Below are 57,671 nucleotides of genomic sequence, written 5' to 3'. Positions count from 1 at the left end.
GTCGCGGCCCCGCACCTGGCGGGCCTGTTGCGTTACCCCGGCATCCAGGAGGTGCGCAGCTATGTGCCGCGGGAGATACCGCTGCGGTTCGAGCCCGGGGCGATGCGCGACATCGACCGCTGGGTACGGTCCCGGGGCAGCGAAATACTCTTCGTCTACGGCGAGAACGACCCGGTCCGGGCCGAGCCGTTCCGGCTCGGTCCGGGCAGCCGCGACGCTCAGGTCCAGGTGGCGCCGGACGCGGGCCACGGCGCGAGAATAGCCGGCCTCGCCCCCGAGGACGCCGCCCGTGCGAGCGCGGCCCTGCACCGGTGGGCCAGGGCCTGAGCCGGAGACACCGGAGGCCGGGGCCGTTCGAGACGGCCGGCGGCGGACGGGGCGTGCCACGATCCCGTGGGCACGCCCCGCTCCGGCGCCGGGCCGCGCCGCCGCGTCAGGTCGCGTCGCGGAAGGGGCCTGTCACCTCGAAGGTCACTCCGGCCGTGGGGGAGTTGGAGGTGCCACGCTGGGAGGAGAAGTACAGGCGCCGCCCGTCGGGGGAGAAGGCCGGACCGGTGATCTCGGAGCCGTCGTGGCCGGTCACCTGGAGGAACGGCGCGACCGTGTCGTTCGGCGTGATCAGGCAGATCTGCATGTCGCCGCCGTCCTCGGCGACGAACAGGTCGCCGTTGGGGCGACCGGTGATGTTGTCCACGCCGGTCAGCGGTGCGGACCCGGCAGGCACGAGGTCGTCGTCGTACGCGATGTCCAGGGCACCCGCCGCCGCGTCGTACACCCACACGCGGTTGTCGCCCTTGGTGGTGAACCACACTCGCCCGTCCCGATAGTGCGCGCCCTCGCCACCCTTGAAGCGGCGCGCCTCCGCGACCTGGTTGCGCGTGCCGGTGAGCCAGTCACCGGGACGGGGCACCGTTCGCCAGGTCACCGGCCCGGTCACCGGCGCCGCCGGGGCGCACAGTACGTCGAGGCGTCCGCGCGAGAGGTCGCCCCACGTGTCGGGCGTGAATCGGTAGAAGCAGCCGTCGGATTCGTCCTCGGTCAGGTAGATCACCCGCCGGTCGGGGTCGGCCGCGGCGGCCTCGTGCTTGAACCGCCCCATGGCATCGCGCTTGACGGCGCCGGTGCGCCCGTACGGATCGGTCTCCCACACCCGCCCGAACGCAATCTCCTCGCACGAGAGCCACGTGCCCCACGGCGTGGCCCCACCCGCGCAGTTCAGGTTCGAGCCGCCGAGGATGGAATAGGCGCCGCCGATGCTCCCGTCCGCGGCGAAGCGCACTGCAGAGACCCCGCCCACCAGCGGGAGTTCGGAGTTGGAGACGTAGATCCACCCGTCTCCGTCGCGGAAGCAGGCGCCACCGTCCGGGGCCCCGTGCCACAGGTGTGTGGTCCCCGTGACGAAGTGTCCGCTTTTCGCCACCACGCGCGAGGTGAACCCGGCGGGCAACCGCACCCCGTTGACGTCCGGCGCCGACAACACGCCGTAGGGCCCTGTCCCCGGTTGCGCGGGCCCCGCCTGCGCAGCGGACGCCCACAGTGAGCCGCCGAGCACCAGTCCACCCGTGCCGACGGCGGTACCTCGCAGGAATGTACGCCGATCCATGTCGTACTCCCTTCTCGACGACGGCCGGAACCGCCGCACGCGACCCCCGTGTTACCAATCGGTACGTTAGGACCGAACCGCCGTCGGAGGAATGTCCGCACGAGTGAAATCCCGATGACGATCGGGCATGCAACCCGTTCGGGGCCGCGGAACGCATCCCGGGCAACCACGTCGGAGCCCGGTCGGGGCGGAATGGGGCCGCCCCGGCACGAGCGGACGATCGTGGTCGATCAGACCGGCTTGCGGCAGAGGATCTCGCCGTGCGGGACGGAGAACCACGCGTCCTCCTGCCGCCCCCACTCCCGCCATGCCTGCGACACCGCGCGCAGCTGCTCGATCGTCGCGTGGCCGCCCTCGGTGGCGCGTTCGGCGTACGACGAGGCGAGTGTGCGGTCCGCCCACAGGCCGCTCCACCAGGCGCGTTCCTCCGCATCGGCATAGCACCAGGCGCTCGACGAGCACGTGACGTCGGAGTAACCGGCGCGCAGGGCCCAGGACTTGAGCCGCCGCCCGGCGTCCGGCGCGCCGCCGTTGGCCCGGGCCACCCGCAGATACAGGTCCAGCCAGTCGTCCATGCCGGGCGTCGCCGGGAACCAGGCCATCGTCGGGTAGTCCGCATCGCGGGCGGCGATGATCCCGCCCGGCTTGGTGACCCGGTACATCTCACGCAGCGCCTGCACCGGGTCGCCCACGTGCTGGAGTACCTGGTGCGCGTGGACGACGCAGAAGGTGTCGTCCGGGTAGTCCAGCGCGTGCACGTCCGCGGTCGCGAAGTCGAGGTTTTCCAGGCCCCGTTCGGCGGCCGTCGCGCGCGCCTGCTCCAAGACGTCCGGTGCGTGGTCGACGCCGGTGACGTGGCCGTCGGGGACCAGCGCCGCCAGGTCGGCGGTGATGGTGCCCGGACCGCAGCCGATGTCCAGGATCTTCATGTGCGGCTTGAGCGAGTCGAGGAGATAGGCCGCCGAGTTGGCCGCGGTCCGCCAGGTGTGCGAACGCAGCACGGACTCGTGGTGCCCATGCGTATACACGGCGGTTTCCTTCGACATGACGTCCCCTTCGCGTCTTCCGGTAGGCCGGATCGGCGGCATCACACCGCGAACCGATACCGATACCGTACGCCCGCATGTCGAATGATGAGATATGCATCTCACAATATGAACACGATCGAGGCGAGATAGGGGCTCGCGGGGTTGCACCGCGACGACGGCGCGGCCCGCCGCATCCGTACGCCGACCAACGACGCCCCGATCCGCGCGCAACCAGCGCAGCCCGCGCGCCTTCCTCGCCTGATGTGTGAAACCGGACCGTCGACCCGTCGCGTCACATGGAATGACGGGGCGTGCGCCCCGGGTCCGGAGACTTCCTCATGACCATGAACTCCCTTGACTCGCAGGGCCGTCGCCCTGCCGCCGGCCACAGCACCCCGTCCTCACCGCGCACCGGTATGCGCATCCGCGCTCGTCTGCTGCTCGCCGTGACCGCCTCCGCGCTCGTGCTCGGCGCGGCGTTGCCCGTCTCCCCCGCCGCGGCGGCAGGCGCACCCGGCGATTGGACCGCCGCGCAACTCCCGGCAGACGGCGTCGGTGTGAGCCTGACCGGCATCACCAAGCCCGATGCGCACACCACGTGGGCCGCGGGCTTCCGCATCACGGACGGCGGCCCGTTCACCCCCGTGTTGTACGCACGCGACGACCGGCGCGGCGGCACCTGGGCCGAACTCCCCACCGCGCCCGAGGCCACCGGGCGCGTCAACGCCGTCGCCTCCACCTCGCCGCGCGACGCGTGGATGGTCGGCGACGCCTCCGAGAACACCGGAGACCCGATCACGACCCAGCACTGGAACGGGCGTTCGTGGACGGTCCGGTATGCGCCGATGCCGCCGAACTCGCAGGGCGGCGGGCTGCTGAGCGTCGCCGAGCGCACTCCGAACGACGTGTGGGCGGCCGGGTGGGTGCAGTTGATCGACAAGATCACGCCCGACCCGGACGGCGGCCCGCCGCAATACGAAACGCACGACGAAGGCATCGTGCAGCACTGGAACGGCCGCGCCTGGACCCGCGTCGCCCTTCCGCAGCCGACGGCCTCCTGGGCGCTCAACTCCATCTCCGTGAGCGGACCGAACGACATCTGGGCGGTCGGCAACGGCTTCGGCGACAACGACAAGCCGCTCGCGCTGCACTATGACGGACATGCGTGGCGCGTCGTTCCGGTGCCGGAATTCGGCGGGGTGTGGGGCGAGTTCAACGCGGTCGTGGCATACGGCCCGAGCGACGTGTGGGCGGTCGGACGCCGACTCCTGGACGACGAGGACTCCGGGCACGCGCTCGTGATGCACTGGAACGGCCGCTCCTGGACCCCGAGCACGCCGCCGCCGGACGCCGGTCCGATGTACGGCGCGACCCGCGCACCCGCCGGCATCGTGGCGGTGGGCGCGACCGTCGACCGCGAGAACGGGTACGGCCTGCGGATCACCGCCTCCCGGGCGGCTTCGCTCGACATCCCGGCGCCGTCCGCCGACGGCAGGTCGTACCTGCCCTGGTCGGTACACGTCGACCGGGGCACGGTAACGGCCGTCGGCATCTCCACCGGTCCCGCCCGACCCCTCGCGGGCCTGGTCCTGACCGGCCGCCCGTAGCCCCGACGAGCACCCACAGGCCGCGTCGGGAGCGCCCGCGTCACGCCCCCGGCGCGGCCTGCCCGCGCACAACGAACAGGGGCGACACCGTCGGCGGCAGCCACACGCCGGCACGGTCGCCCCGCACGGCGATCGCGCGGCGGGGGACGTCGCCGCTCGGGCGTCCTCCCCCGCCGCCCCTCCGGGCCGCGTCGCCTCGTGTACGCGCCGGCGCCGGGTCAGGTCTCCTCGCCGCGGGTGTCGGCGACGAACAGGGCCACCACCGCCGCGCCGGCGAGCAGGAACGCGCCGACCAGGAGCGCCTTTTGGAAGCCCTCGGTGTAGGCATGGGCCGCCGCGTGGCCGGCGCCCAGGCGATGGCTCGTCTCCGAGGTCGCGACGGCGGAGAGGACCGCGAGGCCGAACGCGCCGCCGAGTTGTTGCGCCGTGTTCATCAGGGCCGCCGCCAGGCCCGCCTGCTCGGCCGGCACGCCCGCGTTGGCGGCGGTGGCGACGCCGACGAAGACGAACCCGAGCCCGAACGACATCACGACCAGGCCGGGCAGCAGGTCGGTGAGATAGGAGCCGTCCACCGGAATGCGGGAGAGCATCCCGATCCCGGCGGACGCGATGAGCGCGCCGACCACGATCAGCGGCCGGGTACCGACCCGGCCGAGCAGTGGCTGGGCCAGTCCGGCGGCGATGCCCACGCCCACGGTGACCGGCAGGAACGCGGAACCGGCGCGGATCTCGGAATAGCCCAGGACGTCCTGCATGTACAGGGTGAGGAAGAAGAACATCGCGATGAAGCCGGACATCGCCACCAGTTGCGTCACGTTCGCCGCGGCGAGGCCCTTGACGCGGAAGATGCTCAACGGCATCAGCGGGTTGCGACCGACCGCCTCGTTGATCACGAAGGCGAGCAACAGGACCCCCGCGACCGCCAGTTCGACGACGGTGCGGGTGGATCCCCAGCCCTGGTCGGGTGCCTTCACCAGGGCGTAGACCAGCAGGACCAGTCCGCCGGTGGCCAGCACCGTGCCGAGGAAGTCGAAGCCGCGCGTCGAGGCCCGGTGCCGGTCGTCGGGGAGCAGTCGGGGGATGGCCGGGAGAACGAGTGCGCAGACCGGCAGGTTGACGAACATGACCCAGCGCCAGCCGGGACCTTCGGTGAGCACGCCGCCCAGGAACACGCCGACGGCGGAGGCCAGTGCCCCGGTGCCGGCCCAGGCGCCGAGTGCCTTGTTGCGGTCGTTGCCGGTGCCGAACGAGGTGGTCAGGATCGACAGGGCCGCGGGCAACATCATCGACGCGCCCACACCCTGGGCGAGCCGGGCGCCGATCAACACCACGGAGCTTTGGGCCAGTCCGCCGACCAGGGAGGCGGCGGCGAAGACGACGGTGCCGGCGAGCAGGACCCGACGACGCCCGATCAGGTCGGCGGCGCGCCCGCCGAGCAGCATCAGGCCGCCGTAGGTCAGCAGGTAGCCGGATGGCACCCATTGCAGGCCCTGGTTGGTGAGGCCGAGGTCGCGCTGGATGCTGGGCAGCGCGATGTTGACGATGGAGGCGTCGACGAAGTCGAGGAAGGCCACCGCGCACAGCAGGACGAGGGTGAGCTTGCCGCGCGTGGTGGTCAGGAACGAGGCCTCGGCGACGTCGGATCGCGTCGCCGCGGCGGAACTCGCCGGATCCGTCGAGTCGGTCGAGGGGAAGGTGCCGGTGGACATGGGTTGCTCCAAGAGGGATGCGATCGGCATCGGGGCGTGCGGGCATGGGGCGGCGCCGGGGGCGCGGCCCGAGGAAGTCGGGTGGTGTCGGGTGTGGTCGTCCGGCATGGGGGCCACTCGTGCCGTCTCGGCGACGGCCCCGGGGGCCGGGGTGGTGAAGCGTCCTCCGTTCATCGCGCCCGGGCCGGCACGTACGGCTCCCGCGCGGCGCCCGACGCATCGGCCTCCTCACCTCCGAGGCCGTCGCGCCGCGTGCCGGGGTTCGGCGGCTCAGCCGTCGGTGTGGTGCGGGCGTCTCCGGTCGTCGTCACCGGTCGGCGCCGCGTGCGGGATCCGGGTGAAGTCGGGATAGTCGATCGCATCGCCGTCGTCGACCACGTCGAGCGTGACGCCCTGGAGCTTCTCCGGGTTGGCGATCACGTCGATCCGCACGATCCGGCCGCCCGCCACGGTGAAGCCCGCGATGCCACTGGGGCGGTTGGGGTCGCCCACCAGGCGCCCCGGGCCGCCGTTGACCACGACCGGGCGGGAATAGGGCAGGAAGAACGGGGCCGACTCGAGCATGTGCCGCGCGACCTGCTCGGCGCCGGCCAGGGCGGACGAGGCGGCGTGCCGGTTCGCACCCAGGTCGATCCGGAAGGAGACGTCCGGATCGAGGGTGACCATGAGCGCGTCGAAGTCACCCTCCTGCGCCGCGGCCAGGAACGCGTCGACGACGCGGCGCTGCTGCCTGAGGTCGCCCTCCGGCTGCGGCGCGGACTGCACCCGCCGGCGCGCCCGGCTGGCCAACTGTCGGGCCGCCGCCGGGCTGCGGTCCACGATGGGGCCGACCTCGTCGAACGGCATGCCGAACACGTCGTGCAGTACGAAGGCGAGCCGCTCGGCCGGGTTGAGGGTCTCCAGCACGATCAGCAGCGCGAGGCCGATGGCCTCGGCCTCGATGCTCTTGTGTTCGGGGTCGTGCGCGTTCGCGTCGGCCGAACGCACGATCGGCTCCGGCAACCACGTGCCGGGATAGTCCTCGCGGCGCAGCCGTCGGGCGCGCAGCATGTCGAGGCAGATCCGCCCGACGATCGTGGTCAGCCAGGCCCGCAGGTCGCGGATGTCCTCGTACTCGTTGCGCGACACCCGCAGCCAGGTTTCCTGGACCGCGTCCTCGGCGTCGCTGCGCGAACCGAGGATGCCGTACGCGACGGACCGCAGGTGCGGGCGCAGCACCTCGAACTGATCGGCCGGCCACTTCGCCCGCCGCGTGGGCGCCGGCCCGGGTTCGTTGTTCATGCGATGTAGACGAACGTCGACCCGAAAGTGTGACGTGCAGGCGGGGACCGCGCCTCTTCCCCCGGTCTCCGTCGCATCCCCCGGCAGACGGCCGACGCCCCCTCCGAAGCCGGGTCGAACGGCTTCGGGAGGGGGCGTCGTCACGGGTGCGCGGCCGGGTTCACCCGCGCCCGGGTGGCCGATGGCGTCGGTCGCGCGTCACCTGTCGGTCACGCGCGGCGCCACTCGCAGCGCCACTCGCGGCATCGTGTGCGGCGTCACTTGCGGTTCAGCCGCAGGGACATCGGGTCGATGCCGATGCCGTCGATCGCGAACGTGGTGTCGTGCCTGGCGAAATGGGGCGACAGCATGTCCACGAACGTCACCACGTCGACTCGCTTGATCAACTCGGCTTCGGCGGCGGTCCATTCGTCACAACCGGCGAGGTCGGGCTTGGCCATGGCGAGACCCGTCAGACGCTTGTACTCGGGATTGTCGATGGAGCCGAAGTTGAGCCCGTCGGGTCCCGCGGGCCCGCTGAAGAACGGGATGAGCTGGTCGGGTTGAGTGAGCGTGAGCGGGGTCCACGAGATGTCCCACTGCCCGGAGGCCAGCACCTCGCCGGTCGTCCCGTTCGTGAGCGGCTTGCGGGTGACCTTCACGCCGAACGACTTCCACTGTTGAACCGCCAGTTCGACGGCCGACAGGAGTTGGGAACCTGCCGTGGTGGGGTGCGGCAGCACGATCGACAGTTGCCTGCCGTCCTTGGTCCAGTATCCGCCCGACTTCTTCCAGCCGGCGCCCCGCAGCGCCTCCGCGGCGCGAGCGGGGTCGTGCGGCGGGGTGTTCCCGCTGACGGCGTCGGCCTGACAGGGCGGCAGCATGGTGGTGGCGACCCTGGCCGGCGCCGCTCCCTTGCCCCCGCTGGCCACCGCTCCCAGCTGCTTGAGATCGAGCGCGGCGATCAGCGCCCAGCGCACCTGCGGATCGGCGGTGACGTGCTCGGGGCCCTCGTTGATCAGGAGCATGCCGAGCGGATCGCGCTGGATCTGGGCCTTCAGTCCGGCCGCCGACAACCGAATGCGGTCCGCGCCGGTCACGGAGGCGATGTCGAGCTGTTTGCCCAGGAGCAGGTTGGCCCTGGTGGACTCGTTGGAGACGACCTTGAAGACCACCCGCTCGGGCAGTTCGGCGGAGCCGGTGCCGTTCGGGCCCCAGAGGTAGTCGGGTCGTTTCGTGTAGGTGAAGTGGTCGCCCGTCGCCACCTCGGTGAGTCGGTAGGGCCCGGTTCCGTCGGTGGCGTGGGTGAGCGAATCGGGTGCCGCAAGCCCCGAAGGGCACACCAGCGGCAGTTGCGTGGTGCCTCGCAGCAGGAACGGCGTCGGCTCGGGGGTGCGCAGCGTCAGGGTGTTGGTGGCGTCGTCGGCGGTGGCGACGGTTCCGGGTGCCACGGCCAGGCCGTACAGCGGCGAGGTGTTCTTCGGATCGACGATGTAGTTGTACTGGGCCGCGATGGCGGACGCGGTGAGCGGTTTGCCGTCCGCGCACGTCACGTCGCGCCTGAGGGTGAAGGTCGCCGAGAGGGTGTCGGACGTCCATTTCTCGGCCACACTCGGCACGATCCGTCCGTCCGGCCCGACGCCCACCAGGGTGTCGTACGAGAACCGGGTCATCTCGGACGTGATCTTGGACAGCGAGGTGAGCGGGGACACGTTGCCGGGGTCATCGGTGATACCGATGGTCAACGTGTCGCTCCCGCCCGCGCCGGCGCCGTCGGTGGCACCGCATCCGGTGGCGAGCAGACCCAGGGCAACCGCCGTCGCGGCACCGCGCGCCACGCCTTTCATCGCACACCGCCGGCGGAAACGGCGGAGCGCATCGACCGCTCGCCCCTCGATGCGGCGACGAGCAGCCTACGGGCGGCCCGGCCCACGGTCCGGACAGCGGACCCGACCGCATCGGATCGTCCCATGCTGGATACCTCCTCGGAGAACGGCGCAGGTGCCGCAGAGGACGCTCACGGTAGGCAGCGCCCGGACACCTCGTATCGTCCACCCGAACGAAGAACGACCGTCGATTCCGTCCGTATCACCAACGGCAAGCCCGATCATGTCCGACACTCTGCTCGACATCCGCATCGCCGCACGTTCATATCGCCGACCAACCACTTGGTAGTCGGATGCGACGAGCCCGACCCCGACGGCAACCGATCGACGTGGCCCTCCTGCTGCATGCCGCCGAGCTCCCGCCCCGGTAATCCGCGGGTTCGATGCGACCTCCGCCGGAACCCGCCGGCATCGGCACAGGCCGCACCGACGCGAACCGGCGCCGCGCGCTCGATCCCGGTGGTGGGACGGCGCGCGTCGCCGACCGTGCCGGCCGGGGGTCAGGACATGTGGGCGAGGAGTCCGAGATCGGGAGCCAACGCTCCGGGCTGGGCCAGGGATCGGAAGTCGGCTTCGACGGCTCCCGGGTCGAGGGCACCGGCGCGGACCGCGTGGTACCTGACGAGGGACCACAGGAACACGTCGATGTTGTCGAATCGGGTTCCCGCTTCGATGACCTGCTCTTCGTGGAGCCACACCGCGACCCGACCGCTGGTGAGCACGACGTAGTAGTTGCCCCCACCGTCGGCGCCGACCGACCACACGTCGTCGCCGGCGAGCTCCGTCTCGTAGTCGGAGTCCAGGACCGCGCAGTCGTTGGCGTCGAAGTCGAATCCGTACGACCAGTCGTGGATGTCGAGGAACTGCGCCATGGTTCCCGAGCGCACCCTGCGGTCGAACCCGGCCAACGCCGTGGCGGCGTCCGCCGGAAGCTTGGCCAGGAACGGCTCGACCGGACGAACCGAAGCGGGTATCTCGACCCGCGGTCGACCCGGCAGCCAACGCGCCAGGTCGCCGTCCAGGTCACGCTCCACGTACCCGGCCAATTGATCGATGGTAAGCGACATGCGGGGAGCGTAATCGCCCCTACCACCGAACCGCCGGATGACCGCGCGGAATTGCCGATACCCGATGAGCGTCGAACGCGGCAGGCCGGGGGTGGCACTCGGGTGGCCGTGGGCCGTGTCGGGTTCAGGGCCCGTCGTCGGATCCGTGCGGCGGCCGGGGGTCGGGCTCCTCGGGCCGGTTCGCGTCCCCGGCGTCCGCGGCGCGACCCAGGAGCAGGTCGGTCACCAGCGCGAGCGGGGGCCAGTTCAGTCGGCCGGGGCGGGCCACCGCGTACGCGCGCAGATCGACGTGCGGAAGGGTGAGCGGGAGCAGCCGCACCCCGGGGGACGTCGCGATGCCCCGGGGCAGCAGGCCCACGCCGAGACCGGCGGTGATCATGCCCTGGACCAGGTCGAGGCTGTCGGCCTGGTGGGTGACGTGCGGGGTGAACCCGGCGAGCGAGGCGAGCGTACGGACCACGGTCTCGTCCGCGGTGTTCCGGGAGTTGACGATCCAGTCGTGGCCGGCGAACCGGGCGAAGACCTCCGCCGTCGTACCCCCGCCGTCGGCGGCGTCGGCCGCCTCGTCGGCGACGGCGTGCGCCGGCACGCCCAGGTCCCATCGCGCGGTCCACAGCGGTATGGCCCGCACGGTCGGGTCCTCGGCCGCCGGCGCCAGGTTGTAGTCGTAGGTCAGTGCCAGGTCCGTGCCGTCCTCGGCCAAGAGGGCCAAGGCCTCGGCGGGTTCGTGCTCGCGGATCAGCACCCGGATCCGCGGATGGGCGACGGCGAGGTCGGTGACCACGGGCAGCAGGTGGCCGCGGATGGCGGTGGCGAATCCGGCGACGCGCACGGTGCCGCTGGGCTCCGCGCCGGGAGCGAGGTCGTGTTGCGCCTGCTCGACGGCGGCGAGGATGGTCACGGCGTGTTCGGCCAGTCGGCGCCCGGCCGGGGTGAGCCGGACCCGCCGCCCGTGCGGCTCGATCAGGTCGGCTCCCATGTCGCGGGCCAGCGCCGCGATCTGCTGGGAGACCGTCGAGGTGCTGGTGCCCGACACGTCCGCGACCGCGTGCATGGAGCCCAGTCGGGCCAGTTCCACCAGCACCTGTAGCCGTCGGGTCTCCATTCCCCGATTGTCCACGATTCGCGAACGATGTGTTCCGAATCGGCACGTGGACACGAACAATGCGAAGCACCTCTACTTGGGGTCATGAACACGTCGCCCGATCACACCCGCCTCGCGGTCGCGCGCCCGCAGCCGCCGGACGCCGCGACGGGCGCCCTGATGGCCGTCGCCGCGATGTCCACCGTCCAGCTCGGGCTGGCGCTGTCGGTACCGCTGATCGACCGGCTCGGCGCGCTGGGCACGGCCGGGCTGCGACTCGCGTGGGCGGGCCTGGTCCTGCTGGTTCTCGTCCGACCGCGCCGCCGCGACTTCACCGGCCGGGACCTGTGGGCGTGCACGATGCTGGGCGCGGTGAGCGGGGGCCTGATGCTGTTCTTCATGCTCGCCGTGGCGCGCCTGCCGCTGGGCACCGCCAGTGCACTGGAATTCCTCGGCCCGCTGGCGGTGTCCCTGTACGGCGCCGGCCGTGGTCGCAGGCGCTGGACCGCCCTGGCCGGCATCGGCGTCGTGCTGCTGACCGAGCCGTGGCATGCCGGGATCGATCCCCTCGGTCTCGGCTTCGCACTGGCCGCCGCGGCCTGCTGGGCGGCGTACATCCTGCTGACCCAACACGTCGGCGACCGGGTCACCGGCCTGAACGGGCTGGCCGTGTCCATGCCGGTGGCGGGCCTGGTCGCGATGCTCGTCGCCGCCCCCGCCGGGCTGGGCGAGGTGACCTGGCCGCTGTTGCTCATCATGCTGGGGCTGGCCGTGCTGAGCGCCGTACTGCCGTTCAGCCTCGAATTCCTCGCGCTGCGCCGGCTGAGCACCTCCGCCTTCGGGACCCTGATGAGCCTGGAGCCGGCCATCGCACTGCTGATGGGCCTGGTGGTGCTCGACCAGATCCCCGGTCCGATGCCCGCGGCCGGTGTCGTCCTCGTCGTGCTCGCCGGCATCGCCGTCACCCGCGCCGACGCCCGCACGACCCCGGCCCGCGAGCACGGGAACCTCGCCCCCACCCCGCTTCCCGGACCCACCGTGCACGAGGTACGCGCGGAGGTCTCCGGACACACCACGCCCGACCACGGGAACGTCCCTGCCCCCCGCGTCGCCCGTAGCTCGGCGACGCCGGCGGGTCCGGGTCCGGGGGTCACCCACCCCGGAGAGCACTGCGCCGACAGCCTCGGCTGATCGACCGCCGCGGACGACCTCCCCGCTGCACCGGACGGCGACACGGCGGAGGGCGACGGGACGGACGGCGATACCGTCACGGGCCCGTCCCCGCAGCCTCGTCCGGTGCGCGGATCCGGGCGCGGTGGGGGTCGTCCGACATCGCCCGGCCCGGCTTCCGGGTGTTTCCCGAGGTGTTTCCCGGCTCCACCACAGCGGTCGACAGCCACACCCTCGACATCCCGAGCAGCTTCCCCCAGCTTCGCCGCCGGCGCCCGATCGGCACGCTCGCCGGGCACGACGGCTCGGTGTGGGCGGTCGCCTTCCCCCGCCGGACGCGGACCCTGGTCAGCGCGGGCAGCGACGGCACGATCAGAATCTGGGACACCGACGTCGACAACAGCGCCGGCCGTATCCGCCGGGCGCTCGGCACTCCCGCGGATCACACACCATGACGAACTGCCTTGCGTTCCTTGCCGATCGCGGGCGGGGCTCGTCCGGCGACCGCGATCAGGGGCGGTCGGCGCCGGCCGCCGCCCCGGCCGCGACCGCGCGCGATCCGAATCGCGGATCGGGAGCAACCACCCCTGCGCGCACCGATGTTCGCCGCACCATGCGCCCCGGGTGATGCGCCACACTTCGGCCCGGGCCCGCCCTCCGTAACCGAACGGCGGGGCCCACCCGCGCTTCGCCCACGCCACCGAATCGGGCGAACCCGCGTACTTCGCACGGCTGTTGGCTCCGGCGGCCGTGGACCCGTACCCGGGGTCGGCCCCGGTGTTGCCCGTTGCCTGCGGCCGATTCAGCGGCGCGGACGGCCGCGCGTCGCCTCGGCGTGTGCCCGTTCGAAGAAGCTTCGGCCGCCCGGGTAGGTCCAGGGCAGGTGAAAGCCCTGGTGGTCGGTCGCCTCGAACCGCAGCGCGAGTTCGGACCAGCGCTGGGACCTGGCCAACGCGTAGCCCAGCGCGCTGTGGTCGGACAGGGCGCTGGGGTGGCGCGGCGAGGCGACCACGGGGTAGCGGTCGAGGGCGGTGTCGAGGTCCGTCTGTCGGGCGGCGGCCCGCCAGAAGTCGGTGTCGTCCGCGTTCCCGTCCCGGTTCATCCGCTGCGCGTACTCGATGTGCGCCTCGACGAGCAGGATCACCAGGGGCGAGCCGTCCGGCGCGTCGGCCGCGGCCTTGCGCGCGAACTCGTACATGTCGGTGTGCGATCCGCGCCATTTCTCGCACAGGTACTGCAACGCCGCGTCGTGACCGGCGCGATGCCGCGGATCGCGCTCGCACAGCGCCTGCCACCGGGCGTCGAACACGGCGCGCGAGACGCCGAGTCCGCGACACACGCGCAACCACGAGACCCACGGGGTGGGATCGTCCGACGCGGCCTCGGTCGCGAGCAGGCACGCGCGGTCGGCCTCGACCAACAGCTCGTGGAAGTCGGCGAATCGGCGTCCGCTGGTGAGGCTCGCCGGTTTGGCGCCGCGCGCGTTCCAGGCCGCACGCACCGCCGCCGCGGCCGCCACCACCAGCGGATCCGGCGACTCGGGCCGCTCGGTGCGCCATGTCCACAACCACTCCGGGTGCAGCGCCGCGACCTCGCCCAGCGCGGTCACGGCGACCACCCGACGTGCCCAATCCCGTCCCACCCGATTCAACAGCGCAGCAGCCGGCGCGAAGTCGCCGTCGCGCGCGAGACCTTGCGCGACGGCGCGGATCTCGTCGTCGTCCAGCGCGGCGTCCCACACCAACACGGGTGCCGGCGTGGCCGAACGCACCGACGTGAATCGTCCCCAGAGTGACATGGGCATGGATCCTATGCGCCTGCCTGACCCACCGTCAGGGGGAAAAGCGGAAGCCCCGGAGCACACCCGCCGCCCGCCGCCAGAACAGCCGCGTGCCACCGGGACTCGGCCGTGGCGCCCTTCCCTGCCCCCCGCTCCCCGCTCCCCGCTCCACCGCTCCGCCCGATTCCACCGATGCGCCCGACTCCTGCGGTCGACGTTCACGGCCGAGCAGCCGGACGGGGTGCCACCGGCCGCGACCCGGTACGAGAGGCACGACCTGTCCTCCACCGACGGGCACTCGTCCGTACCCGAGGTCACGCCCGCGATCGATCCGCCGTGGCAGGTGCGTACCGACTTCGACCCTCCCCACGCGATCGCCGCACGCCTCGGCGAGCCGGCGCGCAAGCATCCGGCAGCCGGCGCGATCCGGTGACCACCGTGCTCGGGCACGACACTCGGGCGAGATCGACCAGCCGGGCGGGTTCGCCCTGGACCGGCGGGATCGCCCGGGGTCGGCGACCGGGCAGTGCCCACCGGCGCGGGGGCGGGCCATGCCGGAGCGACCATGCCGAATCCGACCGCGGTCGAAGGCGACCACCCGGCGGTGGCAGCCGGGACGGGCACGCCCGATGGCAGTCGGGATGGGCGCGCCCGGGCCCTCGCCGACATGCCGGGTCTGCCCGCCACGGGCATCACCTTCGACGTCGCGCGTGAGGTCGGGGGGCCGGGTCGTCGTGCTCGCGGTGCCGCCGGCCGCGCCTCTCCCGTTCACCCGCCTCGGGCACGCCTTCGGCGACCGGCCGGGCCGGCCTCTTCGGGCTTCCCGACCACGGCCGCTCCCGACGTGGTGCGCGACGTCCGGGACGGGGCGGCCGGCGCCGAGGCCGACGTCGAACGCATCAAGGGTCGGCCGGGCCGGCTTCGACCGGCCGACCCTCCGCCCCGATGTCGTCCCCCGCAGCTCGACAACCGCCCGCCGGGGGCGACCCGGCCCGACGCTGCCGAGGGTGCGTCAATCCGTGGCACGGCAGGCTACGGGCTCAGAACGAGCCGCCGCCGTCACCGCCCCAGCCACCACCGCCGTCGCCGCCCCACCCGCCGAAGCCGCCGCCGCCGTCACCGCCGCCGAAGCCACCGAAGCCGCCGTCACCCATCCCGTCCGCGCCCGCGGCGTAGCCCATGTTCATGGACGCGCCGAGCGTGGTCCCGATCAGCAGGCCGGGCAGCAGCATGCCGCCGTACCAACCGGCCGCCCACGGCCCGTAGGCGGGGCCGGCCTCCCAATAGGGCCGGCGCCCACCGGGGGCGTCCACCTCGCGGATCGCCGGGTCGAGGCCGTCGTCCAGGCGCGCGGCGTCGGCCGCGCAGACCGGTACGTCCCGCTCGGCGCCGTCCGCCGGCGCCCAGCGCATGTCCCGCACGGACGGGCCGTGCCGCGGATCGAAGAAGCACGGCGGTCGGCGTTGCGGGAGCGGCGTACCCCGACGCCGGGCCTCCAGGGTCGCGAGGGCGAATCGCCCGTCGTCCAGTGCCTCGCTGACCGCACGCACGTCCGCGGGTTCGCGGGCCGCCGCCATGGCCGACTTCGCCCGCTCGTAGGCGTCGAGGGCGTTCGTCCATTCCGCGCGCATGCCGTCGTCGGAGTCGGCCGCACCCGGGTCGAAGGCGGCCCGTTCGAGCGTCTCGCCGTATGCGGTGATGTCCTCGTCCACCACGGGCCGCACCTGCTCCAGTTCCTCCCGGGCCCGGGCCACCCGGCGGGTACGGCTGCGCCTGCGCACCAGCAGGAGGCCGCCGACCCCGGCGGCGATCACGACCGCGACCACGGTGAGGCCGACCCAGGACGAGCCGCCGCGGTCGCCCGCGGGTGCCGGTCCCTGCCGCGCGTCGGCCACGGCCCCGTCCACGAAGGCGGTGAGCAGACCCGGCCCGTCGCCCTGGTGCGCGGCGAGCACGTCACTCTTGAGCGTGGCGAGCCGCGCCCGGGACATCACCGACGCATCGGCCGCGGCATCGAAGGTACGGCCCACCGCGACCGCGTACACCCCCGGTCGGCCCACCTGCTCGCGCAGGCCGGACAGTACCGCCGCCGGCGAACCGGCCGTCGCGAGCGGCGAGTCGGCCGGTACGGCGACCACGAAGACCGGCTTGCCGGACGACCGGATCCTGGCCCGCAACGCATCGGCGGTATCACCGGGCAGCACGTCCGCGGCTGCCGGAACGGTGTACACCGGATCGTCCCGCAGCGAGGCCGCGATCGTCCCGATGCCGCCGCCGGAGGCCGAGTGCGCGGGCGCCGACGCGAAGGCCAGGATCGCCAACACCAGCGTCAACCCGAGTACGGCCGCCCTCGACGGCAAAGACTCGTAACGAAATGCACCTTTCGTCATGTATTCAGGCTACTGCCGCTCCGCAGGCCGGCCGGGTGGGCGGCATGTACGGGCCACCGGCGCCCGGGCAGACGGCCGTACGAGCCACCGCCCGCCAGGGCAGGCGAGCACGTGCGGCCGGCCGGGTGGGCGGCGCGTACGGCCACCACCCACCCGCCCGGGTTCTGCCGGTGCTCAGCGCGGCTGTGCCGGGGACACCGAGGCCACCCGCCGGTCGTCGGGCCCGGCCTGACAGGTCACGTCGCGGGCCGGGAGCCGGCCGGTGACCAGGTAGGCGGTGGTCGCCTCGTCGGCGCACCGATTGCCGGAGTAGGTGTACACGCCGTGACCCTCGCCCCCGTCGACGGTGATCATGCGCGAGCCCTCGAGCGCGCGGTGCATCGACCGGGCCGCGACGAGCGGGGTCTGCGAGTCCCATTCGTTCTGCACGATGAGCGTGGGCACCCGGTTGTCCACGACGGTGAGCGGCTCGCGGGGTGCGTTCCAGAACGCGCAGGGTGTGATGCCCGACGTGTGGTCGCCGTAGAGCGGGTAGCGGATCGTGTCGAGCGCGGATTCCACCCGGTAGCGCCAGGGGTCGCTCGGCCACCGAACGTCGCCGCAGACCACCGACCACGTCCCGGATATGTCGGGCCCGTCCACGGACGTCCCGGGCAGTTCGGGGGTCGGCTCACCGGCTGCGGCCTGCTTCAGGATCACCACCCACTTCGCCGCTTCGGCGACGGTGGCGAACATGGGCCGGTAGTTGTCCCGTATCCGTGCGCCGTCCAGGGGGGTGGTGCCGACGACGATCGGCTCACGGTCCGCACGGGCGACCAGATCCCGGAAGGTCGCGGTGACCCGGGCCGGGGTGTCGCCGAGGTGATAGGTGTCGGAGCGTTCGGCGGTCCACTGCGCCCACCGCCGGAAATTGGCCTCGCCTTCCGAGCCCCAGATGCGGAACATCTCGCGCCACATCCGGTCGGGGTCGACCGCGCTGTCGAGCACGAAGCGGTCGGCACGGGAGGGAAACAGTTGTGTGTAGACCGCGCCGAGGGCGGTGCCGTAGGACACGCCCAGGTAGGAGATCCTCCGCTCGCCCAGCACCGTCCGGATCACGTCCATGTCCCGGGCCGTGTTGCGGGTGGTGATGTACGGGAGCAGATCACCCGCACGCGCACGGCACTTGTCCGCGACCGTGCGGGCCCAAGCGACGTTCGAGTCGAACGTGCGGTAGGGGCGCAGAAGGGTCCCTTCCTCGCGGGTGAGGCCGCACCGGACGGGAGTGCTGCGGCCGATGCCGCGCGGGTCGAAGCCGATGCGGTCGTAGCGGTCCTTCACCGGTTGCGGCAGGGTGGCGTCCATCTCCCAGGGCAGGCCGAGCCCGGGGCCGCCGGGACCGCCGGGGTTGAGCAGCAGGACACCGTGTCGCTCGGCCGGATTCGCCGCCTTGATCCGGGAGATCGCCACGTCGATGGCGCGACCGGTCGGATTGCGGTAGTCCAGCGGCACCCGGACGGTGGCGCACTCGAAGGAGGCGGGCGTATCCGCGCCGCAGCGCTGCCAGTTCGGGTGTTGTCGCGCGTAGGCACCGAGGTCGCCCGACTGGTCGGCCGGGACCGGGGCCGCGCCCGCGGTCCCGGCGGCGAGGGTGGGCGTGAGGCCGGCGATGACGGCAACGGCGAGCAGCGGGGCGAGCCGACGCCTGCGCAACCTTCCGAATCTCGACCGAATACCCGGCGCGGCAAGGGAGTTCGTGGAATCACGTCGAACGCGAGATTGTTCCTGTGATCGCATGCCAGGGAGGCTACGAACCCGGAACGGGACCCACCTCATCCGCGGGCACGAGGGACTCGGGTACCGGGCCGCAGACCGAAACGCGCCGCACATCCCCCGCCGGGAGCAGGACTTCGGTACCGGAACATGGCCGGCAACCGGCACCTGCGATCGAGGGCCACGGTCGACCGGAGGATCGACGCCCGCGCCGCCGAACCCCTGACATCATGACGCCCGACCCATGCCCAACCGAGACCGCCGAGCCGTCCATACACCCCACGCAACCCCACCGACACGAGCCACCGCGCAACACCCCAACTACCGCGGCCTGCACGCAATATGACCCGGCGACCCGCCCAAGGACGCAACGCGGTCAAACTTCCGCCCCCCATGCGCCCCGCACCCGCACACCCCCGCTCCCCCACACACCACCGGACCGCTCGCGCGCACGACCTACTGCGGACGTTCGGCCGAGACGGTCACCCGACGCCGCCGGGGCAGGCGTTCGCCGAGACGGCCGGATCGCTTTGACCTGTAGTGGCCTTCGTCGCTCAACTCGCATACTGGTCCGATGAGTCCGATCTCCGCACACCATCGGTTTCGGGATCCACGGAGCACGAAGTACGACTTCCTCACGTCCGTTCTCGTGCGCTGCCCCACCTGCGACAAGGCCGCGCACGTCGTACCGGGGCCGGAGCTGGTCGGAGTGCTCGATCCGGACCTCTTTTCGCCAAGACGTCTGGTCTGCCGGAACTGCGGGACTGCGATGAAGCGGGGCCCCGGATCCGTGGCCTTGCACCGGGATCCGAACGAACCGGCGACCGACCCCTATTTCGGCGTCCGCCTGTGGCTGCAGACCGAAACCCGGCACGGGTGGATATGGGCCTACGACCTGGAACACCTGGACCTGATCAAACGATTCGTGCAGGCGTCGCTGCGCGAGGGGATTCCCTGGCGCGATCACGGCCGGAAGATGACCGTAGTGGCCCGCCTGCCTGCTTGGATGCAGCAGACCAGGAACCGCGAGGAGGTGCTGCGGGCCATCGCACGCATCCACGCCTCACTGCTCCGGAGCTGACCCAGGAACACTGATTCGCCGAGAAGTTGCCCACTCTTGGCCTGTCCATCGGGGACGCGCTACCCGCCCAGCGCGGCAAGCTCCGCGAGCACCTCGAGCTGTAGGTGCACTGCGGCCAGGCCCGGGCGAACACCTACTTCGCCGGACCTGGTCGCCCTGCATATGTGCCGCATGCCGCTGGAGATCTGGCGTCGTGAAGCCCTGAGGACCGCATCGCATAGCCGACCGTCGCGGAACCCGAGGCCCCGAGGCGTCCTCGTCGAACGCGAGCGGGTCACCGCAGCCCGACGTGCTACACACAAATACCGCGAGAGAGGCGGCCATGGACCAAGGCACCCGAAGCGAGCTTGTCGGCCGGCTGGCCGAGGCGGTGGGGTCCGTCACAACCGCGCATCCACTGCGGGTGGCCATCGATGGGCCGCCCGCCGCCGGCAAGACCACGTTGGCCGACGAACTCGCCATCGTCCTGCGCGCGGCGGGTCGTGACGTCATCCGCGCGACCATCGACGACTTTCTCTTCCCCCGTGCACAGCGCTACCGACGCGGCCAGTACTCGGCCGAAGGCTGCTACTTCGACGCCCACGACCGCGCCGCGCTGTGTCGGGTTCTGCTCGACCCGCTGGGACCGGGCGGAGACCGCAGGTTTCGACACGAGGTCTACGACAGCGATACCGACACCCCACTGTCACCGCCGGCTATGACGGCCCCCGCTGACGCCGTACTGCTCTTCGACGGCGTGTTCCTCCTGCGCCCGGAACTCATCGACCGGTGGGATCTGCGCATCTTCGTGTCCGTCCCCTTCGAGAAGACGGTAGACCGCGCCCGGAACCGAGGCATGGCGCCGGCCGGATCCACCGCTGACGCCACCGAAATCGACCGGTCCTGGCACAACCGCTATATCCCATCCCAACGGCTCTACTTCGCCGACGCCCAACCGATCGACCACGCCGACGTCATCGTCTACAACGACGATCTCCAGCGGCCGGCCTGGGAAGTCCGACGGAACTGATCGATACACAGGATTCGCCAATTGCTCCCGCCGCCCTGGTACAGCAGCCGCGCTACGGATGCGTCGCGGACCGACGCTGGAGTTCCAGTGGGTCCTCGACCGAACCGAGTGCTTACCACTGACTGCTGTACCGATGTTCCCCACGGCCCGCACCGAATCCGCACCCACGCCCCGCCGCACTCCGCCCGCTCGAGCGCACCCCACCCGCACGCCGCCGACCACCTGCCGTCGCCCACGCACTCCCGCCGCCGCCCCCGCCTCCCCATGCGTCGCCCGCCCGCCCGGCCGGGCGTCGGACGCCCGCGCGTCGCCGGCGCGTGACCTCACGCCCGGGCGCGCAGCGTGCCGCCCGGCAGCCGCAGCAGCCGTTCGGCCGTTGCGATGGCCATGTCGTGCAGGGCCGGGTGGTCGAACGGGGTGTCGTCGTTGCTGTACGCGCCGAGGCCGTCCACGTTGACCAGGATGTGCAGGGCGACCGCGAGCGGATCGTCCGTGGTGAACTCACCCGCACGTACGCCCTCGTCGACGAGCGCGGTGAGGGCGTCGCGGGTGAGTTCCTCCTGGCCTCGGACCGCCGCGCGCAGGCCGGGTTTGAACCGGCTGACGTGGCGTGCGTTGAGCCACAGCCGGCCGAGGTCGACGTACTCGCCGTCGGTCAGGCGCGTCAGGAAGCGGGCGAGTCGATCGATGGGGGCGAGCCCGGCCTCCGCATCCGGGAGCAGCGACGCGCGTTCCTTGGTCGCGGCGTGGGTGAAGGCCTCGCTCACCAGGTCGTCGGCGGCCGGGAAATAGTGGCCGATGAGTCCGGGGCGCACACCGAGTTCGTCGGCGACGCGTCGGAGCGTGATGCGTTCGAGTCCCTCTTCGAGGGCGATCCGCGCGGCGGTGTGCACGATCTCGGCACGGCGTTCCTCGGGCATCTTGCGAACCCGCGGCGCCGGGGGGCTTGACGTCATACCGACCACCCTATTGGATGTGTGGCCAATACCCCATTGGCCAAGAGACCAATAGCAGTGGTTGCTAGTGGTGTGACCCCGAGAGGTCTCGACGTATGAACCACGCACTCCCCGCCCCGGCGCCCGACACATACGCCGGCAACCAGGCGGGCCGCCCGGAGACCCGGGGCATCGACCAGGTCCCCGAGGCCGAGCGCCACGGGCGACCGCGCGAACTCTTCGCCATCTGGGCCGCCCCGAACGTCAGCTACCTGAGCTTCGTCGTGGGCGCGGCGTTGATCCTGATGGGACTCTCGCCGGCCCAGGCCATCGGGGTCACGCTGGTCGGCAATCTGTTGTGGATCTGTACGGGCGTCATCGCCGTGAGCGGCCCGGCCGCCGGCACGAGCGGATCGGTCGTCTCCCGCGCCATGTACGGCGTGCTGGGCAACCGGGTCGTCCTGGTCCTCACCGGATGGCTCATCGCATCCGCCTACCTGGCCCTGAACTGGTCGGCCGCCTCCGTCGCGGGCATCGGCCTCGCCAAGCGGCTCGGCCTCCCCGACAACGCCGCGGTCGAGGCCGTGATCGTCTGCGCGATCGCCGGCGGCACCCTGCTCATCGCGATCTTCGGCCACGCCACGATCGTGCGCCTGTACGCCGCGCTCAGCGCCTTCCTCACCCTGGTCTTCGTCGTCGTGACCGGCTACGTGCTCGCCAACACCGACTGGTCCTACGCCCCCGCCGAACCGCTGCGCGGAACCGCCCTGTTCGCCACCCTCACCGCGGGCTTCACCATCGTCGCCTCCTCCCCCCTGTCCTACAGCAACAGCCCGGACCTGGCCCGCTACCTCCCGCGCGACAGCAACCCCCTCGCGATCGCCGGCTGGACGGCCCTGGGCGCATACCTGCCCAGCGTCGTCTTCACGAGCGTCGGCGTCCTCGCGGCCACCACCCTGGACATGAGCGACCCGCAACGCGCCCTGGAGAGCATCCTCCCGGGCTGGTTCATCCCCCTGTTCGTCATCGCGGTCGTCGCCAACACCATGGCGAACAACGGCATGACCGCCTACAGCGCCGGTCTCTCCATCCAGTCCGTCGGCGTCCGCCTCGCCCGGATCCCGGCCGTCGTCATCATCGGCGTCCTGGGCACGACCATGACGCTCTTCGCGACCCTGGTCTTCGACTTCCTCACGAGCGTCAACACGATGCTCGAACTCGTGGTGGTCGTCACCGGTCCGGCCATGGCGGTCGCCGTGACCGACCTGCTCCTGCGCCGCAACCGCTACGACGGATCCGCCCTTCTCGCGGCACGACGCGACGGCCCGTTCGGGTACCGCGGCGGCGTGCACGTGGCCGGCGTCCTCGCCATCACCGTCGGCGGCCTCACCGCCGCGATGTGCGTGACCACGAGCTTTTGGACCGGCCCCCTGGCCACGGTCACGGGCGACCTCGACCTGGCCATCCCGGGCGGGATGCTCACCGCCGCGGCGATCTACTGGGGCGTGGCCCGCGCCATGCGATCGATCCCGCGCGCATGACCCGCACCCCCGCCGCACGCGACGCACGCGACGCCCGAGCCATCCGCGTCACCGCCGGGTCCGGGCCGGCCGCGAACGCCCCGATCACCACCCCCATACCGGTCCCGACCCCGACCCCGAAAGCGAACCACCCCGTGCACGCCGACGTCATTGTGCTCGCCCGACACGTCGAACACCTCCACCCCGATCCCGATCCGAAGACGGGCACACACCCGGCCCCGGCCCCGCTCTCGGACAGGGACACGTGGGGCCACACGACGGATGCGACCGCCGGGTCGTCCCCCTCGAACGCGGTCGCGATCCACGACGGCCGCATTCTCGCCGTCGGCGACGCCGCGACCATCGCACCGCTTCGCGGCCCCGCCACGAGCGTGTACGAGTTCCCGGAGGCCACCATCCTGCCGGGCCTGGTCGACGTACACGCCCACCCGGTCTGGGGGTCGATCTCGATCGGGAGCGGCGTCGACCTGTCCGGCGCCGCCACCCTCGACGAGGTATGCCGACTCCTCGCGCCGGCCGCGGGCACGCACCCCGAGGACGCGTGGATCACGGGATACGACCTCGACGTGAACGCGTTCCCCGGCGAGCCGACCGGCGCCGTGCTCGGGGAGCGTTTCCCCGGACGCGCCGTCTCGCTGATGACCCGCGACGCACACGCGCTCGTCGTGAGCCCCCGCGTCGTGGAACTCGTCGGCCTCACCGGGCGCGAGACTTTCACCGACGCCTCCTCGATCGAGGTCGGCCCGGACGGCCGCCCCACCGGATACGTGGTCGAACTCCAGGCAATGGACCTGGTGTTCGCGCACTACCCCGACGTACCCGTGCCCACCGCCGCCGCGTACGTGCGGCGCGAACTCGAACGGCTGGCCCGCGGCGGCCTCACCGGCCTGCACGCCCTGGACTTCGCCGACCCCTCCGAGGCCGTCTACCGACACCTCGAACAACACGGCGAGTTGCCGGTGCGCATCCGCTGCTCGCCCCTGGTGGCGGCCGACTCGGGCCCGGACGCGTGGCAGCACGTCGCCGATCTCCAGGGCCTGTGCGGTCGGCGCTGGCACGTCGAGGGGGTGAAGTTCATGCTCGACGGGACCGCGGACAACGGCACGGCCTGGTTCGAACGCCCGGACACGCACGGCGAGAACTGCGAACCGCTGTGGCGCGACGTGGACGCCTACCGCACCGCGATGCGGTTCTTCGTCGAGCGCGGCATTCCCACCGCCACCCACGCGATCGGCGACCGGGCCGTGCGCTTCGCGCTCGACGTCATCGAGGAGATCGGACCGGTCCCCCGAGCCCCGCATCGCATCGAACACGTCGAGTCCATCCCCGACGACCTCCTCGGCCGCTTCGCCGAACTCGGCGTCGTGGCAAGCCTGCAACCCGCGCACGCCACCCGACACACCCGCGGCGACGGCACCGACAACTGGTCGCGGCGCATCGGACCCGACCGCGCCGCGCACGGCTGGCGCACCCGCGACCTCGTGGACCACCACGCCGTCGTGGCACTCGGCTCCGACTGGCCCATCGGCCCGGGAGATCCGCGCGTGGGGCTCGCCGACTGCCAACTGCGCCGCCCCGTCGACGAACCGGGCACCATGCCGGTACAGCCGGAGCAGGCGCTCACGGCACGCGAGGCGTACGCGGGCATGACGCTCGCCGCCGCCCACGCCGCCGGCGCCTCGCACCGACTCGGCCGCATCGCCCCGGGGTACCTCGCCGACCTCACCGTCCTGGCCGCGAACCCGCTCGACCTCACCCCCGAGGCCCAGGCCCGCAATCCCGTGTTCGCCACGGTCGTCGACGGCGACGTCCTGCTGCACCCCCACCTCCCCGAGGACCGCCCGTGACCGCCGCACCGAGCCCCCACCCCGAACCCCGAACCCGCCTGCACATCACCACCGCCGGCGACCCCCGCACCCGCGGCATCGCCCGCGGGCAGGCACTGCGCGCGGGCATCCACGGGACAATCGAGACCTACGACCGGCTCTTCGCGCTCGGCGGCATCACCCCCGAGCTGGTCCACGACCACGCCGACCGCGCCCTGAACACGATCGACGCCTTCCGCCCCGGCGCCCGCGCCGAGATCGAGGGCATCGCCGCCGGCGCACACGTGCCGACGTGGCACATCGCGGCCCTGAACGCCCGCACCGAGATCCTCGCCCACAGCACGACCGTGCCGCCGGGCGAATGCACCACCGTGGTACGCCGGTTCGACCGCGCAGTGGCCCCCGCCGCGCCCACGTTCGGCATCCAGACCTGGGACTGGCATGTCGAACTCGCCGACCACTGGCACACGTTCGCAGCGCGCGGCGGCCGGCACGACGTGGTCGGGCTGACCGAACACGGCATCCTCGGCAAGATCGGCATCAACAGCGCCGGCCTCGCCTTGCACTTCAACATCCTGGGCCACGTGCGCGACGGGGTCGGCGGCATCCCCATGCACGTATTGGCGGCGATCGTCCTCGAAGAGGCCGCCGACGTCACCGAGGCACTGGAGATCGTCCGCAGCGCCCCGATCGCCTCCTCCGGATCGTTCGCGCTGTTCGATCCGTCACGTGCCGTCCTCCTGGACCTGAGCCCCGCGGGCGTCTTCGAGATCGAACCCGAGAACGGCGTCCTGCTGCGCACCAACCACTTCCTCACCCCGATACCCGCGGCGAACGAGAAGACCTGGCTCTACCAGCCCGACTCGACCGAGCGCCGCGACTTCGTCCAGGCCCGCCTCGCCCGCCGCGGCGCACCGAACACGCCCGACGAACTGGTGGACCTGCTGGTCACCGGGGCGGGCGAACCACCCGTGACCTGCGTCGCCGATCCGGACAAACCGCTCGGCCGGCGTTGGGCCACGCTCGCCACCGTCATCCTCGAACCCGCCACCCGTACCGCGACCATCCTCGACGGCACCCCCGCCGACGCCGCCTCCGGAACCTGGCGCAGCCTCACGGCGTGACGCCTCGGGGCGCCGCGAGGGTCACCCGAACGACCGCGGACCCGGCCGCCCACGGCCGGGTCCGCGTCGTCACACCTGTGGCGCCGCCGTCGAGGACCGCTGGAGCGGGGTCGATCACGGTGTCGACGGTCGGCGGACCGCCGCACCCGCGCCCGCCGAGGGCACGTCCAGGTGTGCCGGCGGTCGACCCGATGGCGCCAGGTGTGCCGGTGCAGCACCTGGCGTCGGGCCCGCTCGCCGAGCGCGGTGCGCAGCGGTTCGTCGGCGAGGCCACGCATCCACGCGGTCACGCGGTCACGCGGTCACGCGTTCACGCGGTCACGCGGTCACGCGGTCACGCGGTCACGCGGTCACGCGGTCACGCGGTCATGTGTAGCCATGCAGCCGGCGCGACGCGGTCGCGGGCGTCTCCCCGGTCGGCGGGGACCACCCTCTCCCGGCCCCGCGCCTTCCGCACGATGCGCGACGCGTGCCGCGCGACGCGTGCCGCGCCCCCTGTTTCAGGACAACGTCCTGATCACGTTCTCGGTGACGACCCGCACCCGCCGATCCAGCGGAAGCACGCGTGGCCAGTCGACCGTGGCGGCGGTGAAGACCGTGCCGCCGCGGGTGTACAGGCCCAGGGTCGCCGCCCGCACGCCACCGCCGCCGTCCTCCCGTACGGCGTGGTACCAGCCGGCGGCCGGGTCCGTGGGGAGTTCGGCGACGCCCAGGATCGTGAAGTCGACCGGCGCGCCGTCCTCGCCGGTGGCCACGGCCGTTCCCCGCGCGTCGCGGCGCAGCGCGGCGCCGTCGCATTCGTAGCCGACCAGGGCGTGTTCGGCGCCGAGGAGGTCGCCGTCCCGCAGCCCGGTGCCGGCGAAGAGCGGGTGGTGGGCGTGTTGCACGGTGAAGCCCAGCGGCGTTCGCGGGCCGAGCCAGTGGCCGCCGCCGTTGCGGTAGCTGACGCCGATCAGGCTGTTCTCCGGTTCGCTCTCCCACCAGTGGTCGGGGGCACCGCGCAGCCCGTCGGGATCCGCGCCGAGCACGGCGCCCGGTGGGAACTTGGTGCACGCCAGGGCCGTGCCGTCCTCGGCGACCGTGACGCGCCACCAGCAGGTGTTCGCGCCGAAGACGGCGATGTTGCCGCCGCGGTCGCGGAAGGCGGTGACGTGTCGGCGGGTGGGGGCGCTCCAGTACTCGTCGTGGCCGGCGGAGAGCAACAGCCGGTATCCGTCCAGGATTTCCGGCGTGGTGTGCAGGTCCAGGTCGGTGCAGTAGTCGATCGTGTGGCCGTTCGCCTCCAGCCATGCGATGAAGGGCGCGTCCCAGTGCGCGAACGTCTGGCGCGGGGTGCGCGGGTCATGGGCGTCCGGCCGGCCCTTGACCGGCCCGCCGATGCCGCCGCCGGGGCGGCGCAGGTCGACGATCCTGGTGCCGCCGGGCGGCGGCGTCGCCCGGTGGTGGATCGAGCGGTACAGGCAGCCGCCGCCGCTCTCGTTGTAGGCGTGGTAGGTGAAGATCGGCACCTTGTAGAGGATGCGGGCGGCGGGCACCCGGGGCGTGACCACGAACAACATCCGCCCCGCGCGTGCGTCCACCGCCTCGGCGCTCTTCGGGGCCGGTTCCGGCGGCCCGTCGGCGTCCGCGCGCAGGATGGCCAGGTACACCCCGGAGGGCCAGTCCGCGGGCACCGGGAAGTCGTGGCCGGGCCAGTCCCAGTCCTCGTCGTGCCGGCGAGCGGGCGCATGGCTGCCGTCCGCCTCCAGGGCGGCCATGTGACGCAGCGTGACACCGCATCGGTACACATCCACCCGGAAGCGACGGGCGCGGGTGGACACGTGCAGCCGAAGGGTGTCCCCGGCGCGGACGCCGGGCCGGGCGGGATAGCCGTCGACGGCCGGTGCGGCCGTCCTGGCGGCGGTGTCATGGTGCGGATCGGGCATGGGGCGGCTCCGCGGGGCGCTCGAACGACGATCGGCCCGGGTCGGCCGGGTGACCAGGGCTGCCTATCAGGATTCGCGTGCCCCATGCCATGCCGAGCGCGGAATCCGGCCACCGGGCGGACCGCGGCGGCCGTCCCGGCGGGAGAGCGGGGCGCGCCGACCGCACGCGACCCGCCGTCGCCTGCCGTCGCTTGTCGTCACCGGAAACGAACGGGGCTGCGCCACCGAGGAGTTGCCGGGCGAGCCACGGGGGCCCCAGGCGCACCGAACCCGCGTTCCGCCGCCCCGCGCAGCCGGCCGTACGCACCGCCTCGACCCCGACCACCCGCCGGCCGCGCACACTCCGCCGAGAACCCGCACACGATCATCGTTTCGACAACCGATCGGATGGCCGATCCCATCGGGCGTTGTTACGCTTTCCAGGCGTCGTTCGACGTATCCCCCAGCCCTTTGCCGCGCGCCTGCCGTGGTCGTGCCGAGGTGTGCGGACGAGGAGGGAATCTCATGCGCCCTGCACAGCTCATTCGCTCCTTCGAGCAGATCACCACCGACCGGCTCGGCTCGGACCGACCCGTGGTCACCCTCTTCAGCGGCGGATTGGACAGCAGTTACCTGCTGTACCGGCTCCGCCGCGGCGGCTTTCGCGAGATCCACGCCGTCAGCATCGACCTGGGCGAGGACGAGAGCAGCGCGGCGAAGCATGCCATCACCGACCGCCTCGGGGTGCGGCTGCACATTCTCGACGGACGGCAGGCATTCGCCGAGGAGTTCGTGCGTCCCGCGATCACCGCGCAGGCCGTGTACCTGGACACCCACCCGGTCAGTTCCACGCTCAGTCGCCCGCTGATCGCACGACTGGCCGTGCGGACGGCCCGCGAGTTGGGTGCCTGCGCGGTGCTGCACACGGCCAACCGCTCGCAGAACACGCTGCGCCGGCTCAACGGGGCGCTCGCCCTGCTCGGCTTCGACGGGTGGTACGGCAGCCCGTACGACCTGGAACCGGTCGATCGGGAGCGAAAGATCCGCGAACTCAAGGAAATCGGTCTGGACGAGTTGAGCGATCGCGTGGTCAGCGGCGACTCCAACCTGTGGTGTCGCGAGTTCGAGTCGGGAATCCTGGACGACCCCGAAGAGCACTGCGTGCCCGAGCACATGTACCGGTGGAGCGCGATCCGCGACACGGGCGACAACGAGCGCATCGAGATCGGATTCGTCCACGGGGTGCCCCGGTCGGTCGACGGCGTGGAGATGCCGATGGTGGAGTTGATCGCCGCGCTCAATCGTCGGGTCGGTGCCTTCGGCATCGGCCGCTATGCCGGTCTCGAACACCTCGACGACGGCGAGAAGGTCCTGGAGATCCGCGAGATGCCCGCCGCCTGCCTGCTGTTGCGCTCCTATCGGCAGGTGGAGTCGGCGACCCTGGCGGCGGAGACCATCCGCGAGAAGATGCACCTGGAGCAACTGTGGGTGCGGGAAGCGCTGGAGGGCCGCTGGTTCGGTGAACTGCGGGGCGCGGTCCAGTCGTTCATGGACTCCTGCGCGGAGCACACGACCGGTTCCGTCGAGTGGGCGCTGCGCGTCGGTGCGGCCGACACCCGTGGCGTGCACGCGGGTCGACCCACCTACGTGCGCGATCGCGAAGCGTGGGAGAAGGAGTCGATCCGGGCCGAGAGCAGTGCGTACACGTGCGGCTACACGTGTACCCGAGGCGCCGCGTACAGCGGGGTTTGAGCCGCCGCCGATCGGAGGGACCCGCCCATGCTGCACACGACCGTTCCCCCCGCGCACGCCCCCGTCGACGTGGCCGCCTGCCTCCGTCACGCGCGCTCCGCATGCCTGCGCAGCGGCCCACCGCGGCTGGTCGGGGTCGAATTGGAATGGCTCGTCCAGGACGTCCGCGATCCCGCGCTGCCCGTCGACGAGGCCCGCCTGGCGGGGGTGCTCGAAGCGTGCGCCCCCGGGCTGAGGCTGCCGCTGGGCACGGCCGTCAGCCGTGAGCCCGGCGGCCAGGTGGAGCTCGGCTCGCAGCCCGCCGACTCGCTGACCGCGTGTGTACGGAATGTGCGCGAGGACCTGCGAACGGTACGCGCCGCACTGGCGTCGGTCGGCTACCGCACGGCCGGGTACGGCGTCGATCCCTGGCGCGAGCCCGCCCGCACCCTGGTGCACCTGCCGCGCTACACCGCCATGGAGCGCCTGTTCGACCGTTGCCATCCCTGGGGCCGGTTCATGATGGGCGCCTCGGCCTCGGTACAGGTGTGCGTGGACGCCGGCACCGAGGACCCCGGTCCGTTCGGCCGGCGCCGGCGGTGGCGCCTGGCGCACCTGCTCGGACCGGTGCTGGTCGCCGCCTTCGCCAACTCCCCGATGTTCGAGGGGCGCCCCACGGGCTGGCGGTCCACGCGCCAGGCCATCTGGGCCCGGCTGGATCCCGGCCGCACGCTCGCGCCGCTCCCGGGCCCCGGCACGGACCTGCGCGACGCATGGGCACGCTACGCCCTCGACGCCTCCGTGATGTGCGTGCGCGCCCACGACGAGGACCCGTGGGTCATGCCCGTGGACCTCACGTTCCGCCGGTGGATCGAGGACGCGGGCCGGAACACGGTCGGCCGCCCGCCGACGCTGGAGGACTTCGAGTACCACCTCGGCACGCTGTTTCCTCCCGTACGTCCCCAGGGATACCTGGAACTGCGCATGATCGACGCCCAACCCGGCGACGACGGCTGGCTCGTGCCGCTCGCGGTGGTGGCCGCGCTCTTCGAGGACCCGGTGGCCGGCCGGGCCGCCGAGCGCGCACTCGCCCTGCTCGACGCCCCTCCGGGACCCCCGCCGCGCAACGGGCTGTGGCGGCGCGCCGCACGCCGGGGAATGGCCGACCGGCCCCTCCGACACGCCGCGCAGTCCTGCCTCACCGCCGCCTCGGCCGCGCTCGGCCGCCGGGGATCTCCGGAACTGCAGGACCTGGTCGACGAGTTCACCGACCGCTACGTCGCCCGGGGCCGATGCCCGGCCGATGATCTGCTCGACGCGAGCGAACCGGCCCGCGCCCGGCACACGCCCCGTCCGGAAGGAGCACCGACATGGCCGGCGTGACCGCCGCCGTCGTCCAGATCGGCGGGTACCTGTTCGACACCCCCCGCACCCTGGCCAAGGCACACGACGTCATCGCCGAGGCGGCCCAGCGCGGCGCGCGCGTCGTCGTGCTCCCGGAGGCATACCTCGGCGGCTACCCCAAGGGCCTGACGTTCGGCGTCACGGTCGGCGCCCGAACCACCCCCGGCCGCGAGGAGTTCCGCCGCTACTTCGAATCGGCCGTCACCGTCCCCGGCCCCGAGACCGACGCCCTGGCCGCGCTCGCCCAGGACCTGGGCATCCATCTCGTGGTCGGCGCGATCGAGCGCTGCGGCGGCACGCTCTACTGCGTCGCGTTGTTCCTCGGGCCCGGCGGATTCCTCGGCAAGCACCGCAAACTGATGCCGACCGCGGGGGAGCGGCTGATCTGGGGCATGGGCGACGGCTCGACGATGCCGGTGATCGACACCGGCAACGGGCGGGTGGCGGCTGCCATCTGCTGGGAGAACTACATGCCGCTGTTCCGCACCGCGATGTACGCCAAGGGCGTCGACCTCTGGTGTGCGCCCTCCGTCGACGACCGCGAGAGCTGGCAGGTGACGATGCGTCACATCGCGGTGGAGGGACGCTGCTTCGTTCTGTGCGCCAACCAGTACCTGGTCCGGGCCGACCTGCCGTCCGACGTCCACCCCGTGCAGGGCGAGGATCCGGGCACGGTCCTCATCGACGGCGGCAGCGTGATCGTATCGCCGCTCGGCGAGGTGCTCGCCGGCCCGCTGCGCGGCGGCGAGGGCATCCTCACCGCCGAACTCGATCTGGACGACCTCGCGCGCGCCCGCTTCGACCTGGACACGACCGGCCACTACGCCCGCCCCGACGTCTTCACCCTCGTCGTCGACGACCGCCCCAAGCCCGGCGTGGGCCCTCCGCCGTAGCCGGCGGCCGGGCACGCGGGCGACGACCCACGACGGCGAACGGGCGGCCCCGACGAAATCGGGGTCGCCTTCGACGTCGCCCCGGCCGCGTCGGTTGCCCGCACAGGGGCGACCGACGGCCCTGTCCGTCGGCACGCCGCCGGTCGGCAACGCCGCCGAGTGCGGGCGCCCGCGCCCGCCGCCCGATCGCGGGACGACTCGGTCGGGACCGGGGTGAGCCGGGGCAATCGCACCCGGTCCCCCGCCGGTTCGACCGGCTTCGAGGCTGTCGGTCGACCGACCCGCCTGCGCCCGTACACCACTTGCGCCGCAGTCCGGGAGGTCAGCGCATTCGTCGGCGGGCCTGCCTCAGTTCGCGGTCGACGGCCCAGGCGTCGCCGACCGGCCCGAGATGGCCGAGCTTGTCGGGGTTGCTCACCCCGTGGATGCTCTGGACCCGCCCGTCGAGCACTTCGAGGACCAGGGTCTGCAGGATCCTGCCGTCCCGATCGCGCAGGATCGCGCCGGGGCGGTCGTTGATCTCGTGCGGCTCCAGGGTCACCTCGATCCGGAGCAGCCACGGGAAGACCCTGCCCAGCAGCCGGGCCACGTTCTCCGCGCCCAGGACCGTCCTGGCCAGCTGCGGGGCCCTGCCGCCGCCGTCCCCGACCAACTGCACGTCGGCGGCCAACAGATTTCGGAGCCCGTCCACGTCGCCGTTCTTCAGCGCGTCGAAGAACCGGGCCGCCAGTTCCTGCCGCTCCCGACGGTCCGCTTCGAACCGTGGCCGCCCGGCCTGCATGTGCCGCCGCGCCCGCACCAGCAGCTGGCGGCATGCCGATTCCGAACGCCCCACCGCCGAGGCGACGTCCTCGAACCCGAAGGCGAACACCTCCCGCAGCACGAACACCGCCCGCTCCAGCGGACTGAGCCGCTCCAGCAGCAGGAGCGCCGCCATGGACACCGAGTCGGCCAACTCCACCGACCGTGCCGGATCCTGATACGGATCGTTCAGCAGCGGCTCGGGAAACCACGGCCCGGCGTATTCCTCGCGCCGGACGCGGGCCGAGCGCAACACGTCGATCGAGATCCGGGTCACCACGGCCGACAGGAACGCCTTGGTCGAAGTGGGCCGCGTCGGCGAACCGTCGAAGCGCAGCCACGTCTCCTGCACCGCGTCCTCGGCCTCGCTCACGCTGCCCAGGATCCGGTAGGCGATCGAGAACAGCAGCGGCCGCAGCTCCTCGAAGTCCTCGACTTTGCTCACGCCGACTTCCCTTCCCCGCAGCCCTCTCGCCCGGTCGTACGCGCCGACGCGGGCGGGTTGTCGTTCTCGGCCGGTCCGCCGGCAGTTCACCTTGGGGTCCGTCTTCGATCCCGCGTCGGGCTCCGAGACGCGGGATCGAAGACAGACCCTAGTGCCGCGCCCGGTGATCCGCGCCCGATCCCGGGCTCGTTGCCCGCGCGGGTGACGGTCAGTGGAACTGCCCGACCTCGTAGTCGCCGGCCGGCTGCCGGGTGATGACGTTCAGCCGGTTCACCATGTTCATGAAGGAAACCATGATCACCAGGGCGATCAGCTGCTCCTCGTCGTAGTGCTTGGCGGCAGCCGCCCACACCTCGTCGGTGACCCCGCCGGCCCCGTCCGCGACCCGGGTTCCCTGCTCCGCCAGTTCCAGTGCGGCCCGCTCGGCCTCGGTGAACACCGTCGCCTCCCGCCACGCCGCCACCAGGTTCAGCCGTACCGCACTCTCGCCGGCCGCGCCGGCGTCCTTGGTGTGCATGTCGATGCAGACGGCGCAGCCGTTGATCTGACTCACCCTCAGTGCCACCAGTTCCTGCGTCGCGGCCGGCAGCGGCGAGTCCTTGATGGCCTTGCCCGCCGACATGAGGTACTTGAAGACCTTGCTGTCGGTGGCGCCGCCGAAGAAGTTCAGTCGCGCGTCCATGATGTGCTCCCTCGTGGTCGTCGATGGCTACACCCCCTGAGACGAGGCAGCCGAACCTCCTGTGACACGGACCGATGTGACCCACATCTCCCACCCCGGCACCGGGCCCGGAGAGCTGTGCCGGGACGCGTACTTCCCGGATCACGCGGTCGGCCAGGGTCCGGCGATCCTGCTCGGCTGTGCGAGCGCACCGAGGCGGTGCAACCCGTCGAGCCCGGTCTCGGTCGACCGACGCAGCCGCCGCCCCGGTTCGGGGTCGGCGAAGACGCCGGCGGCCCACCGGTCGCCCCGGGTCGCTGCGGTTCGCCGGCGTAGGCTGCCGGGAGTGCGGCGGACCGGACCCCGGGGCGGCCAGGACCGGAGTTCGGCCGACGAACCGATGTGGGTGGACATATCGAGACGAACGGACGGACACCGCGGATGGATTCCGGCAAGACATCGCCCGAGGCCCTGATCGCATCGCTCGACGACGCGAACGCCCGGCTCTTCGTACGGCTGCTCGGCCGCCCCGACGGCCACGACATGCTCTACCGCATCAGCGGAAAGGTGCACAACCACGTACCCGGCGACGTGCACGGCAAGGTCTTCCCGCACGGTGGCGTGCTGTTCGGTGTCGAGGGCTACAACATCCGCCGGCTGATCAACCCGCCGGGCACCGAAGACCTGCACATGGTCTCCCGCGAAATCGTCTTCTACACCGACCCGAAGGACGGCACCGTCCTGACCGAGTGGACGAATCCGCTGGACGGCCGCACCCGTCCCCTGCCGCCGATCGCCAACGACCGTGTGCAGCTGTCGTATCGCATCCGTGCGGGCGCCCTGTACGCGCTGTTCGGACCCGCCGAGGTGCCGTTGGCCGGCTCCGTGGCCCCGCAGCGAGTCGGGCGCAACCTGGTGTGGACCCTGGACGTGCCTCCCGTATACCGCCTCGCCGACCGCTACGGCATCGACGACGACTTCGGCCTCGCGAACTCGACCTACACGTCATGGGAGTTGTTCGACTTCCTCGTGCACGAGGACGACGCCCGCGCCCACTCCGGTGCCGACGCCGACGCCCCGAAGGGAGCGCTGCCCGTCACCAACTGCTGGAGCCGGATCTGCCCGTACGTGCCGGCGATGGGCATCGCGGAGAGCGAGACGCCGGGCAACCTCGTCTACCACGCACGCGCCTGGACGCTGGACGGCTTCGACGCGCTCGAACCGTGGCTGGCCGACCTCGTACGCACCCACCATCCGCTGTACACGAGCGCCCCCGAAGCCCCGGGCACCGGACCCAACACCACCACCTGGACCGCGTTCCACGCCGGCGAACTGGCCCCCCGCGGCCTCACCTGGCGCGAATGGCGCGACACGACCCACTGAGCCGCCCACCCGCTCCCCACACCTGTACCGGGGTGCTCGGCGCGCGTGCGCGTACCGGTCGGGCGCCGCACCCGTCCGGCGCCGGGGCGCAGCGTCGTCCGCGCGCCTCGAACACCGACGAGACGCCGGCCGGGCCCGCGCGGGTCCGACGTCGACACGTTCACCCGTCTCCCCCGGTACGGGTGCGGGCTCCTTCGACCCGGGCCATCATGAAGACCGCCCGAGGAGAAGGCGGCATATATCCATGATTGTTGCGGAAGGCCTCACCAAGAGGTACGGCGCGAAGACGGCTGTCGACGACATCAGCTTCGAGGTTCACCCCGGTCGGGTCACCGGGTTCCTCGGCCCCAACGGCGCGGGCAAGTCCACCACCATGCGGATGATCCTGGGCCTGGACCGGCCCAGCGCCGGCCGGGTGACGGTGGACGGTCGGGCCTACCGGGACCTGGCCGCACCGATGCTGGAGGTCGGGGCGCTCATCGACGCCAAGGCGCTGCACGGCGGCCGAACCGCCCGGGACCACTTGGTGGTGCTGGCCAAGTCGAACGGCATTCCCCTCTCCCGAGTGGACGAGGTCCTGGACACGGTCGGCCTCGCCTCGGTCGCCGGGAAGCGCTCGGGCGGTTTCTCCCTGGGCATGGGTCAGCGCCTGGGCATTGCCGGCGCACTGCTCGGCGACCCCCGGGTGTTGCTCTTCGACGAGCCCGTGAACGGGCTCGACCCCGAGGGGATCCTGTGGATCCGGAACCTGATGAAGCGACTCGCCGGCGAGGGCCGCACCGTCTTCGTCTCCTCGCACCTGATGAACGAGATGGCCGTCACCGCCGACCACCTGCTGGTCATCGGCCGCGGAAGAATCCTCGCCGACACGGGCGTGGCACAGTTCATCGCGGAGAACTCGATCAGCCACGTGAAGGTGCGCTCGCCGCAGGCGGACCGGCTCGCCGAACTCGCGGCGGACGCGGGCTGGCGGGTGAACCGGGACCCGGCGGGCGCGCTGCTGATCCAGGACGTGAGTACCGATCGGGTCGGCGACCTCGCCGGGCACAACGGGGTGTTCCTGCACGAGCTGGCGAAGGTCGAGGCCTCGCTCGAGGAGGCGTTCATGCGGCTCACCGCCGACAGCGTCGAATACCACACCGGCGGCACGCCCTCGGAGCCCGCCGTGGCGGTCCCGGGCTGGGGTCCGCCGACCACCGCCGACCGGATCGGATGAGGCCGCCATGACGACGACCGCGCCCACCGCTTTCGCGCACGCCCCGCGGCTGACCTTCGCCCGGATCCTGGACTCCGAATGGGCCAAGATCAAAACCGTACGCTCGACCCTGTGGACCCTGCTCGCCCTGTTCGCGGTGAGCGTCCTGATCAGCTGGGGCATCGCCGCCCTGGCGGCGGGCGACGTGGCCAAGGACGTGGCCGAGGGGCAGAAGAACGACGCTCCCGACCTGCTCACCGTGGGCGTCGCCTTCGGCCAGATCGCCGCCCTGGTGCTCGGGGTGATGTCGATGACGGCCGAGTACTCGACCGGCATGATCCGGACCAGTCTGACCGCGGTGCCCTGGCGCGCCTCGATGCTCGCCGCCAAGGCCCTGGTACTGGCCCTCGTCCTGTTCGTGGTCGGGGCGGTGACCGGGTTCTGCTGCTACTTCCTGGCCGATCTGATGCTCGACGCCAAGCACGTCGGTGTCGGCCTCGGCGAACCCGGCGTACTCCGCTCGTTGATCGGCACGGGGCTGTATCTGGCCGTCCTGGGCCTGTTCGGCATGGCGCTCGGCGTCCTGCTGCGGCACACCGCCGGCGCCATCACCCTGGGCATCGCGCTGATCTTCGTGGTCGGCGGCGTGGTGGGCCTGATCCCCGGCAGGACCGGCGACTGGATCGCCAAGCTGATGCCCGCCAACGCCGGCGGACAGGTCATGTCGGTCCGAGCCGCGGACAAGATGCTGCAACCGTGGACGGGCTTCGCGGTCTTCGTCGCCGAGACCCTGGTCCTGCTGCTCCTGGGCGCGCTGCTGCTGGAGAAGCGCGACGCCTGACCCCGCCGGCGACGCGGCGTACGGGCGGGCCGCCGCACCCGCGGCCCGCCCGTACGCCGGAGTGCGAGTACCTCGTCGCCCGGCCCCGGGCCGCCCCGATCCGGCGAACGTGCCGCACGACCGGCCGATCACAACACTCGGGTGGCCCGCAGGAGGCGCCATACCGCTGCCACGCGGACCCGGTCCTGGAAGGCCACGTACTCCGGTTCGCACACGTGCGGGGCCCACTTGAGCTTGAAGGCCTCCTGCGTCCTCGCCGGGTAGAGTTCGCGCCCGCGCTTGGCCCCCTGCCGGATCGCCCACCCGAGCAGTGCGGAGGCGCAGGGCTGTTCGTGCTCGTCCGCCAGCCCGACGAAGGGGGCGAGTCCGAGGTGGAGCCAGCCCGCGCCCTCCTCGGTGAAGCGGCCCAACGCCGTGAGGGTGATCAGTTCGTGGGTGCCGACGGGGGCCTGCGGGCAGCGTCGCGACAGGTCGCACAACCACCCCGGCCGGCTTCCCCAGGCCGGTGCGTAGGTGATGTAGGCGACGACCTCCCCGCGGTGTCGGGCCAGGAACGTACGGCGCAGCGTCCGGCCGATGCCGCCGTGTTCGCCGACCATGAACGACAGTTGCCGCACGAGGCGTCCCTTGTCGCGCAACCACTGCCGGTCGATGCGATCCAGGGTGGGTCGATCCGGCAGGCCCTCGTCCGCCACCTCGGTGACGGTGACGCCTTCCCGCCGGGCCCGGGAGACGTTCTGGCGGACCTTGGCCAGGGGTTTGCCGCGCAGCGTGAAGCGGGACAGGTCGATGCCGTAGGAGACACCGAGCTGGTTGACCGCGAAACCGCGGTCGGCGTAGAGCGGGACGTCGTGCGAACGCAGCTGGACCGCGGTCAGTGCCTTCCGCCGGCCGGGACCGCGGTCCAGCGCGTGCAGGTACTCGTCGAGCAGCGGCCCTCGGTCCGCGGGCGCCGCGAAGGGACCGGCGAACTGGAGGTGGTGACGCTCCCCCGGCAGAAACGCGACGAGTCCGCGCACGCCGCTGCCGTAGTAGTGCCGGGTCCGGGCGTTGACCGCCAGGAACGCGCTCGGGTGGTCGGCGTAGGCGCGCAACATCCCGATCGGATCCTGTTCGCCCGACATCGGGACGGCGGCCTCCGTCGCCGCCCCCGCGCGACCGGTGGTGGCCCCGGGGCGGCTCTCGCCGGTCGCGCCGCCCTGCGTCGGCAGCACGCCGTCGCGGCCGTCGCTGCCCGTACCCTTTCCGCGGCGCCCGTCGATCCGGACGGAAGACGGCTCTTCTGTGCCGAAGGTCATGGCTTCCCTAAGCTGAGACGGTCATGTCGCAAGGACAAACGAGCCGTCCGGACGTGCTGACACGCCCTCGCCCGGAAATCGCCGGGAGTTTCACTCGATCCGTGCCGTGTGCGTCGCGCCCGGCGAGCGGCGGTGGTTCGACGGATGCGTCGACCGCGTCGACGGCAGGCCGGGCCGGTCGGCGTCGTGTCGGGTTCGTGCGACGACGGTAGGGTTCGGGGGTGACCGAGACGTTCGCGAAGGACACCGGCCGTCCGCGTCGGGGGCGGCGCGAGTCGCGCCCCTCGGGCGACGATCGGGAGCAGGCGATCCTGGCCACCGCCGAGCGGCTGCTCGGCGAGCGGAGCCTGGGCGAGATCTCCGTCGACGACCTGGCTCGCGGCGCGGGCATCTCCCGGCCCACGTTCTACTTCTACTTCGCCTCCAAGGAGGCGGTCCTGCTGACCCTGATCGACCGGGTCGTCGCCGAGGCCGACGCCGCCTCCTCGGCTCCCCCCACCGGCCCGCCCGCGGACCGAACGGCCCACTGGCGCACGGTGATCGACGCGTTCCTCGCCACGTTCCGAGCGCACCGCGCGGTGACCCTGGCCGCGGCCCAGGCGCGTGGCGGCAATCCCGAGGTGCGCGAGTTGTGGGCCCGGGTGACGGAGACGTGGGTACGGCAGGCGGCCCACGCGATCGACTCCGAACGCGACCGGGGCGCGGCGCCCGACGGGCTGCCCGCACGCGACCTGGCGATCGCGCTCACCGCGATGACCGAGCGTGTGCTGCACGCGATGTTCGCCGCCGAACAACCCGCCCTGGCCGAGGATCGCGTCGTCGACACGCTGCTCGGGATCTGGCTCGCGAGCATCTACCAGGCCCCCACTCCGCCGCCGGGGTGATGCGGGCGGGACGGCCGGGCACTCGGCGGCGACGCCCCGCACGGGGCGTCGGATCCGAACTCCCCTGCCCTCGCGTGAGGGACGGTCGCTCGGCCGCTCGGAGGCCGTTGTTCCCGGTACCCCGACGCGGCGCCGTGCCGCCGCCGTCGGCATCCGAAGTGCCCGCGCAGGCGTCCGAATCGCTCGGGCCGACACAGGGCCGGCCGACCGTAATCCGGTGGGCGGGACCCCTGAGGAGTCCCGCCCACCGATACGACGTCGATCGCGTTCGCGGGCCGACTACGGCCGATTCTCGACCGTGACCGCCTCGGCGTCCGAGTGCACCAGGAGATGGTGCCTGGTGTCCGGTTGGTCGGACAGCCAGGCGATCCGGTTCTCCACGTCCACCACGACCCGGGCGGGGTGTTCGCCGTGCGCCCGGGCCACGTGCTCGCGCATCGCGACCTCCTCCGCGTGCAGTCGGGCCGGCGCCCCGGCCGGCAGACCGTAGACGTAGGCCAGCCCGCCGGTGGGCCAGTCGGCCTGTTCCAGGACCGCGCGGTCCAGCCGGCTGGTACCCCCGACGACCTGGGACAGGCTCATCTTCGGCGCGGGTCGGCGCTCCAGGAGGAAGGCCCGCCGATCGGCGCCGGTTTGCAGTTCCAGCACACTCGGCGGAGACACCATGCTGACGTTGCGGAACGCGGCACACAGCCGGTCCCCCGCCAGGACCTGGAAGTCGACGAAGAGGAGGTCGCCCTCCGATCCGGCCGGACGGGCCTCCACCCGCAGTTGCCCTTCCGTGGGGAACGGGGCGAAGAGGTCCATGCGGACCAGGCCGTGCGGATAGGGCACCACGTTGGGCCCGACCTGCGGGTAGGGCAACCAGAACACCCGATCGGCGATGATGTGCGTCGCCGCGTCGAGCAGCCCGGGGTGGGTGAAGGTACCGGGTACCGAACCCCGTTGCGCGTCCAGGATGCCGACCGCGCCGGCGCTGCCGTAGCCGACCTCGGTGAGGTACCGGAAGGCCGGGCCGTGTGGCAGGCGGTTGGTGAGATACGGCAGGTCGGCCCGCCGGGCATCGGTGAGCGGCGGCAGCGGAGCCGGTGTGTCGGGCCGCTCGAACGTGATCGTCGCCTCGGCGACGAGTTCGAACCGGGACAGTGCCTCGTTCCGGGCCGGCCGCCACATCAGCAGGCTGACGTGCACGTCCCGGCCCCGATCGGGCGACGGCTCGACCCGGGTGAGCAGACGCGTGGGGCTGACCACCGGGATCCAGCGCTGGAGGCGCAACTCCCGCAGGCCGGTTGCCCGGAGACCGGTGTACGTGCTCGCCGCCCGGAACAGGTGGTCCACCGTGCACATCATCGGCAACACCGGCAACGTCCAGGTGGGGCAGTGGTCCAGCACCCACGGATCGCCATCGGGACTGACCACGAACTCGCCCTCGGCCGGCCCGGGTTGCGGCGCCGGAATCGGGGCGGCGACGACCTCGGCGACCGGCTCGACCGCCGGGGCCGGGGTGAGCGGACCGACCGGCCCGCCGGGCAGGATCGGGGCGGCCGGTGCTCCCGGTGCCCCCGGTCCTGTCGAGTCCGGTACGAGTGCGTGCGCCTGCGGGTGTTGCGGCTGTTGGAACACGCCGGCGACGTCGAGCAGTGCCCGAGTCGCCTGCCGCTGCACCTCCAGGAACAGCAGATGGTTCTCGTGCCGGGTGTTCATGAACTGCACATGCGACCTGCCGACGGCCCGCTGGTGCGCACTGAGCGCGGTGGGCACCAGCGTCTCCTCGACCGAGCCCGAGGCGTCCACCGAAACCGACGCGTCGACCGGGACCGGCGCGACGGCCGGGACCGGCGCCGGGAGCGGAGCCCGGGCCGTCGCCGGCGCGGGTACGCCGATCTCGACCGCCGGCACCGGGCGGGCCGCGGGCAGGGCCACGAGTTCCCGCGCCGGTCGCGCCTCCTGGAGCCGAAGCACGGTGCGGAGGTCGAAGAAGGCGATGCTGGACAACAGCCGGGCGGGCGCCTGTCCGGCGGCCCGGTGCCCCAGGGTCGCGTGGCCCGTCGCGGCCGGAGCCGCGTCCCCCGCGGTCAGGAACAGTTCGGCCGGCGGCGCCCCGAGCGGGGAGACGGTCACCTTCGCCCGGGCCAACTCCGGCTGTGCGAGCGCCGGGGCGCCCACGGTCGGCACGGTGCGGTGGTAGAGGGCCACGGTCGCGCACGCGACGCCGAGAAGGCCGGCGGCGCAGTGCGGGCGACCGAACAGGCCGGAGGGATCCAGCCGGGCCGGCCGCTCCGCCGGGGCGGGAGACGGATCGAGGTCGCCGACCACCAGGTCGACGGCGGCCCGCGTCGCGTCGACGGCCGGGTCGTCGGGCTGGGGGTCGATCACCGCGAGGACGGGGTCGCCGTCCCGGCGGGCGTGGTCGAGCCGCTTGAGCGCCAGCACCACGGCCGCGTTGCCCTCGGCTCCGGGGAGTCCGAGGTCGCGGACGACCGCTCGGTGCACCACCGTGGAGGCGAGGTCGACCGCGCCCACGAGCGCCGCGTCGGCGGCTCCGCTGCCGATCGCGTCGACCGCGAGGTCGAGCGCACGGATACCGGAAGCCTCCTCCGCACAGACCGCGACGCTGGCGTCGGTCAGCCGAAGCTGCGCGCTGATCCGGTTGGCGGCGATGTTGCCCAGGCCCCCGAGGGACCACGGCGGGCAGTTCAACGGGTCGGCGACGCGGTCCTCGGAGGACGCTTCGGCCGCCGCCGACCGGCGGGCCTCCAGGGTGGTGCGGTTGTGCCAGACGGAGAACTCGGCGTGCACGGTCGCGCTGCCGACGCCCACGAGCACCATGGTGCGCTCGTCCGGCAGGGTCACCGCGCGGGCGGCGTCGCGGGCGGCCTCCAGCACCAACAGGTGTTCACCGGAGGTCTGGAGCATGTCGTTGGGCGGCATGCGCAGGCCGTCCACCCGCAGTTCGACCGTACGCGGCGGCCGCAGTCTGGGCTCGCCTTCCAGCAGGGCCTCGACGAAGTCGCCGGTGGTGTCGCCGTCGCCGACGCGCGCGCCGAGGCCGACGATCGCCACCTGGTGCCGGCGGCGCCCGGCGGGGCCGGGCACGGCCCCGCCGGGGAAGGAGGTGGAGGCCCGGTCGGCGGTGTTCCAGGCGTCCACGACCAGATGGGCGTTGACCCCGCCGAAGCCGAATCCGCTGACCGCGGCGCGCCGGAGCCCCTGCCATTCCTCCGGCCGGGCCAATGGCCGCAACGGTGTGCCGCGCATGGCCTCGTTGGCCTCGTCGGCCCCCACGGTCGGCGGCAGGGTGCCGTGTTCCATCGCGCCCAGCACCTTGAGCAGGGCGGCGCCCGACGCGGCGGTGAGCGGATGGCCCAGGTTGCCCTTGACCGACCCGATCGGCAGGTCCCTGCGTTCGGCGAAGATCCGGGCCGCACAGCCCAGTTCCACGGTATCCCCGACCGCGGTGCCGGTGGCGTGGCATTCCAGCAGGGACACCGTCCCGGGGTCGATGCCCGCGGCCTGGTAGGCCAGGCTCATCGCGCGTTGTTGCTGACCCCCGTCCGGGACGAGCATGCCGCCCCGGCCGCCGTCGTTGGTGGCCCCGATGCCGCGGATCACCCCCAGCACGGGCACGTCCGCGGCCAGGGCATCCTCCAGCCGCATCAGGGCGACCATCGCGGTCCCCTCGGCGGGGACCAGGCCGTCGGCCTCCCGGTGGAAGGGCCGGGAGCGGGCACTGGGGCTCAAAGCGCCCAGTCGACCCATGCCGTGGCTGATGATCTCGGGCGCGCCGCCGTTGAGCGCGCCGGCGACCATCAGGTCCGCCTGCCGGAAGTGCAGCTTCCGGCAAGCGAGTTCGATCGCGTACAGCGCCGACGCGCAGGCCGCCTCCAGGACCACCGCGCCGGCGCGCAGTTCGAAGGCCTGGGCGACGAGTTGCGCCGGGAGCCCGAAACAGAATCGGCTCATCGGGATCGGCTCGTGCCGGTCGTGCCGGGGCCACTCGGCCCGGACCTCGGCCGGCTGGGAGCGCAACCAGACGTCCTCGGCGTAGGCGACCATCGACGTGGTCGGGCACGAGATGTTGCCCAGGACCAGGCCGGTGCGTCGGTGCAGGCCGAGGCGGTCGACCTCGGCGAGCGCCTGCCGGGTCGCGTGCACGACCCAGCGCACGGTCGGGTCGAGGCCCTTGATCCGCTCGGCGTCGATGGCCAGACCGTACGGGTCGAAGCGCTCCTCGAACCCGGTGACGTGGCCGAACACGGTGCTCGCGGGGTCGGCCCCGCTCCACTCGGGCCCCGCCGTCGGGCGCCCGATGGAGAACGGGGTCAGTCGTACCGCGCCGGAGACGACGGTGTCCCACAGCTCGGCGGGATTGTGCGCTCCGGGCAGGACGCAGCCGCGTCCCACGATGGCGATGGCGGGGAAGTTCATGCCCCTCACGCGTCCGTCGAGATCAGCGCGGCGGCCCGGTTCGAGCTGGACAGGTCCGGGCGGTAGACCATCTCCACGCCGGCGAGCACGGCCAGGATCCGCTCCGCGCCGTTCTGTCCGGTGGTGAGCCAGATGTCGCAGACCGCGTTGTCCGGGCCCTGTACGACACTGCGCACGATGCACTTGACGGGCCCGTCCACGGCTCCGGTCGACAACACGCGTACTTCGCGAATGCCCATCGGCAACGACTGCACGCTGGCCGAGGACAGCACCCACAGGCAGGCGGACTGGAGGGCGCCGTCCATCACGAGCGGGTCGGTCTGCCAGGTGTCGTGCGCCCAGCCGAGCTGCCGTACCCCGACGAGGTCGCAGGTGGCCCCGGTGGAACTCAGCCCGTTGATCGTGTGGATGGAGTGGAACAGCGGCCCGTGGAAGAGCATGGCTCCGTCGTAGACGGCGCTGCCGGGGTGCACCTCGAAGTTCTCGTCGACCGGCTCCGCCGCCGGGGCGGTCAACCCTTCGACCTCGCCCGGACCCGCGAGGGCCGCGTAGTGCAGGGCGCCATCGGGGTTCTTGAGTTCCAGGCGCAGCGGGGCGTCGGCGTTGCCGGCGTCGGTGCGCACGTGCACTCGCAGCCGGGTCTCCTCCGTACCGAACTTGTCCAGGGCGATGGTGCGCAGCACGCGCAGGTCGCGCACCAGCACGGAACCGCTGTCGGGCAGGGCGGTACGCGCGGCGCGCACGAACCATTCGAGGACCAGCGCCACGGGCACCACGGGGCGTCCCGCGATGCTGTGGTCGACCAGGTAGGGGTGGGTGTCGGCGCCGACGACGATGTCGGTGACGCTCGGGTGATCCGTCGCCTCGGCGGCGGTGCCGGCGGCGAGCGAGACGCAGGCCGGACCGGGCTGCTCGAGTTCGGTCATGAACGCCTTGACGCCGGCGGCCTCTTCGAGGAGCGGGACACCGAGTCGACGGAAGTGCTCGGCGTGCGCGGGGGAAACCATGCCGGCGGCCCAGGGGCCCCAGGCCACGGCCTTGACCATGCTCCCCGGGCGGTGCGCCGCCTCGGTGGCGGTGATCTGCTCCATCGCCTGGTTGGCCGCGGCGTAGTCGCACTGCCCGGCGGTTCCCAGTCGCGCGCTGACCGAGGAGAAGGCGCACACCAGGCGCACCGGGTCGGCTGCGGTCAGGTCGAGCAGGGTGCGGAATCCGCGCACCTTCGTGTCGTAGACGGCGGTGAACTGGGCCTGGGTCTTGGCCGAGATGTTGCTGTCGGCGATGACGCCGGCGGCGTGGATGATTCCGGTGATCGGACCCCAGTCCCGACGTACCTCGGCCAGCGCCTCGGCGACCCGCTCGCGGTCGGTCGCGTCGGCGGTGACGTATCGGGTCTCCGCTCCGGCGACGGCCAGCTGGTCCAGGGTGCCGCGGATCTCGCGGGAGGCGAGCACCCGGCCGGAGGCGAGGGCGAGTTCGGCCAGCGTCGGGGTGGCGCCGGTGCGCTCGTCGCGGCGGCTGCCCAGGATCTGCCGGATGGCGGCCTCGTCCGCGGCGCCGCGCAGTTCGTCGTCCTCGTCGACCGGACGGGTCCGACCCAGGAGCAGGAACTTGGGCCGGTGGGCGCGGGCCAGGGCGAGCAGGCAGGACGCGGTGATGCCGCGGGCCCCGCCGGTGACCACGACCACGGGGTCCGGCCCGAGGTCGAGCGGCTGCGGTGCGCCGACCGGCTCGGTGCTGCCGCGCAGCAGCGCGCGCGAGCCGTCGGCCGCCAGTGCGACGTCGGTGACGTCGTCGCCGTGCAGGAGTTCGGTGGCGATGGCCTGGGCGATGTCCTGCGGGGCGCGCGCGGCCCGGTCGATGTCGATCGTCTTGATCGAGGCGTGCGCCCACTCGTTCGCGGCGGTGCGGGCGAGCGCGGCGATACCCGCGCAGCCCTCGCGTCCGCGAATGCCGGAGGTGCCGAAGGCGCCGCCGGTGTCCTGGACGACGACCAGGACGCCGCCTCGGCGGTCCATGGCCTCGGCGATGGTGTGCAGGATCGTGAAGACCTCGCGGGTGGGGGCGTCCGGGTCCTGCTCGGCGTCGATCTCACGCAGACCGGCGAGTGCGATCACGGCGGTGCAGTCCTCGGTCACCCGGTCCGTGACGGAGGCTTTGATGCCTTCCCGGCGCAGCGTTTCCGCCAGGCATTCGGCGACGCCGGTGCCGTCGTCGGTGATCAGCAGCGGTTGTTCGCGCAGGCCCTTGAGCGGGGCGCCGGCAGCGGCCTCGGCGGGGACCAGGGTGGTGCCGGTGCGCAGCACCGTGAACTGCGGCACTTCGTGCTTGGCCTGCGCGGGGATCTGCTCCTGTGCCCGGGCGGGCGGCGCGGCGGGAGCGACCGCGGGGGCCTGGGGCTGCGCGGGGGCGCTCTGCGGGCTGCGCAGCGAGGTGATCTTCTCGGCGATCGCGGCGATCGTGCGCAACCGGGCCAGGTCGGCCGGGTCCACGTTGGCCTCACCCGGGAAGTGGTCCCGCAACCGGGTCAGGATCTGCACCCGCTTGATCGAGTCGACCCCGAGGTCGACCTCCAAGTCCATCTCCGGGGTGAGCATCTCCACCGGATAGCCGGTCAACTCGGCCACGATCGCCAACGCCACATCCGCGCCGCTCTCCTCGACCGGGGCCGGCACGAGGGCCTGCGTGCGGGGCTCGGGGCCGGCCTGCGGCGTGGCGCCGTCGGCGCCGCGCAGCGAGGTGATCTTCTCGGCGATCGCGGCGATCGTGCGCAACCGGGCCAGGTCGGCCGGGTCCACATTCGCCTCACCCGGGAAGTGGTCCCGCAACCGGGTCAGGATCTGCACCCGCTTGATCGAGTCGACCCCGAGGTCGACCTCCAAGTCCATCTCCGGCGTGAGCATCTCCACCGGGTAACCGGTCAACTCGGCCACGATCGCCAACGCCACATCCGCGCCGCTCTCCTGGACCGGAGCCGGAACGGGAGCGGGAACCGGAGCCGGAGCAGGAGCAGGAGCGGGGGCGGCGGCGAGGGCGGGCGCCGGGGCCGGGGCCGGGATCTGCGCGATCGCCGACGGCGGGGCCTGGACCAGGCTCTGCTGCGCCACGGGCCGGATCGGGGCCGGGGCGACCTGTGCCGAAGGCACCGGCGGCCGGGCCTGGGTGACCGGGGTCGGCGGGTACTGCGTCACCGTGGGCGGCGCGGGGCTGATCTCCCGGGTGGTGCGCGGCCGGCTCTCCAACGCGCGCGGGCTCGGCGCGAGCGGGGCGGCCGGCTCGACGGGTGCGGCCGGCTGGACCGGGGCGGGCGCGGCGGCGCGCGGCTCGACTCCGGGCCGCCAGGCCATCAGCGCGTCGAGCGAGGTCTTGGCCAGGTCCAGGTAGGAGGCGTGGCTGGCCGAGGTGGTGCTCTGGTAGGCGCTGTGCGCGTCGCCCGCCTGGCGCTGGACTTCGAGGAAGGCGTGCAGCCAGGCACCGGACGCGGTCACCGGCGTCCACGTGGATCCGGACGAGGTGACGTCGTGCGCCGTCGGTTCCGCCACCGGTGCGTCGTGGGTGCGCACCGGTACGGCGGGGGTCGCCTGCACGGGGTGGGCCGGCTGTACGGGGTAGGTCGCCTGCACGTGGTGGTCCGCCTGCATGGGGTAGGTCGCCTGCACGGGATGGGCCTGCACGGGATGGGCCGCCTGTACCGGAAGGGGCGCCTGGACGGGAACGGGCGCCGGTGCGGGTGCCGGTGCCGGTGCAGGGGCGGCGAACTGGGCCACGGCGCCGGCCGGAGCGGCCGCGGGCGGCGCGGCCTGGATCCGGGCGGGCGGTGCCGCCTGGGTGACGGCGAGCGGCGCCGGGGGCATCGGGCGCGCGGCGACCGACAGGGCCGCGGTCGTCACCGGCTCGGCCGGCCGGTAACCGGCGCTCGGCTCGGGTACGACGGGCGCGGCGGGAGTGCTCTCGCGGTGGCCCACTTCGGGGTTGGGACCGGAGATAGGGATGGTCATACCCGTCCTTGTCAGCGATGGCGAGGGAGTGCTCGAGGTGAACGAGGCCCACAGCGGGGCGAAGTCCAGGGGGCGGCCGGCGACGGCCAGTGCGCCCAGGACGCGGTGCAGTGCGGCGAGTCCGGATCCCCGGGTCTGGTCCGCGCTCAGCGCGACGTGCGGCCGGTCCGCGAGGATCCTGCCGACCAGGCCGGTGAGTACCGTTCCCGGTCCGGCCTCGACGAACGTGCGCACGCCGTCCTCGTGCATGGCCAGGATCGTTTCGGCGAACCGCACGGGGGAGGTGACGTGGTCGTGCAGCACGGTGCGGATCTCGGCCGCCGTGCCGGGATACGGCTTGGCGTCGGCGTTGCCGTAGACGGGCAGGCGCGGCGCGGCGAACTCGTGCTGTTCCAGGGTGGGCCGCCACCCGGTGGTCGCGGACTGCAACAGCGGGCTGTGGAAGGCACAGGAGACGGCGAGCCGTTGCGTCGCGAGCTGCTGCTCCCGGGCCCGCTTCTCCACCTTGACGATCGCGGATTCCGCGCCCGAGACGACGTGCTGCGTCGGGGAGTTGTAGTTCGCGACCCAGGCCCGGCGGATGCCGCGGACCAGGTCGTCCGCTTCCTTCGCGGAGGCGGTGACCGCGAGCATCGCGCCCGACACCTTGCTCGCGTCGCGCAGGAGCTCGCCGCGAGCGCGGGCCAGCGCCATCAGGGTGTCGTCGCCGTAGACGCCGGCCGCGTGCAGGGCGGCGAGTTCGCCGAAGCTGTGGCCCGCCACGCAGTCGGGCTCGAATCCGACCGCGCCCAGGATCTCCCGGATCATCAACGCGTGGGCGGCCAGCGCCGGTTGCGCGTATTCGGTGGCCTTGAGCCGCTCGGCCTGCGCGCGTTCGCCCGCCTTGTCCATCGCCGGCGGCGGGAAGACGAGGCGGTGCAGGGGGCGTCCGTCGATCTCGAAACCGGCCAGCCGGTCCCACACCGCGAGCGCGCGCGGCTGGTGCAGCAGGACGTCCATCCCCATGTCGGGGTACTGGCTGCCCTGTCCCGGGAACAACAACGCGATCTTGTCGGTCGGGACGGGACCGCAGGCGTAGCGCACGCCGGCGGGCGTATGGAACGCGGTCCGCGGTTCGGCCGAGATCCGGCGGCGGACGTCGCTCGCCTGGGCCCGGAGGTCCTCCTCGTCGCGGACGACCAGGCACAGCCGGTGTGCCGCGGCGGCGTCGAAGGCGAGCTGGGTACGGCGTGCCAGGTCGGCCGGCGGCGCGGTGTCGGCGGTCAGCGCGTCCAGCGCCGTGACCAGCGCGGGGCCGGAATCGGCGCTCAGCAGGATCAGTTCGCTCGGCGCGCTGCGGGTGTACGACTCGCCCGCCGCGGCGGGTTCGGCGGCCCGGTGCTCTTCGAGCGTGACGTGGAAGTTGGTCCCGCCGAACCCGAAGCTGGAGACCGAGGCCCGGCGCGGGTGGTCGGTACCCCGGATCCAGGGTCGGGTCCGGGTGCTCAGGTAGAAGGGGCCCTTCTCCAGTTCCAGGGCGGGATCGGTGCGGTCGGCCTTGAGCGTGGGCGGCAGGATCTTGTGGTGCAGTGCCAGGGCGGCCTTGGCCAGCCCGACCGCGCCCGCGGCCGTGCGGGTGTGGCCGATCTGCGACTTCACCGATCCGAGCGCGCAGCGTGCGATGTCGGCCGGGTCGCCGGTGCCGAACACCTCCTGCAGAGCCGTCACTTCGGCGGTGTCGCCGGCCTTGGTGCCGGTGCCGTGCGCCTCGATCAGTTCCACCGTCGCGGGGTTGTAGCCCGCGCTGGCGTAGGCCCGGCGCAGCGCGCGGACCTGACCGGCGACGGCGGGGGCGTAGATCGATGATCCGCGCCCGTCGGAGGAGGTGCCCACGCCGCGGATCACCGCGTAGATGCGGTCGCCGTCGCGCTCGGCGTCGGCCAGGCGCTTGAGCATGACCATGGCCACGGCCTCGCCCAGGAGGGTGCCGTCGGCGTCGGCGGAGAAGGGCCGGCACTCGCCCGACGGGGACAGCGCCGGGGTCTTGCTGAAGCAGGTGAACCCGAAGGCGTCACACAGCGGGTCCACGCCACCTGTGATCATCATGTCGGCGCGGCCGAGCGTGAGTTCGTCGATGGCGGCGCTCATCGCGGACAGCGAGCTGGCGCAGGCCGCGTCGGTGGTGTAGTTGCTGCCGTGCAGGTCGAAGTGGCGTGCGACGCGTCCGGCGATGACGTTGGTGAGCATGCCGGGGAAGGAGCTCTCCTTCCACACCGGATACGAGGCCGCGATGGCATCGCACAGCTCGTCGGCCTTGGCCTCGGCCACGCCGCGAGCGAGCATGACCCGGCGCCAGGTCGGCCGCTGGGACCGGAAGGACATGCGAAAGGCCAGCTCGGTGGGGCTGGCTCCCAGGATGATGCCGGTGCGTTCTCGCATCGTCTCGGACGGGCCCTCGTCGCCGCAGGCGTCCTGGAGGACACGTTCGGCCGCGACCAGGCTCAGCAGTTGCGCCGTGTCGGTGGCGTCGATCGTGGACGGTGGGGTGCCGAAGGCCAGGGGGTCGAAGGCCACCGGCGACATGAACGCGCCGCGCTTGCCGTAGGTCTTGTCGGGGGCGGTGGGGTCGCTCGAATAGTGATCGCTCACGAGCCAGTGGGTATCCGGCACTTCGCGGATGAGGTCACGGGCGTGGACCACGTCGCGCCAGAACCCGGCGACGTCCGAGGAGCCGGGCAGCAGGGTGCTCAGCCCGACGACGGCGATGGGTGGTTGGGAGGGACGGGAACTCTCGGGCACGGGACTCCTTGCGATGTGCGATTCAGAGCAGTTCATGGGCGGGGAAGGTGAACGCCTGGGCGGGCAGGTCGACACCGTGGCTGCGCAGTTGCTGCGCGCGGGTGAGGACCGTTGCGCCCTCCATGAGATTGCGGGCGATCTGCACCACGGACAGGTTCGCGGGATCGGCCAGGAATCCGTCCTTGCGCCAGTCGTTGAATGCGCCCACCGCGGGGCCGCACCAGATCTGGTAGTCCACACTGCGGTCGGCGGTCCCGGTGGTCGCCCAGGTGCTGGACATGCCCAGGTACCAACGGAACACCAGCGCCATGCGGTGCTTGGGGTCCACGGCCGCGCGGTCGGCCTGCGCGGGCTCCCTGGCGCGCCAGAACTCCTCGGTCTGCGCCCACACTTGGGCCACCGGCTGACGGAACATCTCCCGTTCGAGGCGGGCGATCTGGACCGGGGGGATCTCCTCCAGCGACTCGTGGTCGCGGTACAGCTGGAAGAGCCTGGAGGCCCGGGCGGCGAACATCGTGCCGCGGCTGAGGACCTGTACCTTCGACCCCATCTCGAACATGTCCGCGGACGGCGCCATCGCCACGTCCATGGTGTCCGCGGCCTGGAGCATCGTCCGGGCCAGGTCGGAGGTGTCGGCCTCCAGGCTGAGCTGGTTGACCGATCCGGTCACCACGTACGCGGCGCCCAGTGCGAACGCGGCGGCGACGGCGTGCGGGGTGCCCAGGCCGCCGGCCGCGCCGATCCTGGTGCGCGGTGCGATGCCGTGCCGATGGGCGACCGCGTCGCGCAGGGCCAGGATCTGCGGCAGGGCGGTGGACAGCGGCCTGCCGTCGGTGTGTCCGCCGCTGTCGGACTCCACGGTGAGGTCGTCGACCATCGGCACGCGGGCCGCCAACGCCGCCTCGTCGGCGGTCAGGAGTCCCTCGGCGACGAGTTCCCGAAGCAGTTCGGGGGGCGCCGGGGCGAGGAACTGTTCAGCGACCTCGGGGCGCGAGACCTTGGCCATCATCATCCGCGGACGGACGACCCGACCGTCGGCGCGCACCTGCAGGCCCGCGGCGCAACAGTGCGCGAGGGCGCGGGTGACCTTGCTGAAGGCCGACACCGACACGCACCGCACACCGTGTCGGATCGCGAGGGCGGCGACCTCGTCCTCCCAGGCGGGCGAGTGCGGGTTGTGGATGATGTTCACCCCCCACGGGGCGTGTTCGGGCAGATCGCGGCGCAGTTCCTCGATCGCCCGCCGAACCGCGTCGATCGGCAGCCCGGCTGCTCCGAAGATGCCCAGCAAATCGGCTCGTGCCATCGCCTTGACCATCGCGACGCCCGCGATTCCCTGCGCCATCTCCCCGGCCACGTAGGGGAATCGCACGCCGTGGTCGGTGGTGAAGGACCGGTCGCCGAGCCATTCGGGATACAACGGAGAGAGTGTGCCGACGACTTCGCAACCGTCGACGGGCGCGTCTCCCAGGACGGCGCCGGTCACGGAGTCGGACAGGCGCCGAACGATCGTGGCCATGCTCCGCGGTTGGCGAAGCACGGCCAGGAGACCGTCGGCGGTGGGATCCGACATGTCGTGACGGGGTGCTGCCTGTAGTCCGATGGTCATGAACGGTTTCTCCTGTGGGCTTTCGGAAAGGTGGTCGGATTTCGCCGACCTTCGAGGAATCCCGTGTGGACCGTCAAAGAATCCCGTGCGTGCCGGCCAGGAGATAGGCCATGTCGACGGTCGTCCGGGAACAGGGTCCGCCCAGGACACGGCGCGCGTTGCGATCGTCGAAGACCCGCGTGTGCCGAAAATACGCGGCGAACCCGGCGTAACTGTGAAAGCGCTGCTCGGCCGGGGAGAGCTTTTCGGGCAGCTCGGGCCTGAGGACGATGCGAATGGGTGCAAATTTCTCGAAGAGTTCGATGAGCGTCGTGGCGGACACGTCGTCCGGGTGCACGATGTGGTATGTCTCCGCGTCCGTGGATCGGTGTTCCGCGGCGATGCCCACGATGGCCCGCGCGGCGTCCTCGACGGGGAGGCAGTTCAGCCGCGCGTCGGCCTGCCCCTGCATGTGGATGACCGGCCGCAGACCCCGCGGGATGGAGAGTCCGGCGATGCCTCTTTCGATCGTCGACGCACGCAGCAGGGCGCTGATGGTCTGAAAGGGGTGGGCCGGGAGGCCCGGGGTCGGGGCACGGTCCGTCAGGAGAATGCTGGGCCGCATGACCAGCGCCGGCATTCCGCTTTCCCGGGACCACCGGCGCAGCAGGGATTCGGCATCGCACTTGGACCGCTCGTATTCGTTCTCGAAGCCGTACGTGTCGATCAGGTCGGCTTCGGCAACGGTTCCCGATCGTCGGGCGCCCGCCACGAACGCGGTGCTGACATGGCAGAAGGGCGCGCCGTGCGGGCTCCGGCCGGCGATGTCGAGGAAGTTTTGCGTCCCGGTGACGTTGACCGGCCGGATCGCCCGGGCGCCGGTATTGAGGTCGATGTTTCCGGCACTGTGCAGGAACATGTCGGTCCGCCGGACGAGCTTTTCGATCCGGTCGTCCGGGAGGCCGAACAGCGGACGCTCGATTTCGATGTCCACCTCGTCGGCGCGTCGGCGAAATTTCTGAATGAAATCCGGCGTCTCGCCCAGCCGTCCGAGGGCATGGGAGATTCGGTCGATCGCACTCGTGCTGCCCCGGCGGGAGAGCAGCGTGACGGAGCAATTCCGATTCACGAGTTCACGAACGAGCCGCAGACCCAGGAAACCGGTGCCACCAGTCAATGTAACCTGCACGGTCTCATTCCTCTTCTCCGGAACCGATGGCCGGTATTGCGCGTCGATCCTATCCATGACCGGGCCGTGCAAAAGTCCAGGTTACGGACCGGGAAGTCAGATTCACCGGTATGGCCTAGTTGCCGGGATGCCGCACGGTCGATGCAATTCACCATTGTCGACACATTCATAAGGATCGACTATTCACGCCTTCGCCCGGCAACCGGGCACGTACATCCGATTCTTATACATACGATTTATCGCCGTACGGCGGCCGGGATCGGCAATCGCGAGTTGCGGTCCGCACGCGCGGTACGCTCGCCGGCAGCACGAACAATTCCTCCGAATATCCGCGGCCACGGCGGATCCTCGGCAACAGGATTCGCCCCTCGCCCGCCGCCGCCCCGACGCGATGGCCGGCCCGGGTTCGCCACGTCTGCACCCGATCCCGGTTCACGGGCGTCCTCGCCCATCGCACAGACGACGTCGTCCTGGGAGGACACGCAAATGCTCGACACGATCCCGGTCCCACCTCCCGAACACGAGACGCCGGACCCGCCCGGCGACCCGCTGAGCCGCCTCGCCGGGCACTGCGTGCGGCACCGCCGCCTGCTCCTGGCGGGCGCGATGATCGTCCTGGTCCTGGCCGCCACCGTGGTCGCCGGCGCCAGGGACCGCTGGTCCAACGGCGGGTTCACCGCGACCGGAACCCGGGCCGCGGAGGCCGAACGCGTCGCCGCCCGATACGGGGCGGACGCCGCGGACCTGGTGTTCTACATCCGCGCCGACAAGCAGGTGGACGACGCCGAGGTGGCGGAGGCGGGCCGCCGGCTCACCGCACTGGTCGCAGGGCGACCGGGCGTGAAGGCGGCGCAGTCCTTCTGGAGCACCGGTTCCCCCCTGTTGCGCTCGCGGGACGGCAGGGGCGCGCTCATCCGCGTGGACCTGGCCGGGAGCGAACGCGACTCCGCGGTCGCCTCGCGCGCCCTGGTCCCCGCCGTGCGCAAGGCCGCCGGCGGTCTGCGGGTCGACGCCACCGGACCCGCGTGGCTGAACGCGCAGGCCACCGACGAGTCCGAACGCGACCTCGAACGCGGGGAGTTGCTCGCGGCTCCGCTGACCATGATCATCCTGTTGCTCGCGTTCGGGTCGCTGACCGCGGCGGCCATCCCGCTCGCCATGGGCGCGGTCTCCGTGGCCGGCGCCCTGGCCGTGCTGGCCACGCTGACGCTCACGATGCCGATCACCGTGTTCGCGATCAACATCTGTGCCGCGCTGGGCTTCGCGCTCTCCGTCGACTACGCCCTGTTCATCGTGACCCGCTATCGCGAGGAACTCTCCCAGGGCGTCGAATCGCGCCGGGCCATCGCCCGCAGCATGGCCACGGCCGGGCGCGCCGTGCTCTTCTCCGCGGCGACGGTGGCCCTGTGCCTGTCCGCGCTGTTCGTCTTCCCGCTGGAGCTGCTGCGCTCGTTGGCGTGGGCGTCGATCCTGGTGGTGATCATCTCGGCGCTGACGTCCCTGCTGGTCCTGCCCGCGTTGCTGGCCGTACTGGGACCGCGCCTGGACCGGCTGGACCCGTTCCGCCGATTCCGTCGCGGGAGCGGGCGCGTGGGCGGCGGCAGTCCCGTCTGGCGTCGCATCGCCACGCTCGCCACCTCCCGTGCGGTCCTGTGCGGGGGTACGGCCGCGGCCCTCCTGTTGGTCCTGGCCCTCCCCTTCCTGCACGCGCGGTTCACCACCATCGACGAGAAGATCCTGCCGAGGAACTCCGAACCGCACCGCACCGCCGAGCTGTTGCGTACCGACTTCGCCGACCCGCCCGAGCGCGTCATCCCGGTGATCCTGCCCCGGGCGAACGCGGCGACCGACGCACCGGCCATCGACGCGTACGCCCGACGGTTGTCCGCGTTGCCCCATGTCGCGCACGTGATCGCCGACACCGGCGACTACCGCGCGGGACTACCGCTCCCGGCACCGCAGTTGCCCGCACCGGAGGCGGCGGAGCCCACCCCCGAGGGCACCACGCGGGTCGTCGTCCGCCCGGTCGCACCGCCCGCGCCACCTCTTCCCACCGTCCCGGGCAGCGTGCTGCGTGTGGTCGGCACGGCCGACAGCCAGTCGCCGGACACGGTCGCGCTCGTACACCGGTTGCGGACCCTGCCCGCCCCCCAACCGCACCTGGTCGCAGGCAAGGCGGCGGAGTTGACCGACACCAAACACACCCTGCGCGAGGCACTCCCCTACGGCGCGGCCGTCATGTTGGCCGGCACCCTGGTCATGCTCTTCCTGTTCACCCGCAGCGTCCTGGTGCCGATCAAGGCGGTCGTGATGGGTCTGCTGAGCATGACCGCGAGTCTGGGGGCCATCGTCTACGTCTTCCAGGACGGCCATCTGCGCTGGCTGGTGGGCGACTTCACCACCGGCGGATCGTTGGAGACCACGATGCCGCTGCTGACCCTGGCCGTCGCCTTCGGCATCTCGGTGGACTACGAGGTCTTCCTCCTCGCCCGGATCAAGGAGGAGTTCGTGCGCACCGGGGACAACACCCGCTCGATCGTCTTCGGGATCGAACACACGGGCCGACTGTTCACCGCCGCGGCCCTGACCGTCGCCGCCACCATGGTCGCGCTGACCATGTCCCACGTCACGCTGCTCAAGACGGTCGGCGTCGGTCTCGCGGTCGCGGTCGTCGTGGACGCCACAATCGTGCGCGGCATCCTGGTTCCCGCCCTGATGCAGCTCACCGGCCGGGCGAACTGGTGGGCGCCGTCGTTGTCGTTGCCCCGGCGTCGCCCGCGCGAGACCGGCCCCAAGCTGCCCGACGCGCGCAGCGAGGCACTCCCCGAACTGGTCGGCCAGACCGCGGACTCCACCCCGGACGCACCGGACCGACCGCAATCCTGAATCCTGAAGCGGCGCCCGTGTGAACCGCAAATAGTCCGATTCACAAGGCTGTTCGGACATCCGGACGTCGAACTCCCGTCATTGCCCCGTTCGGGCGATCGTGTTTCCGGCTCGGCTCTCCCGAGGGCATAGAGTCTGCGCGATCGGCCGGCTTTCGCCGAGCGCACCCGCCCCCGCCATTTCCCGTAGGACGAATCGAGAATCGCCTGTGGAATCCATCTGCCGCCCACTCGGCACTCGCTCCCCACGCCCGGACCTGCTCACTTTCACATCCCGGCCGCAAGCTCCCATGAGAATGTTCACCATTCCCTACGCGGGTGCGGATGCGATGATGTTCGCACCGTGGCTGGAATACCTGCCCGATTCGGTCGAACTGACGGCCGTACGACTTCCCGGTCGCGGCGCACGGACGGGCGAGGTCTCGCTCACCGATCCCGCCCAATTGAGCGCGATGGTCGCCGAACTCGTCCTGGAGTCCGACGACGGCCGGCCGTACGTCTTCTTCGGCCACAGCATCGGCGCGATGATCGCCTTCGACACCGTGCGGGAGCTGCGCCGTTGCGGCCACGCGATGCCCGCGTTGCTCGCCGTGTCGGCCGTTCCCCCGCCGCAGGGCGGCGCGTTCGCGCGCGCATGCCGACCCATCCTGGTCTCGGATCAACCCTGGCGACAGTTGGGGCTGACCGATCTGCTTCCGCCCGAGGTATTCCGGGACCAAGGCGCCATGACCGCCTTCGGCCCGCCCATGATGGCCGATCTCCTGTTGGCCCTGCAGCACCGGTACGTCCACGAGCCGCCGCTGGATTGTGCGTTGAGTGTCTTCGGCGCTCGGGACGACACCCTGGTCGCGGTGGAATCCCTGTCGAATTGGCAGGAACAAACCACGCGACCCATGCGGCTGCGCACCTATCCCGGTGGGCACCTGTACGTTCACGAGGCATTGCCGAGTCTGTTGACCGACCTCTCCGCCGATCTGCGCACCACCGTCGGCGCCTTTTCCTGAATTCCGGGGCCGAGTGCCTCGTCGTCCGAATATGTCGAGTGTTTGGAGTGAGCCCGTGATTCGAGATTACGCAGGACGCGTGTGCACGGTGACGGGAGCCGCCTCCGGGATCGGCCGGGCACTGGCGTTCGCCCTCGCCGAACACGGCGCGCAGCTGGCCCTCTCCGACGTCGACGCGGAGGGACTGGGCGCAACCGCGGAACAGGCCCGGCAGTTGGGTGCGGAAACGGTGCATGCCGACGTGGTCGACGTCGCGCGGCGCGCGGAGGTGCAGGACTGGGCGGACGCCACCGCCGAGCGCTTCGGCCGGGTCAACCTGGTGATCAACAACGCCGGCGTGGCGTTGACCGCGAGTGTCGACGAGATGGAGTGGGCCGACTTCGAGTGGATCATGGGCGTCAACTTCTGGGGCGTGGCGCACGGCACGAAATCCTTCCTGCCGCACCTGCGTCGCGCCGACCCGGCCCACGGCGCGCACGTGGTCAACGTCTCCTCCTCGTTCGGGCTGT

At 72.1% G+C, this 57,671-nt stretch carries 39 protein-coding genes (2 of these 39 cut by a window edge); 20 read left to right on the top strand and 19 right to left on the bottom strand.

Annotated features, from left to right (window positions below; genetic code table 11):
• Positions 1 to 327, top strand: the final stretch of a protein-coding gene (locus tag ACIBM5_RS28995; RefSeq protein WP_396009464.1) for a S28 family serine protease. The gene continues 1,107 nt to the left of window position 1, outside the view; the window shows 327 of its 1,434 coding nt (coding positions 1,108-1,434); the start codon falls outside the window, past its left edge; it ends in the stop codon at positions 325 to 327.
• 106 nt (positions 328 to 433) lie between these two features.
• Here ACIBM5_RS28995 and ACIBM5_RS28990 read toward each other — a convergent pair whose 3' ends face one another.
• On the bottom strand, positions 434 to 1,603 hold the full coding sequence (locus ACIBM5_RS28990; protein ID WP_391584662.1) for an alkaline phosphatase PhoX: 1,170 nt from the start codon (positions 1,601 to 1,603) through the stop codon (positions 434 to 436).
• A gap of 230 nt (positions 1,604 to 1,833) precedes the next feature.
• On the bottom strand, positions 1,834 to 2,649 hold the full coding sequence (locus tag ACIBM5_RS28985; protein WP_396009463.1) for a class I SAM-dependent methyltransferase: 816 nt from the start codon (positions 2,647 to 2,649) through the stop codon (positions 1,834 to 1,836).
• Between the two features lie 320 nt (positions 2,650 to 2,969).
• On the opposite strand from ACIBM5_RS28985, the gene ACIBM5_RS28980 reads away from it, so the two are divergent.
• Positions 2,970 to 4,238 carry a hypothetical protein gene (locus tag ACIBM5_RS28980; RefSeq protein ID WP_396009462.1) on the top strand — a complete coding sequence of 423 codons (1,269 nt, stop codon included), beginning with the start codon at positions 2,970 to 2,972 and terminating at the stop codon, positions 4,236 to 4,238.
• Between the two features lie 218 nt (positions 4,239 to 4,456).
• Here the strand turns inward: ACIBM5_RS28980 and ACIBM5_RS28975 are convergent, their stop codons facing one another.
• The 5 genes from ACIBM5_RS28975 to ACIBM5_RS28955 form a co-directional block, all read right to left on the bottom strand.
• The gene (locus tag ACIBM5_RS28975; protein ID WP_396009461.1) at positions 4,457 to 5,947 is read right to left on the bottom strand and encodes an MFS transporter; all 1,491 of its coding nucleotides are present in this window, start codon (positions 5,945 to 5,947) and stop codon (positions 4,457 to 4,459) included.
• A gap of 270 nt (positions 5,948 to 6,217) precedes the next feature.
• On the bottom strand, positions 6,218 to 7,228 hold the full coding sequence (gene sigJ / locus ACIBM5_RS28970) for an RNA polymerase sigma factor SigJ (protein WP_396009460.1): 1,011 nt from the start codon (positions 7,226 to 7,228) through the stop codon (positions 6,218 to 6,220).
• Positions 7,229 to 7,485: 257 nt separating this feature from the next.
• Positions 7,486 to 9,054, bottom strand: coding sequence for an ABC transporter substrate-binding protein (locus ACIBM5_RS28965; RefSeq protein WP_396009459.1), 1,569 nt, complete (start codon positions 9,052 to 9,054; stop codon positions 7,486 to 7,488).
• 539 nt (positions 9,055 to 9,593) lie between these two features.
• Positions 9,594 to 10,160, bottom strand: coding sequence for a hypothetical protein (locus tag ACIBM5_RS28960; protein ID WP_396009458.1), 567 nt, complete (start codon positions 10,158 to 10,160; stop codon positions 9,594 to 9,596).
• A 124-nt stretch (positions 10,161 to 10,284) separates the two neighbouring features.
• Positions 10,285 to 11,265, bottom strand: coding sequence for a LysR family transcriptional regulator (locus tag ACIBM5_RS28955; protein ID WP_396009457.1), 981 nt, complete (start codon positions 11,263 to 11,265; stop codon positions 10,285 to 10,287).
• 84 nt (positions 11,266 to 11,349) lie between these two features.
• On the opposite strand from ACIBM5_RS28955, the gene ACIBM5_RS28950 reads away from it, so the two are divergent.
• Together ACIBM5_RS28950 and ACIBM5_RS28945 are read left to right on the top strand one after the other, a co-directional pair.
• Complete coding sequence (locus tag ACIBM5_RS28950; protein WP_396009456.1) at positions 11,350 to 12,435, top strand: EamA family transporter; 1,086 nt, start codon at positions 11,350 to 11,352, stop codon at positions 12,433 to 12,435.
• 173 nt (positions 12,436 to 12,608) lie between these two features.
• On the top strand, positions 12,609 to 12,869 hold the full coding sequence (locus tag ACIBM5_RS28945; RefSeq protein WP_396009455.1) for a WD40 repeat domain-containing protein: 261 nt from the start codon (positions 12,609 to 12,611) through the stop codon (positions 12,867 to 12,869).
• 347 nt (positions 12,870 to 13,216) lie between these two features.
• Here the strand turns inward: ACIBM5_RS28945 and ACIBM5_RS28940 are convergent, their stop codons facing one another.
• The gene (locus ACIBM5_RS28940) at positions 13,217 to 14,212 is read right to left on the bottom strand and encodes a hypothetical protein (protein WP_396009454.1); all 996 of its coding nucleotides are present in this window, start codon (positions 14,210 to 14,212) and stop codon (positions 13,217 to 13,219) included.
• 223 nt (positions 14,213 to 14,435) lie between these two features.
• Here ACIBM5_RS28940 and ACIBM5_RS28935 point away from each other — a divergent pair, with 223 nt between their 5' ends.
• Positions 14,436 to 14,627 (top strand): hypothetical protein, encoded by a 192-nt coding sequence (locus tag ACIBM5_RS28935; RefSeq protein WP_396009453.1) that lies wholly within the window; start codon positions 14,436 to 14,438, stop codon positions 14,625 to 14,627.
• A gap of 607 nt (positions 14,628 to 15,234) precedes the next feature.
• Here the strand turns inward: ACIBM5_RS28935 and ACIBM5_RS28930 are convergent.
• Both ACIBM5_RS28930 and ACIBM5_RS28925 read right to left on the bottom strand, forming a co-directional pair.
• Positions 15,235 to 16,584, bottom strand: coding sequence for a hypothetical protein (locus ACIBM5_RS28930; RefSeq protein ID WP_396009452.1), 1,350 nt, complete (start codon positions 16,582 to 16,584; stop codon positions 15,235 to 15,237).
• Positions 16,585 to 16,758: 174 nt separating this feature from the next.
• Positions 16,759 to 18,276, bottom strand: coding sequence for an alpha/beta hydrolase (locus tag ACIBM5_RS28925; RefSeq protein ID WP_396009451.1), 1,518 nt, complete (start codon positions 18,274 to 18,276; stop codon positions 16,759 to 16,761).
• Between the two features lie 634 nt (positions 18,277 to 18,910).
• Between ACIBM5_RS28925 and ACIBM5_RS28920 the strand changes: the two genes are divergently transcribed.
• The gene (locus ACIBM5_RS28920) at positions 18,911 to 19,417 is read left to right on the top strand and encodes a hypothetical protein (RefSeq protein WP_396009450.1); all 507 of its coding nucleotides are present in this window, start codon (positions 18,911 to 18,913) and stop codon (positions 19,415 to 19,417) included.
• Positions 19,418 to 19,739: 322 nt separating this feature from the next.
• Positions 19,740 to 20,426 carry a cytidylate kinase family protein gene (locus tag ACIBM5_RS28915; protein WP_396009449.1) on the top strand — a complete coding sequence of 229 codons (687 nt, stop codon included), beginning with the start codon at positions 19,740 to 19,742 and terminating at the stop codon, positions 20,424 to 20,426.
• A gap of 323 nt (positions 20,427 to 20,749) precedes the next feature.
• On the opposite strand, the gene ACIBM5_RS28910 is transcribed toward ACIBM5_RS28915, so the two are convergent.
• A complete protein-coding gene (locus tag ACIBM5_RS28910; protein ID WP_396009448.1) occupies positions 20,750 to 21,382 on the bottom strand; it encodes a TetR/AcrR family transcriptional regulator in 633 nt (210 codons plus the stop codon).
• Positions 21,383 to 21,477: 95 nt separating this feature from the next.
• On the opposite strand from ACIBM5_RS28910, the gene ACIBM5_RS28905 reads away from it, so the two are divergent.
• Genes ACIBM5_RS28905 through ACIBM5_RS28895 form a run of 3 tightly spaced genes read left to right on the top strand, consistent with a single transcriptional unit; the run spans position 21,478 to position 25,852 of the window.
• Positions 21,478 to 22,902 (top strand): purine-cytosine permease family protein, encoded by a 1,425-nt coding sequence (locus ACIBM5_RS28905; protein WP_396009447.1) that lies wholly within the window; start codon positions 21,478 to 21,480, stop codon positions 22,900 to 22,902.
• Positions 22,899 to 24,749: an amidohydrolase gene (locus ACIBM5_RS28900; RefSeq protein WP_396009446.1), complete on the top strand. Its 1,851-nt coding sequence runs from the start codon at positions 22,899 to 22,901 to the stop codon at positions 24,747 to 24,749. Before ACIBM5_RS28905 ends, ACIBM5_RS28900 begins: the two co-directional genes overlap by 4 nt.
• Complete coding sequence (locus ACIBM5_RS28895; protein WP_396009445.1) at positions 24,746 to 25,852, top strand: C45 family autoproteolytic acyltransferase/hydolase; 1,107 nt, start codon at positions 24,746 to 24,748, stop codon at positions 25,850 to 25,852. The genes ACIBM5_RS28900 and ACIBM5_RS28895 overlap by 4 nt, the downstream gene beginning before the upstream one ends.
• A 500-nt stretch (positions 25,853 to 26,352) precedes the next feature.
• On the opposite strand, the gene ACIBM5_RS28890 is transcribed toward ACIBM5_RS28895, so the two are convergent.
• Positions 26,353 to 27,777, bottom strand: coding sequence for a N,N-dimethylformamidase beta subunit family domain-containing protein (locus ACIBM5_RS28890; RefSeq protein ID WP_396009444.1), 1,425 nt, complete (start codon positions 27,775 to 27,777; stop codon positions 26,353 to 26,355).
• A 504-nt stretch (positions 27,778 to 28,281) separates the two neighbouring features.
• On the opposite strand from ACIBM5_RS28890, the gene ACIBM5_RS28885 reads away from it, so the two are divergent.
• From ACIBM5_RS28885 to ACIBM5_RS28875, 3 genes are read left to right on the top strand one after another with little or no spacing between them, the layout of a single operon-like run.
• Positions 28,282 to 29,508, top strand: a complete 1,227-nt coding sequence (locus tag ACIBM5_RS28885; protein ID WP_396009443.1) for an argininosuccinate synthase-related protein — start codon at positions 28,282 to 28,284, stop codon at positions 29,506 to 29,508.
• A gap of 27 nt (positions 29,509 to 29,535) precedes the next feature.
• On the top strand, positions 29,536 to 30,870 hold the full coding sequence (gene egtA, locus ACIBM5_RS28880; RefSeq protein ID WP_396009442.1) for an ergothioneine biosynthesis glutamate--cysteine ligase EgtA: 1,335 nt from the start codon (positions 29,536 to 29,538) through the stop codon (positions 30,868 to 30,870).
• Positions 30,858 to 31,784, top strand: coding sequence for a nitrilase-related carbon-nitrogen hydrolase (locus ACIBM5_RS28875; RefSeq protein WP_396009440.1), 927 nt, complete (start codon positions 30,858 to 30,860; stop codon positions 31,782 to 31,784). The genes egtA and ACIBM5_RS28875 overlap by 13 nt, the downstream gene beginning before the upstream one ends.
• A gap of 322 nt (positions 31,785 to 32,106) precedes the next feature.
• Here ACIBM5_RS28875 and ACIBM5_RS28870 read toward each other — a convergent pair whose 3' ends face one another.
• Together ACIBM5_RS28870 and ACIBM5_RS28865 are read right to left on the bottom strand one after the other, a co-directional pair.
• Entirely contained in the window at positions 32,107 to 33,030 is a 924-nt protein-coding gene (locus ACIBM5_RS28870; RefSeq protein ID WP_396009439.1) for an RNA polymerase sigma-70 factor, read from the bottom strand.
• A gap of 208 nt (positions 33,031 to 33,238) precedes the next feature.
• The gene (locus ACIBM5_RS28865; RefSeq protein ID WP_396009438.1) at positions 33,239 to 33,712 is read right to left on the bottom strand and encodes a carboxymuconolactone decarboxylase family protein; all 474 of its coding nucleotides are present in this window, start codon (positions 33,710 to 33,712) and stop codon (positions 33,239 to 33,241) included.
• A gap of 420 nt (positions 33,713 to 34,132) precedes the next feature.
• Between ACIBM5_RS28865 and ACIBM5_RS28860 the strand changes: the two genes are divergently transcribed.
• From ACIBM5_RS28860 to ACIBM5_RS28850, 3 genes are all read left to right on the top strand, one after another.
• Positions 34,133 to 35,074 (top strand): DUF1838 family protein, encoded by a 942-nt coding sequence (locus ACIBM5_RS28860; protein ID WP_396009437.1) that lies wholly within the window; start codon positions 34,133 to 34,135, stop codon positions 35,072 to 35,074.
• Between the two features lie 244 nt (positions 35,075 to 35,318).
• The gene (locus ACIBM5_RS28855) at positions 35,319 to 36,290 is read left to right on the top strand and encodes an ATP-binding cassette domain-containing protein (protein ID WP_391584637.1); all 972 of its coding nucleotides are present in this window, start codon (positions 35,319 to 35,321) and stop codon (positions 36,288 to 36,290) included.
• Between the two features lie 7 nt (positions 36,291 to 36,297).
• Positions 36,298 to 37,110, top strand: a complete 813-nt coding sequence (locus ACIBM5_RS28850; RefSeq protein WP_396009436.1) for an ABC transporter permease subunit — start codon at positions 36,298 to 36,300, stop codon at positions 37,108 to 37,110.
• 128 nt (positions 37,111 to 37,238) lie between these two features.
• Here the strand turns inward: ACIBM5_RS28850 and ACIBM5_RS28845 are convergent, their stop codons facing one another.
• Positions 37,239 to 38,408, bottom strand: a complete 1,170-nt coding sequence (locus ACIBM5_RS28845; protein WP_396009435.1) for a phosphatidylglycerol lysyltransferase domain-containing protein — start codon at positions 38,406 to 38,408, stop codon at positions 37,239 to 37,241.
• Between the two features lie 221 nt (positions 38,409 to 38,629).
• Between ACIBM5_RS28845 and ACIBM5_RS28840 the strand changes: the two genes are divergently transcribed.
• Complete coding sequence (locus ACIBM5_RS28840) at positions 38,630 to 39,292, top strand: TetR/AcrR family transcriptional regulator (RefSeq protein WP_396009434.1); 663 nt, start codon at positions 38,630 to 38,632, stop codon at positions 39,290 to 39,292.
• A 279-nt stretch (positions 39,293 to 39,571) separates the two neighbouring features.
• On the opposite strand, the gene ACIBM5_RS28835 is transcribed toward ACIBM5_RS28840, so the two are convergent.
• The 4 genes from ACIBM5_RS28835 to ACIBM5_RS28820 form a co-directional block, all read right to left on the bottom strand.
• Positions 39,572 to 43,720: a beta-ketoacyl synthase N-terminal-like domain-containing protein gene (locus ACIBM5_RS28835; protein ID WP_396009433.1), complete on the bottom strand. Its 4,149-nt coding sequence runs from the start codon at positions 43,718 to 43,720 to the stop codon at positions 39,572 to 39,574.
• Positions 43,721 to 43,725: 5 nt separating this feature from the next.
• Positions 43,726 to 50,496 carry an SDR family NAD(P)-dependent oxidoreductase gene (locus ACIBM5_RS28830; protein ID WP_396009432.1) on the bottom strand — a complete coding sequence of 2,257 codons (6,771 nt, stop codon included), beginning with the start codon at positions 50,494 to 50,496 and terminating at the stop codon, positions 43,726 to 43,728.
• A 22-nt stretch (positions 50,497 to 50,518) separates the two neighbouring features.
• Complete coding sequence (locus ACIBM5_RS28825) at positions 50,519 to 52,105, bottom strand: PfaD family polyunsaturated fatty acid/polyketide biosynthesis protein (protein WP_396009431.1); 1,587 nt, start codon at positions 52,103 to 52,105, stop codon at positions 50,519 to 50,521.
• A 73-nt stretch (positions 52,106 to 52,178) separates the two neighbouring features.
• Complete coding sequence (locus tag ACIBM5_RS28820) at positions 52,179 to 53,330, bottom strand: SDR family oxidoreductase (RefSeq protein WP_396009430.1); 1,152 nt, start codon at positions 53,328 to 53,330, stop codon at positions 52,179 to 52,181.
• A 429-nt stretch (positions 53,331 to 53,759) separates the two neighbouring features.
• Here ACIBM5_RS28820 and ACIBM5_RS28815 point away from each other — a divergent pair, with 429 nt between their 5' ends.
• The 3 genes from ACIBM5_RS28815 to ACIBM5_RS28805 form a co-directional block, all read left to right on the top strand.
• A complete protein-coding gene (locus ACIBM5_RS28815; protein ID WP_396009429.1) occupies positions 53,760 to 56,159 on the top strand; it encodes an MMPL family transporter in 2,400 nt (799 codons plus the stop codon).
• 295 nt (positions 56,160 to 56,454) lie between these two features.
• Positions 56,455 to 57,162, top strand: a complete 708-nt coding sequence (locus ACIBM5_RS28810) for a thioesterase II family protein (RefSeq protein WP_396009428.1) — start codon at positions 56,455 to 56,457, stop codon at positions 57,160 to 57,162.
• Positions 57,163 to 57,241: 79 nt separating this feature from the next.
• A protein-coding gene (locus tag ACIBM5_RS28805) for an SDR family NAD(P)-dependent oxidoreductase (protein ID WP_396009427.1) crosses the window boundary here: on the top strand, positions 57,242 to 57,671 show its 5' portion. The gene runs 410 nt beyond the window's last position; 430 of the gene's 840 nt are visible here — the first part of the coding sequence; the start codon lies at positions 57,242 to 57,244; its stop codon lies beyond the right edge, outside the window.

Origin of the sequence: Embleya sp. NPDC050493, from assembly GCF_044458105.1 — a bacterium.
Taxonomy (GTDB): domain Bacteria; phylum Actinomycetota; class Actinomycetes; order Streptomycetales; family Streptomycetaceae; genus Embleya.
Note: the sequence above shows the minus strand (reverse complement) of the source record. Positions and strands in the feature narration are given on the sequence as shown.

Coding starts and splice junctions, on each gene's coding strand:
- ACIBM5_RS28960 (WP_396009458.1), bottom strand. CDS start 10,160: ATGTCGCTTACCATCGATCAATTGGCCGGGTACGTGGAGCGTGACCTG.
- ACIBM5_RS28955 (WP_396009457.1), bottom strand. CDS start 11,265: ATGGAGACCCGACGGCTACAGGTGCTGGTGGAACTGGCCCGACTGGGC.
- ACIBM5_RS28865 (WP_396009438.1), bottom strand. CDS start 33,712: ATGGACGCGCGACTGAACTTCTTCGGCGGCGCCACCGACAGCAAGGTC.
- ACIBM5_RS28965 (WP_396009459.1), bottom strand. CDS start 9,054: ATGAAAGGCGTGGCGCGCGGTGCCGCGACGGCGGTTGCCCTGGGTCTG.
- ACIBM5_RS28875 (WP_396009440.1), top strand. CDS start 30,858: ATGGCCGGCGTGACCGCCGCCGTCGTCCAGATCGGCGGGTACCTGTTC.
- ACIBM5_RS28940 (WP_396009454.1), bottom strand. CDS start 14,212: ATGTCACTCTGGGGACGATTCACGTCGGTGCGTTCGGCCACGCCGGCA.
- ACIBM5_RS28815 (WP_396009429.1), top strand. CDS start 53,760: ATGCTCGACACGATCCCGGTCCCACCTCCCGAACACGAGACGCCGGAC.
- ACIBM5_RS28980 (WP_396009462.1), top strand. CDS start 2,970: ATGACCATGAACTCCCTTGACTCGCAGGGCCGTCGCCCTGCCGCCGGC.
- ACIBM5_RS28810 (WP_396009428.1), top strand. CDS start 56,455: ATGTTCACCATTCCCTACGCGGGTGCGGATGCGATGATGTTCGCACCG.
- ACIBM5_RS28890 (WP_396009444.1), bottom strand. CDS start 27,777: ATGCCCGATCCGCACCATGACACCGCCGCCAGGACGGCCGCACCGGCC.
- ACIBM5_RS28820 (WP_396009430.1), bottom strand. CDS start 53,330: ATGGATAGGATCGACGCGCAATACCGGCCATCGGTTCCGGAGAAGAGG.
- ACIBM5_RS28985 (WP_396009463.1), bottom strand. CDS start 2,649: ATGTCGAAGGAAACCGCCGTGTATACGCATGGGCACCACGAGTCCGTG.
- ACIBM5_RS28910 (WP_396009448.1), bottom strand. CDS start 21,382: ATGACGTCAAGCCCCCCGGCGCCGCGGGTTCGCAAGATGCCCGAGGAA.
- ACIBM5_RS28855 (WP_391584637.1), top strand. CDS start 35,319: ATGATTGTTGCGGAAGGCCTCACCAAGAGGTACGGCGCGAAGACGGCT.
- ACIBM5_RS28930 (WP_396009452.1), bottom strand. CDS start 16,584: ATGACGAAAGGTGCATTTCGTTACGAGTCTTTGCCGTCGAGGGCGGCC.
- ACIBM5_RS28860 (WP_396009437.1), top strand. CDS start 34,133: ATGGATTCCGGCAAGACATCGCCCGAGGCCCTGATCGCATCGCTCGAC.
- ACIBM5_RS28915 (WP_396009449.1), top strand. CDS start 19,740: ATGGACCAAGGCACCCGAAGCGAGCTTGTCGGCCGGCTGGCCGAGGCG.
- ACIBM5_RS28990 (WP_391584662.1), bottom strand. CDS start 1,603: ATGGATCGGCGTACATTCCTGCGAGGTACCGCCGTCGGCACGGGTGGA.
- ACIBM5_RS28900 (WP_396009446.1), top strand. CDS start 22,899: ATGACCCGCACCCCCGCCGCACGCGACGCACGCGACGCCCGAGCCATC.
- ACIBM5_RS28905 (WP_396009447.1), top strand. CDS start 21,478: ATGAACCACGCACTCCCCGCCCCGGCGCCCGACACATACGCCGGCAAC.
- egtA (WP_396009442.1), top strand. CDS start 29,536: ATGCTGCACACGACCGTTCCCCCCGCGCACGCCCCCGTCGACGTGGCC.
- ACIBM5_RS28975 (WP_396009461.1), bottom strand. CDS start 5,947: ATGTCCACCGGCACCTTCCCCTCGACCGACTCGACGGATCCGGCGAGT.
- ACIBM5_RS28845 (WP_396009435.1), bottom strand. CDS start 38,408: ATGACCTTCGGCACAGAAGAGCCGTCTTCCGTCCGGATCGACGGGCGC.
- ACIBM5_RS28835 (WP_396009433.1), bottom strand. CDS start 43,720: ATGAACTTCCCCGCCATCGCCATCGTGGGACGCGGCTGCGTCCTGCCC.
- ACIBM5_RS28850 (WP_396009436.1), top strand. CDS start 36,298: ATGACGACGACCGCGCCCACCGCTTTCGCGCACGCCCCGCGGCTGACC.
- ACIBM5_RS28950 (WP_396009456.1), top strand. CDS start 11,350: ATGAACACGTCGCCCGATCACACCCGCCTCGCGGTCGCGCGCCCGCAG.
- ACIBM5_RS28920 (WP_396009450.1), top strand. CDS start 18,911: ATGAGTCCGATCTCCGCACACCATCGGTTTCGGGATCCACGGAGCACG.
- sigJ (WP_396009460.1), bottom strand. CDS start 7,228: ATGAACAACGAACCCGGGCCGGCGCCCACGCGGCGGGCGAAGTGGCCG.
- ACIBM5_RS28885 (WP_396009443.1), top strand. CDS start 28,282: ATGCGCCCTGCACAGCTCATTCGCTCCTTCGAGCAGATCACCACCGAC.
- ACIBM5_RS28825 (WP_396009431.1), bottom strand. CDS start 52,105: ATGACCATCGGACTACAGGCAGCACCCCGTCACGACATGTCGGATCCC.